This is a genomic window from Variovorax sp. YR266 (assembly GCF_900107295.1).
In the GTDB taxonomy this organism is placed as follows: domain Bacteria; phylum Pseudomonadota; class Gammaproteobacteria; order Burkholderiales; family Burkholderiaceae_C; genus Variovorax.
Genome location: NZ_FNPM01000017.1, coordinates 53,543 through 107,782, shown reverse-complemented (window position 1 = coordinate 107,782; position 54,240 = coordinate 53,543). Strand labels below are relative to the sequence as shown.

Sequence of the window (54,240 nt, the reverse complement as noted above, 5' to 3'; positions counted from 1 at the left end):
TGCGCGCGAGAGTTTTCGCGCATCTCCCATTCCGGGTACTCTCGCTTTTGTCGAGCCCGCGCCCAATATCGCACTGCGAGCCCTAAAGAACCGGCTGCAGGCGCGCTTCCCCAATGTACGTTCCGCGCACCTGAGCGAAGCCATCGCGACTTCGCTTGGCTTTAAAACGCATGCGGCACTTCAGGCCGACCCGCCGGCATTGATGCGGGCACTCGAATTCGACATGTTCGAGCCGCTTGAGCTCAATCGCCGCTTGGTTGAGCTCGGTTATCCGGTTCAGCACGACTTCACGTTGGGCCCCGTCCTGAACTCCCCGACTCCTTCTCCACGCTATCTCGAAGCGATTGCCGAGCTGCGTCAACTTGAGAAGGCTCCTGACCGGGTGTGGGGCCGCATCCATGCATTGCGCGCCTGGTGCGCAGCCGAATTCTCTTCGGCCTTCGACCTCGGCCACGGCGAAACAGAGGACAAGCACATGGTGAAGCGCTGGAGCATCGGCGTTGACCATGGCGCATGCCTACCGGGGTGGGGCCGTAGTCTCAAGAACCAGCGAGGCGGCCATGTGGATTTCCCTGGCTCGGACCATCGCAGAAAGTTCTACGAGTCGCTTCCGCTCACCAGGAGGGTCAAGCCTGAATGGGCGGAATATTGCAGCGCGACGGTGTCAATGCCCTACGTCGGAAATGACGGCCTTCCGCCGAAATTCGCCGAAGCGGCGCACATGGCCGGCTGCATCGGCTGGACGTGCAGCGTGCATAGTGAATGGTCGTGGTACCAAAGCGGCAGGACTGCTCTCGTTCTGTTCAAACGCACCACCACGGCGGACAGCATCCGCCAACAATGGGCTGGCTCGTTCAAGCGCTGGCTGCTCGAAAACCAGTCCCGGTTGAAGCGGGGCGCATCGATGCGCAAAAATGTCGTCGAAGACATCATTGACTGCAACCACCTGCCGTTCTATCTGAAGGACTTCCCAGACTGTCGCGAGCGCTACCTCAAAGAGTTCGTGCCGAAGCTCTACGCTGGCCTCGACCCGGAGATGGCGAGAGTGTTCGAGCGCTTGATGACCAAGTGGGCCGAGGAGTGGCCTCGCCAAGAAGGCCTACGACCATGAGCACTGTCCAGCCACGCCTCTGCCCTCAAGCACGCCGGTCAACGGACGCGGACATGCGCTTCATCAAGGCCTGGCTTGAAGCGCAAGAAAACGACGAAGTGCACGGCACCTTCTTGTGCAATTGGAATCTGACCGTTGAAGCGCACGAGGCCGGCAAGCTTCTTGTCTACGTTGACGAACAGTCACAGGAGGTCGTCGCATACCAGTGGGGAGCCTTGGTACATCCCGGCATCCTTGAGGTCCGCAACGACATGCGCGGTCAAGGTATTGGCAAGGCTTTGGTTGCGCATCGGCTGGCGGAGGCCGCCGAAGCGGGGCATGACATCCTTCGCATCCAATGCACGCCACGCTCTTCCATTCCCTTCTGGGAAAGCATGGGCTTTGAATTACAGAAAAACGGCGATGTCGGCATGCAGAACGTCTACGCCTTCAGACTGATGCCCAGGACGCTTGTGGTGCCTGACGAAGGCGAACGAGTACAGGTGATCGTGGAGTGGTATCCGGAAATGCGGGACCGGAAGCCTGAGACGCCTGCCGAGCGTACTCAGGTCATAGCCGGGGTGCGTGAAGGAGGAATGATCTACTTGTCCGAGCGCGCACTCTGTCCCAACAAAGTAGTTGGTCAGGATACGGTGCTGCGGGTGACTGTTGACGGCGAAGAGTGGCTCTGCGGAAAGGCAAAGCACGAACGGGCCGCGGATCTCGGCGTGGAACACTGCCCCAACGGATTCTTCCTAGACTTTCTCTGGCCCGAAGGCCTCCTGGCGAGCTAGCGAAGATCGAACAACCGGTCCATCAGCGATGAAGGAGTTTCGCCACGCGGCCTACTGCACCGAAGAAATCCAGATCATGTGCGGATGCCCCAGTTCCAATCCGAGGACTGGGTCAGGAAGGCCGACATGCCGGTCGAACTTCCCGAGCACATGGACTTGTACCGGTCTCGTCCAGACCGGCGTGTTGGCATAGTCAAGCAACTGCTTTTGCAGCGCGGCTCCCGCTGCACCCTGTGCCAGGCACGGGGTCGTCGGAATCCACACGCAAAGTTCAGGGCCGCCCATTTGCCTTTCGTGGAGCATGACGTCAAATCCATCCGGGTATGCCACAACCTCGCGAGCGGTGCCGACGAATATCTTCATGTGGCCGCGCGGGACGTTGGGGTCGTAGTCCAAGGGATGAAATGCGCTGAAGAATGTGCCACCTGAATTCCACGACGCCGCCAATGACTGAGTCTTGCGGCTCGCAAGGTTCATGCTGTGCCAGCCTCGTGCGAATTTTTCGACCGTCTGCGATTGAGACTCGGATGTTCCGGAGCCACTTCCATTGCGGTTCCTCGATCCAGTACCGGATTGCCCATTGACTTGAGGATTGGGCCCCGCCCCACCCGGCACAGATGGCGCGGCGGTCACGCGCGGATCGACCCATCGTGTCGGCCACATGTCCCGATTCGGGTTTGCGGGAATCTTGCCTTCGCCAGCACTTACTCTGGTCGAGTCATCGGGTGCAGGCTCTCGGTTGCAGGTGTGAGGGTGATTTGGATCGCGCCTCCGGAAACTAGACGAGGGGGTGATCTTTCGGCCGACCTTGAAAGGTTCGATGATCACCGCGCTGACCGGCACGCCGCAATCCGCACAGACAAACGTGAGCGCGTTGTTGGCATCATGGGATGTCTTGAAATGCTTCTCGACCAGGCTGATCGAGATCAGATCGTCGACAAATCTGGCTGCAGCAGGAAATGGGGACTTCAGGCGTGCTTCTTCGTGCATGAATCGGGTAAGCGGGATGTTGATGCCATCATGCTAAGCAGCATTTCGATTTCGTCTCCATTTTTTTGCGCTCGACAACTGCCACGCAGCAGTCGCAGGCCCAACGCCATTCCGCCGAGATGAATCACTTGCTGCCAAACGCGGCCAATCGTTCATTGTTTGATTAACACGCCGTTATCGACACATTGCCGCCGCCGCAGCGTCGCGCTACACCATCCGTCGTCGAGGTCACCTACCTCGACCGAGCATCACCGGAATGGCCGCTTCCGAGCCTGCCCGATGTCGCATTTGGTTTAGGGTTGTCCGGCACCTGTCCGTGCATGACGACGGTGCCGAGCACGACACGGCCTGAGGACAGGTGTTGGACAAGCCTCCATGGAGGAAACCGCGGAATGCACCTGTTGAGCCTGAGAAGACTACGAAGCTATGGGGATTCGAGATGCGTGAATCGAGGTGATGCAGTCGATGGGCCCAAGCATTCGTTCGACGACGTCGATGTGGCGCCGCAGATCGAACCAGCACGTTGGGTCGCTCGGTCCCATGGCCTGCGGCAAGTCCCTCGCGGGGCGTGTAGGCAAGACATCCTCTCATCGCCCTGGGACGAGATGACGACCGACGCTGCTGATGATCAGTGCTCATAGTGTCTGGGGCTGCTGAGGTGGTGCGCGGATTGGTTGTCCGCGAGCGAAGGTCTGCACGATGATCATCGGACCACCGCAGTGCGGGCAAAAGAAACTTGGTCGCGCAGATTCAGGCTCGGCATCAACGTCCGAACTCTCCGTCGCCTTATCGGTTGGCTGCAGTAGCAGTGCGCGAACGCATGTTAGGCCCTCCTGGCGATTGCCGTTGGCCAGGAGCCCGTAGTGGCGAATGCGATGGAAGCCGCCCGGCAGTACGTGCAGCAGGAAGCGGCACATGAACTCATCGGCATCGAGCGTCATCGTCTTGTGGCGCGTTCGGCCCTTGGCTCGGTAGTCCTTCCAACGGAAGGTGACGCCACGTTCATCCATGGCCACGAGCCGGCTGTTGGAGATCGCCACGCGGTGGGTGTAGCGCGACAGATAGGCCAGCACCGCTTCGGGGCCGGCAAACGGACGCTTGGCATAGACGCCCCATTCACACTTGCGCAGCGGGGCGAGCCAGTCGGCGAAGGCGTGCTCATCAGGCCAGCGCCGCAGGCCTTGCAAGATAGCGCTCGCGGATCGCCTTGGCCGACCAGTAGGTCAGCGCCGCCACCAGGCCGGTCGGGTTGTAGCCCAGCCCCTGCGGGAAGGCCGACGCGCCGGGCACGAAGACGTTGTGCACGTCCCAGCTCTGCAAGTAGCGGTTGATCGCGCTGGTGCCCGGGTCGGTGCCCATGATCGCGCCGCCGTTGAGGTGGGTGGTCTGGTAGCTCGTCGTGTCGAAGTGCTCGCCGAAGTTCTTGACGAACACGCGCACGGCCTTCGGGCCCATCGCCTCGGCGATGCCGCGCATCTTCTCGGCCATGAAGCGGGTCATGCGGATGTCGTTGTCTTTCCAGTCGAAGGTCATGCGCAGCAGCGGCAGGCCCCAGGCGTCCTTGTAGGTCGGGTCCAGGCTCAGGTAGTTGTCGTGGTAGCTCATGTGCGCGCCGTGCGCATCCATCGACATCGTGTGCGTGTAGTTGTCGGCAACGGCCTGCTTCCACGCACTGCCCCAGCCGGGCGCGCCCTCGGGCAGCGAGATGCCGCTGATCGGCTTCACGCCAGCCTGGTTGACCCACATCGGCGAGCCGCCGACGAAGCCGAACGGGCCGTGGTCGAAGTTGTCGGCATTGAAGTCGTCGATCGCCACGCCGTTGCCGCCCGCGCCGATGAAGGGGTTGGCGTACACGTCCTTGTCGAAGAAGGCCTTGATCGTCGCCATGTTCTGGTAGGCGAAGTTGCGCCCGACGGTGCCCTTGCCGGTCGCCGGGTCGTAGGGCGTGCCGATGCCCGACAGCAGCATCAGCCGCACGTTGTGGAACTGGAACGCGCAGATGACGACGATGTCCGCCGGCTGCTCCACCTCGCGTCCTTGCGCATCGACATAGGTAACGCCGGTGGCGGTGCGGCGATCGGCCGCGAGGTTCACGCGCAGCACGTGCGCATGCGTGCGCAGCTCGAAGTTCGGCACCTGGCGCAGCGCCGGCAGCACATTGACGTTGGGCGAGGCCTTCGAATAGTTGTAGCAGACGTAACCGCTGCAGTAGCCGCAGAAATTGCACGGCCCCATCTGGCAGCCGTACGGATTGGTGTACGGCCCGGAGGCGTTGGCCGACGGCAGGTCGTAGGGGTGATAGCCCAGCTTGCCCGCGGCATCGCCGAAGCGTTGTGCCGACACCGTGCGCTTTTGCGCGGGCAGCGGAAAGGCGTGCGAGCGGTCGGCCGCGAACGGGTTGCCGCCCTTGCCTTCGCCCACTTTCTGGCCGGCCACGGTCCATGCGGTGCCCGAGGTGCCGAATACTTTCTCGGCGAAGTCGAAATGCGGCTCCAGCTCTTCGTAGCTGACGCCGAAGTCCTGGATCGTCATGCCCTCGGGAATGAACTTCTTGCCGTAGCGCTCTTCGTAGTGGCTGCGCAGGCGCAGCTCCGCAGGGTCGACGCGAAAGTGCACGCCCGACCAGTGCAGCCCCGCGCCACCAACGCCGGTACCGGGCAGGAAGGCACCCAGCTGCCGATAGGGCAGCGCCGTGTCGCTCACGCCGTGGCGGATCGTCACAGTCTCGCGCGAGATGTCCTGGAACAGCTTGCGGCGGATGTTGTAGGTGAGCTCGTCCAGCACCTTGGGGTAGATGCCGTCGGTGGCCGTGTCCTGCATCGGGCCGCGCTCGAGGGCGACCACGTTCAGGCCGGCCTCGGTCAGCTCCTTGGCCATGATCGCGCCGGTCCAGCCGAAGCCGACGATCACCACGTCGGCTTTCTTCATCGTGTTGCCGGCCATGCTCAGCCTCTCTGCCCACTCAAGGCCACGGGTGGCAGCGGGTATTTCACGTCGCGCTCGACCCAGTCCATGAAGTCGGCGCGCGCACCGGGAAACCCGATCAGCTTCCAGCCCACGAGACCGCGATTGCCGCCATGCACCGGATCAGCGAAGAAGCCTTCGCGCACGTTCTGCAGCAGCATCGAGAAGAACAGCTGGGCTGGCACGGCTTCGAACACGGCCTTGCCCGATTCGATTTCATGCAGCGCCGCATCTTGCGCGTCCACCGCAAGTTGCACGAAGGATTTGCCTTGCGCCTTCTGCACGAAGCCGTTGGCGGCATCGATTCCCAGCCGATAGATCTGCTGCGGCGTGAGCTGCGATTGATAACCCATCGTGGCCGGCGCGTCGGCGTTGAACGGCCCTTGCATGTACCAGAGCTTGCCGGTGGCCCAGGGCGTGTCCATCTGCCGGTCGATGTACTCGGGCACGCCGGCTTCCACCGCTCCCGGGCCCGATGCATCGTTCGGAATCAATCGCGCGCTGGCGGCGTTGACGAAGGCCCATTCGCCTGCGCTGAAGAAGCGCGGCGAATAGGTGCTAGGTGCCGGGTTGCTCGCGGCCGCTTCGCCTTGCGCGGCCGTCGCCTGCCGGGTGTCGCATCCGGGAAGCACCGCGACGGCGAGGGTGGCGGCGCCCAAGCCCTTGAACAACTGGCGCCTCGATGACGGTGGTTGCGATGAGTCCGGTGCGGTCACGGGCGTGCTCCTGTCTGGGTTCATGAGGCGATCGATCAACGCGCGGGAGCGGCCTGCGCGGACCGCTCCTTCTCGATGGCGCTGCGGATCGCGCCGACTTGCGCGGCCTGCACGGCCGAAGCCTTGTTGCCCCAGCTCTGGCGCGTGAAGCTCGCGAGCTGTGCCACTTCGTCGTCCGACAGGCGCCAGCCGAAGCCGGGCATGCCGAGCTCCGATGGCGCGACGCGCGTGGCGGGCAATTTGCTGCCCTCGAGGATCAGGCGAATCACCGAGCTCGGGTCGCCTGCCAGCACGGTGGAATTGCCGGCGATGCGCGGAAACACCTGCGCGTAGCCCAGACCGTCGCTGCGATGGCAGGCCGCGCAGTTGTCGACGTACAGCTCGGCGCCGCGCGTCGAGTTGACGCCCTGCCACAGTGCCTTGGCGGTCGCAGGGTCGGCATTGAACGACGATGGAGAGTGCGCCGAGGGTGGCAGCGCTTTGAGGAATGCGGCAATCGCCTTCAGGTCGTCGTCACTCAGGTGCTGCGTGCTGTGCACGATGGCATCGTTCATCGCACCGCCGACCACTGCATGCGATGCATTGCGCGCGCTGCGCAAGGTCGAGACGATGTCGGCGGCCGACCAGGCGCCCAGTCCGTCCGCCGGATTGCCGCGCAGGTTCACCGCCACCCATCCGTCGATGAGCGGGCCGCCGGCCAGGTACTCGGGGCTGGACTCGTCCAGCGCCTTCTCCTGCATCGTTGGCGCGCGCGGCGTATGGCAACTGCCGCAATGCCCCAGGCCCTGTACCAGATATGCACCGCGCGCCACCGACATGTCGGCATAGCGGGCGGGGTCGAAGGCCACTGCATCCGGCTGCGGCGCGAATGCCTTGCGCCACAGCGCCATCGGCCAGCGCATCGACAGCGGCCAGGGAATGCCGCGTGGATGCGCCTGGGATTGGGCCGGCGCCACGCCGTGCATGAAAAAGGCATACAGCGCGCGAACGTCGTCGTCGCTCATGCGCGCATACGACGGATAAGGCATCGCGGGGTACAGCGAATCGCCGTCGATCCGGATGCCGTGGCGCACCGCGCGATCGAAGTCGGCGAGCGTGTAGTTGCCAATGCCGCTGCCGCGATCCGGCGTGATGTTGGTGCTGTACATCGCACCGATGGGCGAAGCCAGCGGCAGCCCGCCGGCGAATGGCGTTCCGCCCGGCGACGTGTGGCAGGCCACGCAATCGCCGGCCTGGGCCAGGTAGCGACCCTTGTCGACCAAGGCTTTCGAATTGCTGTCGGACGCGGCGGCGATGTCCCGCGTGGTCGTGGGCCACAGCGCAAGAATCAGCGCCGCGCCGATGACGAGGACGGTGATGCCGGCGAAGGCCCACAGAAACTTCTTCACCATCGTTGCATTCTCCTTGCAATGCCAACCGTCGTTGAGCAGGTGCCGCGTCAGACGATACGCGTCTCGAGCTCGCCCAGGCCGTCGATCCATACCTTCGTCACATCGCCGCGCTTCAGGAAGACGCCGCTTTCCATGCCGACACCCGCAGGGGTTCCGGTCAGGATCACGTCGCCGGGATACAGGTCGGTGCGCTCGCTCAGGTGGGCGATTTGCTCCGCGACGTTGTACAGGTGGTTGCTCGTGTTCGAATCCTGACGGATTTCGCCGTTGACCCACAGCTTGATGTGGAGATTCTCCGGCGAACCGACGAACTCGGCCGGCGTGAACACCGGCCCGAGCGGGCACGAGCCGTTGAAGGACTTGTGGCCGATCCAGTCGTATCGGAACGGGGAGCTGGGGTCGGCCTTGTCGCGCACGAAATGATCGCGCGCCGACAAGTCGTTGGCGCACATGTAGCCGGCCACGTGGTCGAGCGCCGACCCGACCGTCACGCCCGACGCGTGGCGGCCGATCACGACGGCCAGCTCCGCCTCCCAGTCCAGACGCTGCGTGCGGGCAGGGAACGCCACCTCGCCACGATGGCCCGACAGATTGGCGGCGCCTCCCTTGAGGAAGTGCCAGGGCGCGATCCCCACGCCCTTGGGGTCCAGCACCAACTTCATGTTGAAGGCACTGCTCATGGCCGCCACGTGGTCGCGGTAGTTCGCCCCCGCCGCGTAGATGACGCCGGGACGTGTCAGCGGCGCGAGCAACGTGAGCTGTGCCGCGTCGAGGGCCGCATCGCTGAAGACCGCGGCATCTTCGGCCACCGCGTTCGCCAGTCTTCGCAACGCCGACTGCGACGTCTCCCAGCGCTGCAGCAAGTCATCGACCGATGACCGGGCCAGTGTCGCTTGGCCTGTACGGTCCGCCACACCAGCAAGAGACAGCCAGGCATTGCCGACCACGATCCCGGCTTGCGGCGCCCTGCCCGATCCATAGGTGAACAACTGGTACTTCAAGCGCCTACTCCTCGATGACGAAACCGGAGGCCTTCACAACGCCCGCCCAGCGTTGCAGGTCCTCCCGGATGAGGGCGGACACGCGCTGCCGCGCCATGGACTTCACGGCAATGCCGAACTTCGCGAAGCCTTCGGCGATCGCGTCGGTCTTCAACGCCTCGCCAATCGATTTCTCCATCCCGGCAAGAACGGGCTCCGCGGTGCCCGCGGGCGCGAAGACGCCGATCCAGCTCTGCACCACGACATCGTGGTAGCCCGCTTCGCGCAGCGTCGGCGCGTCGGGCAGGAATCGCGAGCGTTCGGGACCGGTCGTCGCCAGCACGCGCAGCTTGCCGCTCCCCAGCTGCGGCAACACTTCGGCCACCGGGTTGATGCTTGCAGGGACCTGGCCTCCCAGGAGATCCTGCACCGCTTGCGTTCCTCCCTTGTAGCCCACATGCGTGAGTTCGACCTTCGCCGCCGCGGCCAGCATGACGCCGGTGAAGTGCGGCGTCGATCCGGGGGCGGGCGAGGCGTACAGCGCCTGCTTCGGGTTCTGCCGGCACCATTGCAGGAACGCCCCGACGCTCGTCACCTCCCTGGGCGCGGCCGGGCCCACGCACAACGCGAACTCGGACACGCCACACATCGCCACGGGCACGAAGTCCTTCAGCGGCTCGTACGTCAGCTTGCGGTACAGGTAGGGATAGACCGTGAGCGGAAAGTCGGGCGTGACGACAATCGTGCCGCCGTCGTTCCTCGCGCGCGCCACCGCATCGAGCGCCAACCGGCCGCCCGCGCCGGCCCGGTTCTCCACGATCGGATCGAAGCCGCTCATCTGGCGTGCCACCAGGCGCGCGATCACATCGGTAGCCCCGCCTGGGGAATAACCGACATACACGTGCAAGGGGTTGGCCGCGAAGGTCGGCAGCACGCTGCCTGCCGCGACGGCACCTGCGCATTGCAGGATCGCCCGGCGTTGAAGTTGAAAGGTCATGGGTGTGTGAAAGGCGGGGTCTGGTGCAATCGCCTCGTCTCCTTGTAGTCGCGTGATTCTGAAACGCACCTTTTCATTAATCCATATCGAATGAATGATTCGAAGGTATAGATGAAATTTATACTTTTGCAATGAAGGACCTGAACCTGCTCTATGTGTTCGAGGCCATGTGGCGCGACCGCTCCGTGACGGTGTCGGCGGAGCGGCTCGGATTGACGCAGGCCGCCGTCAGCGCCTCGCTGAAGCGGATTCGCGAAGCGTATGGCGACAAGATGTTCACGCTCGCGGGCCGGCGCATGGAGCCCACGCCGCTGGCCGAGGAACTGGCGCCGCAACTGCTCGATGCGCTGGCCATGGTGCGCAAGACGCGCGCCGAGCGCGGACGCTTCGACCCCTCGACCGCGCACCGCATGTTCACGGTCAGGACCCGCGACATCGGCGAGGTGGTGTGCTTTCCCCGCATCCTTGCCGCGCTCGGGCAATCGGCACCGGGACTTCGCCTGCGCACGCTGTTTCGCTCGATTCCGGAAACCATGAGCGCCATGGCCGCGGGGCAGATCGACTTCGCGCTCGGCTTCCTGCCCTCGCTCGAGGCAGGCATTCACAGTCGAATGCTGTTCAGGCAGAACTACGTGTGCGTCATGCGGGAAGACCATCCGCTGGCCGGCGTCAGGCTCACGGCCAGGCGATTCGCCGAAAGCGAACACCTGCTGGTCGAGTACTCAGGCAGCGGGCACGCGGTTCTCGAGCGCGCGCTCATCGAAGCCGGTGCGCGCAACCGCATCAAGGTGCGGCTGCCGCAATACCTGGCCGCGCCCCACTTCGTGATCGGCTCCGACCTGCTCTGGTCCGTGCCCGCGATGCTTGCCGAGACGCTCAGCGCGCACTTCCGGTTCGCGATCAAGCCGCACCCGCTGCCGCTGCCTCATTTCGAGGTCGCCCTGTACTGGCACGACCGCTACCACCGCGACCCCGCGAACAAATGGCTGCGCGATTTCATCGTGCAGCAGTTCGCGGCGGACGGCGGCGCGGTCACTTGGCCAGATGCTCCTGCAGGAACTCGATGAAGCGCTGCGTCTTCGCCGGCAGCAAGCGGGTTTCGGTCAGGGCATAGACCGGTATCGGCTTGCCCTCCCAGTCGGGCAGTATCCGGCGCAGCCGGCCGGCCGCCAGGTCTTCGGCGGCGATCTCCACGGGCAGCAGGATCACGCCCAGGTCCAGCGTGGACAGGCGCCGGAACATGCCGACGCTGTTGACATGGAAGCGCCCCCCGACTTCGACCTCGACGGTCTCGGCACCTCGGTGCAGTGCCCATTTGCCGGCCTTGGGAAAACCCAGGCACTCGTGCTGCGCCAGGTCGGTGGGGTGCGTGGGCTCGCTCGATAGCTCGAGGTAGCGGGGCGACGCATAGGCCTGCACCGAAAGGCGAGCCAGCAGCCGGGCGATCAGGTTCGAATCCGCTGACTCGCCCATGCGGATGGCCACGTCGAACGGCTCGGTGACCAGGTCCACCCGCCGCGGCGTGAGGTCGAGATCGAAGGTGATGCCCGGGTAGCGGCGGGCAAATTCCACGATCAGCGGCGCCATGTAGATCATGGCGAAGTCCACCGGCAGCGACGCGCGCAGCACGCCGCTGGGCTGCGCCAGCATCTCCCCCAACTGCTCGTGGGCGATGCGGGCTTCGTCGACGATGCGCCTGCAGCGCTCGTAGTAGAGCTGCCCGGCTTCGGTCAGCTCGACCTTGCGCGTCGTGCGATGCAGGAGCCGCAGGCCGATGGCCTTCTCCAAGGCACTGATTCGCCTGGACAGGGTCGAGTTCGGCACGCCCGTGGCATCGGCCGCACGGCGAAAGCTCAGCGTGCTGGCGACCTCGACAAACAAAGCCATGTCATTCAGCAGCTCCATTTTATTGCGCCATTTTTGGATCAATGATTGCCATTTTACCGTATTTATCTCTCCCTTAGATTAATCAAAGATACGTCCATCGCAAGCACACGCCCCAAGGAATTTCCCATGAGCCAACTGTTCACCCCCGTTCGCATCGGCCGCTACATCGCGCCGAACCGTCTCGTCATGGCCCCGATGACCCGCTCCCGCGCCGACGGCGACGGCGTTCCCAGCGACCTGACGGTCGCCTACTACGCCCAGCGCGCCAGCGCCGGCCTGATCATTTCCGAGGGCGTGTTTCCGTCCGCCATGGGCAAGGGCTACGTGCACACGCCCGGCATCGAAACCGAGGCCCAGGTGGCGGCCTGGAAGAAGGTGACCGAGGCCGTGCATGCGCGCGGCGGGCGCATCTTCATGCAGCTGATGCATTGCGGCCGGGTGTCGCACCCTTCGCTGCTCGACGGCGCCACGCCCGTCGCTCCCTCGGCCATCAAGCCTGAAGGCCAGGCATGGACGCCGGCCGGCCAGGTCGACTTCGTCACGCCCCGGGAGTTGAGCCTGGCCGAGATCGCCGACGTCATCGAAGACTATCGCCAGGCCACGCGCCGTGCCATCGACGCGGGCTTCGACGGCGTGGAGTTGCACGCGGCCTCCGGCTACCTGCCCGAACAGTTCCTCTCGTCGGGCAGCAACCAGCGGCAAGACCTGTACGGCGGCTCTGTCGAAGGCCGCGCCCGCTTCGTGCTCGACGTGCTGGATGCGATGGCCGCTGAGGCCGGTGCCGACCGCGTCGGCATCAAGATTTCGCCGGAGATGAACTACAACAGCATCACCGATGCTGCGCCTCAGGAGACTTATGCCTACCTGATCGACCGGCTGCGCGGCTGGGGACTGGCCTATCTGCATGTCGCGCTGTTCGGTGCGAAGTTCGACTACCACGCGCTGTTGCGTCCGCGCTTCGAAGGTGCGTACCTGATCGGCGGTGGCCTCACGCAAGACAGCGCCGAGGGTGCACTGTACGAAGGCAAGGCCGACGCGACTGTGTTCGGCAGCGCCTTCCTCGCGAACCCCGACCTGCCCGAGCGCTTCCGCGTGGGCGCTGCGCTCAACGCAGTCGACCGCACCACCTTCTTCGCGCCGCCTACCGCCAAGGGATACATCGACTATCCGGCGCTGGCCGTGGCCGAAGCCGCCTGAGGCAAAGCGTCATGACGATCACTGCCCGCATGCAACGCGCCAACCGGGGAAGCCACTTCAGGGCCTACAGCCTGCATGGCGCCGAACCGGCGCTGATGGACCCCTTCCTGGGCATCGACCACGCCTGGATGAGCGCACCCACGTTTCCGCCGCATCCACACGCCGGCTTCTCCGCGGTGACTTACCTGTTCCTCGATTCGGAGACCGGCATTGCCAACCGCGATTCGCAAGGCAACAGCACGCTGATCCAGCCGGGCGGCCTGCATTGGACCGCCGCCGGGCATGGCGTGATCCACGAAGAGAACCCGGCCGTGCCCGGAAGCACCGTGCACTTGCTGCAGATCTTCGTCAACCTCCCCGTTGAGCGGCAAGGCGCCGCGCCCTTCGCGCTCAGCCTCGCCCCGCAGGACGTGCCGGTGGTCCAGCGCCCCGGTGCACGCGTGCGCATTCCCTTCGGCAGCTTTGGCGGCGTGCACTCCCCGCTGACGCCGCCCACCGATGTCACCCTGCTCGACATCTCGCTGGAAGCAGGCGCCGAGCTGGTGCTGCCGTTGGCCGTGGGACAGCGAGCTTTCGTCATGCCGATCTTCGGCAGCGCGGAAATCGATGGCGAGAGCTTCAGCCTCGACAACCTCGGCGTCCCGATTCTTCCTGCCGCGAACGAAGCGACGACGCACACGCTCGTCGCCAAGTCGGATGGAGCCAAGGTCGCCGTGTTCATCGGCGAACCGTTGCACCAACCCGTGTTTTCGAACGGCCCCATGGCTTTTGCGAGCCCGAAGAGCCTGACCGCGGCAGCCGCCGCCTATCACCGTGGCGACCTGGGAACGCTTTAGCAGGCCGCCACACCCTCGGGGCATGTGCCCCATTTACTTCCCAGGAGATCCACCATGAAGATTGAACGATTCACCGCCGACAACACCGCCTTGCTGCTGATCGACCATCAGGTCGGCACGATGCAACTGATCAAGAACATCGACAGCGAGCTTGCAGCCAAGCAATCGATCGCGCTGGCCAAGATGGCGAAGATCCTCAACATCCCGACCGTGATCACGTCCAGCCAGGAAGATCACGCCCAGGGCCCGATCCTTCCGAAGATCGCAGAGATCCTGCCCGAAGCGCACGCGGCACGCATCAAGCGCCCCGGCGTGGTCAACGCCTGGGCCTACCCCGACTTCCGCAACGCCGTGCTCGCCACCGGGCGCAAGAACCTGATCATGGCGGGCGTCACCACCGACGTGTGCCTGATCTTCCCGTCCATCGACGCTGCGCAAGAAGGCTTTGCCGTTCAGGCCGTGATGGATGCTTCGGGTTCGCCCAGCGATCTCTCCGAAGAGTTCTCCCGCCAGCGCATGCACGATGCAGGCGTGGTGCTCACCGCCACCAACACGCTCATGGCGGAAATCGCGCAAGACTGGTCCACGCCCGCCGGGCAGCAGCTGATCGGCTTGTTGTTCAGCGACGTGTTCCCGGCCCTGGGCGCCGGCATCGTCTGAACCACGCCTGAAGACCGCGACATGCACCGCCCATCGCATGGACCGCATCCGGTAGTGCTTGTCCTGGTCAGCGCCTTGATGCTGGCCGGATGCTCGTTCGGGAATCTCAAGCCGTCGTCCACCCTTGGCGACCCCGCAAGTCTGTCGGCGAAAGACGCGCTGGGCGGCATCTCGGTTTCCGACGCCCGCTGGCCACAGGAAAAGTGGTGGAAGGCATTCGGCGACGATCAGTTGAATCTGCTGGTCGAAGAAGCCCTGGCCGATGGTCCAGGTTTGCGCGGTGCTGCTGCGCGTGTTCGCCAGGCTGAAGCGCTGCAAGGCCTGGCCCAGGCCCAACGAATGCCCCATGTCGACGCCAATCTGGTCAGTACGCGCGAGAGGTTCAGTGAACACGGCATCACGCCCTCCCCGGCCGCCGGCACCTGGCAGACGGTCAACCAGGGCACGCTCAATGTCGGCTACGAGCTGGATTTCTGGGGCAAGAACCGAGCTGCCGTCGAAGCGGCATTGGGCCGTCTGAAGGCGGTGGAAGTCGATCGCTACGCAACCGAGCTCATGCTGTCCTCGGCCATCGTCCAGGCCTACATCGAGCTGCAGCAGGGCTGCGAACAGCTTGCGATCGAACAGAAGATGCTCAGGCAGCAGGAGCAGATTCTTTCGCTCACGCGTCGGCGCTTCGAGGCTGAGCTCGACTCCCAGATCGACATCAAGCAGGCACAGGCATCCATTCCCGCCACGCGCGCCAGGATCGCAGCATTGGGCGAATCCATGGAGCTGAGCCGCAACAAGCTTGCAGCCTTGCTCGGCAAAGGGCCGGACCGGGGACGCGCGATCGCCACGCCCCGGCTCCAGCGCCCCGACACGGTGACCATTCCCAGTGTCTTGCCGGCAGAGCTTCTCGGCCACCGCCCCGATGTCGTTGCCCAGCGCTGGCGCGTGGAGGCTGCGAGCCACGAGATCGAAGGTGCCAAGGCGCGCTTCTATCCGAACGTCAACCTGTCTGCCTTCGTGGGCCTCCAGAGCCTGGGCTTCACCGCATTCACGGACAGCGGCAACCGCATCCTGGGCGTGGGGCCCGCCATCAGCCTGCCCATCTTCGAAGGCGGGCGGCTGCGCGCCAACCTGGCTTCGCAGAACGCCGCCTACGACCTCGCGGTGGAAGACTACAACCAGACATTGGTCAATGCGCTGCACGACATCTCCGACCAGTTGTCCTCGATTCGCTGGTTGCGCGAACGAATCGATCAGCAGCAAGACGCCGTGAAGACTTCGAACGAAGCCGCGGAGCTGGTCAACAAGCGCTACGCCGCGGGGCTGGCCACCTACATCCAGGTGCTCTCCACGCTGACGGATGCACTCGCCCAGCAGCGCCAGCTCGTCCAGCTTCAATCCCGCGGCCTTGCGCTGGAGGCCAATCTCAGCCGCGCCCTGGGCGGTGGCTATGTCCCGGCTTCGTCCGGCCATGGCACCGACAGATAAGGAGTCCACATCCGTGAATCAAAGTGTCCATCCCGATCCCGCACCGCCCCCACCCAACGCGGCGGGTGATACCGGCGATAAGAAGGTGCCCTTGCGACTTCAGACGCGCGGCAAGGTGGCGCTCGCCGTCGCCCTGGTCCTCCTGGTCGCAGGAATCGCGTGGTACGGCCTGCAACGCAACACCGAGCGCACCGAAGATGCCTACGTGGACGGCAATGTCGTGCAAGTGACCTCCCAGATCGGCGGCACCGTGACGGCCTTTGCGGCGGACAACACCGACCATGTGAAGGCGGGCACGTTGCTCGTCACGCTGAACCCCGTCGACCAGGAAGTCCGCCTCGAGCGCGCCAAGACAGAGCTGGCCAAGGCCGCGCGGGTGGCCAGGACGCAGTATTCGCAAGTCCAGCAGTTGCGCGCCGAAGTGGCGCAGCGGCAGAACGACGTGCTCAAGACCAGGGCCGACCTTGCACGCCGTTCCAAGCTCGCCCCCAGCGGCGCGGTCTCTCGCGAAGAGATCAGTCACGCGGAAGACGTGCTGAAAAATGCCGAGGCCGCATTGACCGCCGTGAACCAGTCGCTGGCACAACGGCGTGCCATGGTCGATGGCACCAGCCTCAGAACGCACCCCGATGTGCTGACCGCCGCCACGAACTTGCGCGATGCATACATTGCACGCGTGCGCACGTCCATTCTTTCTCCCGTGGACGGCACCGTCGCCAAGCGCAGCGTGCAACTGGGCCAGCGCATCAATCCAGGTGTGGCACTGATGTCCGTCGTCCCGCTGGACGAACTGTGGGTCAATGCCAATTTCAAGGAATCGCAGCTCGAGCATCTGCGCATCGGACAGCCCGCCGAGCTGACGGCCGACGTCTATGGCCGCAACGTGGTCTACCACGGGAAGATCCTCGGCCTGGATGCCGGAACCGGCAGCGCCTTTGCACTCCTGCCTGCCCAGAACGCGACGGGGAACTGGATCAAGGTCACGCAGCGCGTTCCGATCAGGATCGCCCTGGACCCCAAGGAGATTGCACGACAACCGCTGCGCATCGGACTGTCGATGCGCGTTTCGGTGAACACGAGCGACCACGGTGGAGAAATGATCCGCAAGGACGTTGCGCCGAATTTCGTCTACAAGACCCAGGTCTACGACCATGAATTGAGAGACGCCGACGCCATCGTGGAGGCGGTCATCCGGGCCAACGAAGGGCAAGTGCTGGCAGCGGAAAAATAATGGACCTGCTCGTGTACAGAAAACATGCCGCGCTGCTGATCACGGTCTGCCTGCTCTGCGCTCTCGAATTCCTGCAGACCGGCATGCTCGCATTTGCCTCGGTCCCGATCCGCGGCGAGATCGATGCCAGCCCCGAGGAGTACAGCCTCGTCGCCGCGCTCTACGCCTGCGTTGCGGTGGTCGTGATCTCCAAGCAGCGGTGGCTGACCGAACGGCTGGGATGGCGCAGCTACATGATCGGCTCGATCGGCGTCTATATTGCGGGCGCCCTGGTGTGCGGCATGAGCCACGACCTCGGCACATTCGCCACGGGGCGGGTCGTCATGGCATTGGGCGGTGCATCGTTCATGACCACGTCGCGGATCATGGTCAACCTCATTCCACCGGGTCCGGGCCGATTCGTCGGGATCAAGGTCTTTGCCGTGGGCCTGGCCAGCGGCACGGCTGCGGCACCGCTGATTTCATCCATGGCAGTCACGCACGACACCTGGCAGGCGATCTTCTGGGTTCTCATTGCCGGCTCGGTAGTTGCCGCCGCACTCTCCCTCCAGTTTCTTCCCAAGGATCCGTCGCCCGAGCACGAGCGCACGAGAACCAGCCCTGCGCGCCTGCTTCTGCTGACGTTCGCATCGTTCTTCGTTCTCTTCGTCCTGCAACGCTCCTACTACGACTTCTACAGCGACACCGGCATCATGCTGGTGTTCGCAGCGCTGGCCGCGTTTTCGCTCTACACCTACTTCCATGTCGAACACAGCCATGAGCGGCCCCTGCTGAAGATCCGGCAGCTCATGACCTCCCGCTACGTGGCGGGCGTGGCCCTGTTCTCTTTCAGCTATGTGATCCTGGGGGCCAACAGCTACATCGTGCCGTTGTTCCTCCAGGCGGGCCTGGGCTATTCCTGGGAGACCATCGGCCAGTTCCAGTCCATGGGGCTCGTCGCTTCATTGCTGACATGGCTGGTGATGCTCCGGTTGCTGCCCAGGCATCCGGCACCGAAGAAGTTCTTCATCGCAGGATTCTTGTCGCTCGCAGCCTTCGGCTGGCTGCTGTCGTCGCTCGCGCCGGTTGCAGACATGTGGCGGCACATCCTTCCTGCGCTGGCCTTGAACGGGTGCTTCGTGATGCTGGTGCTGGCGACGACCGCCATGCAGACCTTCCGCGACGTTGCCGGCGAAGACACGCTCTTTGCCAATGCCCAGCAGGTCAAGAACATGCTGGGCCAGATCGCCATGGCGATGGGCACCAGTGTTGCGACCGTTTTCATGCAGTGGAGAAGCACCGTGCAGTACGGCTCGCTGAACATTCGGCTGACCGATCACGACCCGATCTTTTCGCACCAGCTGCAACAGCTGAGCCAGTTCTTCTCGCTGTCGCACGAGTCCGGCCAGGCCGCTCAAATGGCACTGGCCGTGCAGGCGCAGCAGATCGGCCAGCAGGCTTCGCTGATGGCGGGCATCGAGTACTTCTGGATCGTGATCTGGGTCGCGGCGCTCGCGCTGGTGGTCTCCATGTTGCAGCGGGTCTTCCGATGAGCAGGGATTCCTTTCCTTCCGGCGTCTCGCTCTCGCAGGAGCGCGTGCCGCAGATCGTCGTTGTCGGCGCATCCCTCGCAGGCCTCACGCTGGCGCTCGCCTGTGCGACGAGGGGCGTGCCTGTTCATGTGGTCGAGCGTTCTGCCCGGCGCGTGCACGGTGGCGACAGCCTGAGCATCGATCTTGCTGCGCTCGCAGCGACCGTGGGCCACGACCCGCGTGCGCACCCGGTCCTGCCCGTCGTGCCCGCCTATCGCGATCTGACGACCTGGCCGGCGCTGTACGCGTGGTTGCGTGACCGGGCTGCCGAGACGCCTGGCATCACCCTCGAAGAAAACAAGACCGTCGTATCGGTCACAGACCTTGGCGACAGGGCCCAACTCTCCTTTTCGGATGGAACGCAGAAGGTTGCCGATGCTGTGATCGGCGCGGACGGGTATCACAGCATCGTTCGCCGCACGATTGCGCCGGACACTCCGTTTGCCCGCTATGCCGGCTATGTCGTGTGGCGGGGGCTAATCGAAGAACAGGCGCTGGTGCGTCCTGTCCCCTGGCCATCGAACGGCGGACTGTGGATCGAGTTTGTCGACGGATACCGTCTGGTCGCCGCGGTGCTTCCCGGCCGTGACGGCTCGACGGACATCGGGCGGCGCCAGGTCACGTTCGCATGGTTCGATGTGCACCGCGAGGAGTTGCTCCGCCGCACCCATCGCCTGACGGCGGACGGCCACATCGTGGGAACGCTCGGACGCGGAACGATCGACGAAGATGTCCGCGCGGAATTGCTGGCGCTCATCCCACAGGTCTGGCCGCAGACATGGGCGGAGGCGGTGGCTGTCGGCGTGCGTTCGACAGACGTGCTGAGCGGCGCCCCCATTGCCGAATACGAACCGCAGCGGTTGGCACGCGGCGCGCTGGCGATCGTTGGCGACGCCGCCCACGTCGTTTCACCCATGACCGGACGCGGCTTCGCGACCGGGGTGGAAGATGCGGCGGTGCTGGCCCGAATGCTGGCGCAGCGGCGTGCGAACGAACCCGCTTCCGCTGCCCTGGCCCGCTACGAGGCCGCGCGATTGCTCTTTGTTCGCGCGCTGGTCACCCATTCGAGGCGGATCAGCGCCGAGTATCTTCGCTATGCCGCAGCGGCTTGAGCCCGACCGCCCAACGGCCGGCTTACCGCGCGAACACGATGTCCTTCACCATCGGCTCGAACGGCACCGAAAGACTGACGATGCACCCTTCGCGATCAGTCAAGAAAGTGACGGCAAGCCAGTCGGGCAGCAGCAGTTGCAACCCCTGCGGCAACTCGAAAGTCTCATGGTGCCGGTGGACCATGGCGACGCGCAGGCCGCGCCACGACCAGCGCAATGCGCCACCCTGCTCCTTGATCGACATCAGGCCGTAGGCCGGGTGCTCGTAGCTGCCAGCGTAGGCCGCAAGGTCGTGTGCCGGTTGCGTCTTCGTGCGATGGAGCTCCTCCTGCGCGGCCTTGCCGGCCTGCACCTGGGCCAGGGCTTGTTCCCGCTGCTTGCGGCCGCGGCCGCGCCAGTCGATCGGCTCGCGGCCACGCAGCCGGTCGATGACCTGCCAGGTCAGCTTTCTGGCCACCCCTTCGTTAGGACTGCGGTTGGTTAAGACCGCGACCCCGATGCCGAAGTCCGGCACGAGGGTCGATGTCCCTTCTGGATATCGGTCTGTCGAAAGCTGCGGAATAGCGGATTGATCGCGCGCAGAGGGTTGTGCGATGCGGGCGAGGGAGCACCCTATACGTCGCCCTGCGCCTGGGGCGCATGCCCGACCGGGGCGGCGAAATTCTAGCTATGCGCTGCCGCTGCGGTAAGTCCAATGAACTTGGCTTCCGATCCGGCAACTCACAGCAAGCTTGGAATTTTGCGCTTGCTCACTGGCCGGATGTACTTCGCCAAGGTCACGTCCGATTTGTGCCCCGTCTGCTCGCGTATCTGCCATGGCGCCATGCCGACGAGCGCCGCTTCCGTGCAGTAGCCCGCGCGCAGACTATGACCGGAGACCGCCTTGGTGGCGGCGGCACCATGCACGCGCTTTACGGAACGCTTGACGACCAGTGCGACGGACTGCGACGTGAGTCCCTTGGTGCCGACGAGATTGTCGTGCCGGCTGACCCACCGGAACACCGAGCCGCGGTCGATGCCCGAAAGGGTCAGCCATTGTTCGAGCGCCGCGACCGGACACCGCTCACTGTCCTTCGCGTGCGGAATCCACACGGTGCGCCCGACGCCCTCTTGGTCCGTCTTAGATCGCGGAAGGTTAATCTCCACGCCCTGCTCGAAGCGCGTGATGTCGGCGCACTGGATTGCTACCAGCTCGGAACGCCGCAGTGCCCCGGCAAAGCCGACCAACAGCAACGCCCGGTCGCGTGTCGCCTTCAAGGGCTTCTGCCGGTTGACCATGACCAGCATCTCCAGCAGGTCGGTCTTCACTAGCGCCTTCACGCGCCGTTGCGCCACGCCGAAGGTGCGCCGAATACCCTGCATGGTGCGCTTGACTAGGCGGTCCATGACTGGCGACTTCAGCCCCTGCTCGGTGTGCGCCTGGTGGAGTGCGATCAATCTTCGCTGGATGGTTGCGACTGCTTGTGTCCCCGCGAACGCGGCGGCGTAGTTGGCCACCATCTGCGGCGTGGCCGGTATCTTGCCGCCGTGCAGGCGGAAGTGCTTCAGATCGCCCGCATAGGCTCGGCGTGTCGCCGCCGACTGGGCCGCGGCAGTGAAACCATCGACCGCCGCAGAAGTCGGCTCGAACGGCGTTTGCGGTGCTGGCCTAGGCTCGCTGCGCGTCGTCGGTGCCACTGGCGCGCGTGTCGGCGGTGCTTTGCCGGCCATCAGTACTCCTCGGGGAACAGCAAGCAGGTGCTGGCGCGTTGGCCGCCCTCGCCAACCGCTTCCGTCACGATCCAGATCACCGCATAGGCCACGGTGTAGGAACTGATCACGCGTGCTCCCAACAAGAGAGCCTGATCGTTGGACTTTGCGTCTTCGCTGTCGACGTTGCCCCAGTCGCCATGCTGATGGCGCGACAGCAGTGCGGCGGGGAAGACGGCGTGCTTTTCGAGATGGGCAAGCACGGCCGGTGTTGCGACTACAACGCGGCCGAGATCAAGTACGGGCTTGTAGTTCTTGATGACTTGCAGGTCTTGCGCGGGCACGGGTACTTTGTCGTTCGGCATGGGAACTCCTTGGGTTGAGGTCGATTTGCGGTAACTCAGAAACGACAAAGCACGCCGACCGCACCTGATGGCGCGAGTGGCGTGCTCTGTGGGGAATGCCGTAGATGGCTACGGCAGTAGTGGGACTGGTGTTGCTACATCAGTCGTTCATCAAGTACTTCTGAAAGTGCGCGAGCCAGAGGTCGTAGCCGACGCGCTCCTTGTCGCGATGGCCGCTCATGTGGCCGCGGAATTTGCAGGAGTCACGCATCGCGGTGTAGCCGTCCGGCGTCCCCGGAAACTCCTGCCCGGTGGCGTCCAGCACGAACTTATCTCCATTGCGGGTGTTCGCGCACTTGCTGGTGTTTTCGGCTCCAGCCCTTCTCAGGCGCCACGGCCCGTCGAAGTCGTGGTACTCGTCTGGGATGATCGTGATCTCCGCGCTGCCGCCACGCGCGTTCATCCACGTGACCTGCCGCTGACATTCCGACGCCAAGGCGATGTCGTCCTTCTCTCCGTGGATGATCAGGAAGGGAGTCTTCTTGAACCTCTCTATCGTGTTCTTTTCGATGCAGGCCGGATAGATGGAAACGACGGCGTCGAAGTCGCGCAGCTTGCCCGCTTGCTGTTTGACGATCTGCCCGATGTAGGGACGCAAAACGTTGATCGCCGATACCCCCGACATGCTCTCGCCCATGTAGCCGATCTTGGCGTTAGCCCATTCAGGCATCGCGCCGAGTGTTGCAACAGCGACCATCGCGTCAATGGACATGTTGAAGCCGTCCAGCCCCTTGGTACGGCCCGTGGAAAGATCGGCTGGCGTGCCGCTGGACTGGCCGCGAGCAGCAAAGCTGTCGAGGACCACGGCGTTGATGTTGTGCTCCATCAGGAAGCGCGCGTAGTCGCCGTGTCGTTTGTCCAGCCCGCCAGCGTTGCCGCTCAAGATCACCAACGCCTTGCGGCTGCCGTCCTGGGCGCGCCCCATGTAGGTCGGAATCTGGATCGAAGCGCACTTGAAGCTGGGCGTGGCCCAGAACCCCGAGCAGTTGTAGCCGGGGATGTAGGACTGCTCGAGGCCCGTAGGCCTGAAGGCAATATCCTGCTGTGGGGCCTGCGCGCGCGAGGCACCAGACACCGCGATCAGCAGAAACACAAGAAGCGGGATGGCGATCTTCTTCATGGAGTCCTCTTTCGATGGGAGGGAGACATGGGGCGCGACCGCGACGCAAGGGACACGGTCGACGAGATGCGGTGTTGGATTGCCCGCTACTGACTCTTGAGTGCGAGGCGGATCTGCTGTGCCAGTACCTGGATGTTCTGTCGCGTGACCGCAAAGGTCTTACCCTGGACCGTGCCTTCCTGCGGCACCAGCAGCGTGATGCCTTCGGCCGTGTCCTGCCGACCGAGGACGACCTTGACGCTGGGCGTGCCCCTGACCTCGAAGCTGTCCTTGGACAGCAAGCTTGTCGCGCTGAACCGAAACGGCACGCCGTTGCGTGCGGCAACGCAGGCCATCCCGACAAGCGGTGCCGGCGTAGCCCACTCGATGAGGTATTGGGCCTTCAGCAGGTCTTCGGGAATGCCGGCTTGCTTGCCGTGCGCCGCGCACTCCCGCGCATCGACGTGCTGTCGAAGCGTGGCGAGTTGCTTCGCTGCAGCGTTCACTGCAGGCTCGCTGCTCGACTGGAAGCGATTGGCCTTCTCCAACGCCGACACGCTCTGGTGGGTCTGCTGTTGCGGTGGTCCAGCCACCAATGTGCGCAAGCTGGCTAGGAACCCAGCCTGCGCCTGACGCTCACGGGCAAGTTCTTCGACGCTCTCTTTGAACAGGGTCGCACTCGGGCCTCCTACAAGTTGTTGGGCCTGAACACAGGCCGCGTAGAACTTCGGCAACTCCAATTGACTTTGCGGTGACAGCGTCAGAAGGTCGCGGGGCAGTTGGTTCGGCTCGGCGCACGTGATGGTGAACGGCGGCTCATCTGACGCGTTGCCGGCGCGCCGCTGCACATAGGCCCATGTCAGCACACCATCTCGCTGGCCAACCTGCGCCGCGCCGCTCTGAGCCACTGCGGTCTGGGCACTGGCCTGCCGGACTTCCTGAGCCAACAGGCGGTCGCGCTGCTGCAGCGAGCCCTTGAGCAACTGGAACTGTCGCAGCGCATCAGCCCGCTCAGCATCCTTGAGGGATTGCGGGCCGGGAGCGGCGGCTTGGCATGTTTCGTAGCGGCGCAGGGCCTGTTCAAGGAACTCGGGCTTCCAGTCGCGCGCACGCACGCCGTAGATGATTCTGTCCAGCCCGCCCACACCCGCACCGTCTATCTCGGTCAGAAGCTCCAGGCGGATGGGGCAGTTGAACTGAGGTGTCTGCGCGAACACAGATGGCGCCAACGCTGCAAGACTCGCGACCAAAGTAGCTCGAATCAACATAGCGGGCCTCACGCGAACACCAGCAGGATGTCGAGGGCGAGGAGCACGCACCAGGTAATACCGTACAACTTGCTATGCCCGAAGACCTTTGCCCGGCTGAAGAGGTAGTACGGCAGCGTGATGGGGTCAGCCAGGCCTAGCTGCTTGACCGCATAGCCTTGCTTCTGCAGTGACAAGTAGTCGATGCACAGGAACAGCCACATGAGCGCCACACGCAGCAGGAAGATCTGAATCAGCGTGAGCCAGCCCCAGTTGTCAGGGTTGCCCCAGAACAGCACGGCTAGGACCGCCACGATGATTGCAGTGAAGAGCGGGCCGAGTGCGGCCACCCATGCGGTGCCGTTCTTGACCTGCGACAGCTCTGGCACTGCGGGCATCGAGCCACTCTCCTCTCGGCCAGCCAGGATGAATGCCGCCGCCTTGAAACCATGGGCGTTTGCGGCCATCAGGGTGACCATGGCACCGGTGCGTAGCGTGAACACGATCTTGGGTGCAAAACCGTGCTTGCCTTCGGTCACGGATGCGATATCGGTCTTCTCGATGGTCTGCCCGCTCGCGGCAATCATTAGGCGCTCGTTTGTGACGACGAGCTCTGTCTCCTTCACGTTGAGCTTACTCTTGAGCAGGGTGCCGTCACCCTCGAACAGGACGGCTTCCTGAGGGCGTGGTTGGAACTTCATTGATGCCTTCTCCAGTTGTAGATTTATGAATCTATGTTGGACGCGCAGTTTGCCAGATATAGATTCATCGTCTATGGATTTATCGTCTATGGCTGAACAGACTTCCATCCATGCGGAAGTCGTTAGCCAAACTGCCAACCAAGGAAGAGGTCCAAGTTGGCTTTGGTGATGCCGTGCGCGCTCTTCGGGATGAGCAAAAGTTGACGCAAGAGCAGCTTGCCGAATCAAGCGAGATGCATGTCACTTACATCAGCCAGATCGAACGTGGACTTAAAAACGTCTCGCTGTTCAACATCTACCGCATTGCTCAAGCACTGAGCGTGCCGCCGGGAGAACTACTGAACGCGCCCGGCAAGCATCCGTCACGGCGCTAGCCGCCTCTACTACGCCTTCCCTTTCGCCGTCGCCTTGGAAATTTCTAGGTAGTAGATCGGCGACTTCGGCGTGATTAGCCTCTGAATCTCAGTCGTCACAAAAAACTTGGGCTCGACAAAGTACGCCGGATCGATGACGTAGTGGAAGGACTTGACCTTCTCTGTGGCCCTAACGTGGTGCCACAGGACCCAACGGCCAAACTGTTTCGCTGGGTTGTACAGCGCCGTGATGAGCGCCACGTCCGGCAGCGCATCGATGGTTGCGCATTCCTTCTCTTCTGCCTTGAAGCCGTACTGCCGCAGGATGGCGGCCAGGGTCGGCGCGTACGGCCAGTCCGGTCCATGCGGCGCCAGGCCGTGCTTGACGGCATCGTTCATGATCGTGTCCAACGGCTGGTTAGTGATCATCGCGAGGCAACTCAAGCCGTCATCGATGCGGATGTTCGGCTGCATCTCGACCCGGGTGAATGGCGAGACGAACCCCTCAGGCAAGCCCCCCTCCGTGGTAGCGCTCTTGGGGGAGGCTGCGGACTTCACAGCTTTCGTTGCGACTGAATTCTTGGTCTTGGTTGCCATGGGAAAGAAGCTCCTTGTTGATTGAAGAAGCGAGCGCCCATGCAGCGGCCCGACCTGCCAGCCGATGGCCGCGGAAGGGAATGCAAAGAGGAAGGGCGAAGGTCTGCGAGATTGAAGCTCAGGGCCTCAGTTCGCATCTTGCTGCACTGCTGTGCGCTCGGTCAAAACCTGGCTTCGGCGAACGAAAACAGCACTTTGACAACCAAATCATAGCCGCCTGCGGCCAGTGGGGGGCGCCTAAATAACTTTGCCAGGCAGCGACTTTTTCCTGGGTCAGGCCCAGCCTGTCGCTCTTCTCCGAAGCAACCCGTGAGCAACCCAGACACCCAACGGGTCGCGCCAATTGATACTCACATAGCAGAGTTGATTTGTCCCCGCCAAGACCGGCAGGGCGTTGAAGGTGAAGCGGCTTGGAACCTGCTCGTTAGGGTGGTTCGAGTATCTAAGAATCGATTCCGCGCAAACGTAACTACCGTATTCTTCGACATATGGTGCGTCACCAGACGCGTAGAACTTTCCACGCCTTGGCTCGTCAAGGCCGCTGAGCTGAAATTCAAGCACCTCGTGGCGAAAGATCAGCTTGTCGACCTGGGCATCAAAGGACGCGACGCCTGGGCTTACGCAGCCCACAGTCAACTCACCAAAATAGCTGCTGCTCCAGTCTGCTGGAATCACGCAAAAGCTCAGGCCTGTGGCGTCCTGCTGTGAAATGGAATCACTCAATTGATGCCCCCAATAACGCACCTTCGGTGGATGGATCTGCGGTGGGGCATTCTAGGGTGTTGGAGACAGTCGTATCGACGGCCAACAGCCTTTGATAGTAGCTTTGCCAGCTGAAGCGTGATAAGCTAAAAAGCTTTTATTTATCAATCACTTGCAAGCATTTTTGGCGGAGAGTGTGTCCCCGGAGTTTTCAACATCCATGCGGCTTACGGCCTAGACGCGCTCTTCTATAGGCCATCCAATAGGCCAACGGCAGCTCATCTTGAAGCCGTGGCGGTTATTCGCCTCGACCATCGGACGGGACAGGATCAAGCCAATGCGCAGCCGCCGCCTGGGGAGATAGATGCCGAAGATGAGGCTCACGGGCAAGGTCTTCGGCGAGTTCGTCGAGCTGAGCTGGATCGACGGAGCGCCAATGCATCTTGAGGCTCTTGGCACAGTAGTAGATCCAGATATCGGTCGGGATCTCGTGTTGACCCAAAGATCAATCCTCAGAACGGCAGATCTTCGGTATCGGCGCTCGACACGGCCGCGGCAGTCTCCTCTTTTGGCTCCTGGGCGGCAGCAGGCCCTGCGTCGATCAGGTCGACGGGGATCAGCTGCACCATCTCCTGCGCCTCCTCCGGCGTGCACGTCAGCCACCGGTCGAAGTCGTGTTCCTCGATCGCGACCACGGAGCGCTTGTCCTGCACCTCGAGCGGCTTCTTCGTCGTGCGGTCAATCTCGGGCTTGTGCATGCGAGACATGATCGGGTGCAGGTTCGCATTGATCGTGAGCATGGTGTAGCTCTCCCACACCTTCTCCGTCTTCAGATCCTTCCAGGTGCTCCACAGGCCGGCCAGGCCCCAGGGGCGACCGTCCGCGCGCCGGAAGCGCCACCACTGGTTCTTCCCTGACTCCCAGTTCGGCTCGTCGAAGCTCCAGGCCGGGATAATGCAGCGCCTGCTCAGCTTCCATGCATCCTTGAAGGCCGGCTTCTTCTCGATGCCGGCGAAGCGGGCGTTGTGCGTCGCCAGCTCCTTGCCCTTCGATTCGCCCTTGCGCGGGGGCGCCGTTGGGACATGGCTGCTCGACCAGGACGGGATCAGCGACCACTGCCCCACCACGATCTCGCGCTCGTACTCTGTCATATCGACGGCGCGGCGCATGAAGGGCCCCGTGTACATCGGCCGCATGCTGCGCAGCCAACGCTCCGCGGTGCGGGCGCCGATGTACCAGGCCGCCTCGATCTCACGGTCTTCGGGAGAGATGTAACGGGTGCACATGGTGTCCAGATTCTGCGCTCGGGAACCTGTTGACGACCGAATACCTGAGGCGGATACTGTATTTTCATACAGTCTTTTCAGGAGTCCATCATGGAATCTGCAATTGCGTCTGGCTCCCTTCCCGTCACCAGCGTCACCCCCGAGATCTCCCTCGTCCCCCCCGCCCCCAAGCGATCAGGGAGACAAGAGTGGATCTCCCGCTACATCGAGGAATCGCATGCCATCTCGAACGGCGAGATAGACATAGAAATCACGTCCATAGAGGGCGACGCACTTCAGCGCGTGGTCGGCCATCGGCTGCCCGAAGAAGTGGCCCGCCAGCACTTCAACTCCTATACCGGTGCCGACTCTGGCTTCATTCGCGTGGAGGAGAAGTTCCAGGCGCTTGCCGTCAGGGTGGGGATCACAAAAGACGGGCAACCGCTCTCGAAAGAGATGCTGGACTTTGCCTACGGCGTGGCCACGCTCTGCGCCTGCGCTGCGGATCGCTTCCGTGATGCCCGCGAAGGCAGTGCCGGCGATCACATCCGGGGGCTGTACGGCCCGGTGCCATTCTGAGGGAGCGGCCTTGTATCGTGCTCACCGTTGTTCTTTTGCGCCAGCGCGGCGCCTGGCGCTCGCGCAGTGCAGTTCTCGGCCCACCTCATTTCACGGGCGAGTTAATTTTCAAGTGGGCAGATCCGCAGCTCTGGGGGCGCACCAAACAGGCACGGCTGGTCCCGCCTGGCCGTCCGGCCACGGACCTCGTGCCCCCACTGCATTACGCGAGAATTTTTGAAGCCCGCGAGGGCGGCCAGTTCATCGCAGGCAAAGAGATCTTTCATCGCGGAGCCAAGAGCAAGCCCGTCCCGTTCCCGCAGCTGTGGTGGTGCATGTTCGATCTCGAGCAGGCGAAAACTGCCTTGGCACGCATGGATGCTCCGACGAAGACAGGCTTCCATGTCAACGACGACGACTGGCCTTATTGAACAAGAACCATATGAGCGAAACCGCCAACGCTCTCCCCGAGGTTCTCCCGCCCTGAATTGAAGGTGATCGCGCTTTCGAGCAACCGAGCCAACTAGACTCGTGAGATGCCAAAAAACGAGGAGAGAGCATGGACAGCAGAGAGGCGCGCAGCCTACCGATCCTGATCGGCGACAAGACCTTCACCGTCACATCCGACGATGAGTACCTGGCAAATATGCGCGGCACCTTCGAACCCGAAACGGTTGCTCTCCTGCGGACCTTGGTAAAGCCGGGCGGTGTCGCGCTTGATGTCGGCGCCAATGTCGGATGCACCGCGCTGCTGCTGTCCGGCCTGGCCAGCACCACGCTCGCGTTTGAGCCTTCGCGGACGACCTTCAATTTCCTCAGGATGAACCTTGAGGCAGCGGGGGTCAAAAACGTCACGGCCGTGAATGCCGGGCTAGGCGCTGAGCCCGCCATCCTGGCCCTGGCGATTCCCCCGGTGTGCCGTGGCTCGGGCGTTGTGACCGACACACCGCTGGCCGATCACATCATGGAATCGATCGAGATCGTCCGCGGCGACGAGGCCGTGCGGCGTGCGCTGCCCAATGTCGGCGTCGACTTCATCAAGATCGACGTGGAAGGCTACGAGCTGGGCGTTCTTCAAGGCCTCGCGGAAACGCTAGCGCGCGACAGGCCTGTGGTCACCTTCGAGCTGAATCACTGGGCCCTCAATGTATTCCGCCGGATGACGGTGCCGGACTTCCTTGAGGCCGTCTGCGACATCTTCCCCGTGCTCTATGCAGTCGGGAGAGGCCCCGCCGTCGACCTCCACGACGCCGATGCTCGATATCTGATGATGCACGAGCACATCGTTCACTTCGACTACATGGCGCTCGTCGGAGCATTCGACGAATCGAAGATCGGTGCATTCCTCGATCGATATGTGGTCAACCCCGCACCGCGGCCGCCGGCGGTCGACCTGCACGCCCGTGTCGCAACCTTGGAAGCGGAGCGGCTTGCCCTGGAACAAGCTTTGAACGCCGAGCGCGAAGCAAAGCGGTCAGTGCAGGACGATCTGTCGGCCTCGTTGGCCGCGGCCAACGCGCGCGCGAACCAGGTGCAGGCCGAGCTCGAGGCCGTCAGAAACACGGTCAGCTGGCGCGTCACGAAGCCGCTGCGGGCCGTCAAGATCCTGATGCAGTGAGCAGCCCAAGTTGAGCCAGCCCCCGCGATGCCGGGGTCTTCTTCGATCCGTTGTCTAATTTCGAGCCCGACTGAAAGGATCCTCATGGCCTACACCGTGACCGTCATCGCTGATGGCGCTTCGATCGACCAAGTCAACGCCGCGCAGCTCAGTTATCTTGAAGCCCTCGAGGCCGAGATCGGCGGGCCAGCACAAGTGCTCCCCTGCTTCCGTGCCTGGGCGAAGGGTGTGGAGCACGGGATCAAGGCATTGAGCCCGGAGGAAGACCAGCTGTCTGCGGCGTGGCTGCTGGCCACCAATGCTGCCAAGCGCCGGGCAAGCCCTCTTCTCGGCAACGCGAAAGGCATCGACTTCCTGTTCTCCATCAAGCACCCCTGACCCTGCGCCGCTCCCCCTGGTCGCAACAGCCCGCTTCGGCGGGCTTTTTTTCGCCTGTGACTTTGCGCGCCAGATCCCAGCGCCACGCCGTATACAGTTTCCGGCCTTCCAAAATTCCCGGGAGGGGTCGGGAAAAGCCTGATATTCCTAACAGACCTTCCCAAAAAGACCGAAAAGCTAGCATCCATGCGGGTTCCCGGCCTGTCCTACAAACCTGATATTTGTCTAATATGAACCTAACAATATTAGGGTTCTGGACCCTGATTCTTTTTGTAAGTTGGCCCTATATAAATCAACAACTTAGCGAAATATCAGGGTACTTGTTAGGTCGTATCAGGGTTGCACCCTGATATGGCAGCGCTAGGCGCCATGCGGGTTTGCGGGCGGTTTTGGGGGGCGATTAGGGATATCAGGCTTTTCCCGAACCCCTCCCGGATTTCTGGGCGGCCCCCACCGGGCCGACCCCGAGGCCGACAACCCTGTTTTCGGTGCCAAAGGCCGTCATTTCGCGTCGCGAAAAGCCCCCGGTCGGGGCGCGCGCGGCCCGGGCCGCTGCTGGCGCCAGCCCGGTTCGACGGGCTCGACGAAAGGGACCCATTTAGCGGGCAGGCGTGGCGGGGTCAAGACCGCGCGCCGGGGGGCAGAGTCGCCTGCGGCCCTGCCGGCCCGCCCCCTTGGGCGCAAATGGGCCATGCCGCGCCACGACAGGGCCGTGGGCAGCACGAAAGGCGAAGGGGAAGGGGCGGAAGTACCCCGGGCGGCGAACGCGCCTACGGGGCTTTGGCGTAGCGGGCCGCGCGGGCCCGCGCGCCGTTCAGAAGTTGGTGATCAGCAGCTCGCACGAGGGCGAGCGGTTCTCGGCCGAGCCGACCGAGTAGGTGATGGACAGCGGGCGCAGCTTCAGCCCGGCAAAGGCCCGACGCATCTCGGGGATGTCGTTCACGCTGACCACCGCCTTCCCCTTCATCGACTTCAGCAGCTCGGCCATGCGGGCGTACTGGTCGAGGCCGAACGGCACGTCATAGCCCTCGGTGCCCCAATAGGGAGGGTCGAGGTAGAACAGGGTGTGGGTGCGGTCATAGCGCTGGACGCACGCGGCCCAGTCGAGCCGCTCGATGGTGACTTGGTGAAGCCGCAGGTGCACGGCGCTCAGATCCTCCTCCATGCGCAGCAGGTTCATGCGGCCTGGCGACGAGGTCGCCGTGCCGAACGTCCGGCCCTCGATCTTCCCGCCGAACGAGTGCTTCTGCAGGTAGAAGAACCGCGCCGCGCGCTGAATGTCTGTCAGCGTGGCCGGCGGTGTCTCGTTGAGCCAGCCGAAGATCTCGCGGCTCGTGAGCGCCCACCTGAACTGCCGCACGAACTCGTCGAGGTGGTGTTGCACCACCCGGTACAGGTTCACGAGGTCGCTGTTGACATCGTTCAACACCTCGACCTTCGCCGGTTCCTTCAGGAAGAAGAGCGCCGCCGCGCCCGCGAAGGGCTCGACGTAGCAGGTGTGCTCCGGGAACAGGGGAAGGATGTGCTTCGCGAGTCGGCGCTTGCCGCCGATCCACGGCACCAGAGGTTTCGCTGAAATTTCCATTGTGCAAGCCTTTATTCCACATTTTTTGATAGGCTTGGCCCACTCTGTACAGGGTGGCGGGCCTCGCCGGCTTGCAGGCTCGTTCTGCATTTCGGGGCTTGAACAGGTGCTCCAACACCTGAACAGGTCGCCCGTCTTTTTTGTGATTCAGGGCGCGGCCGTCGCCGCCCCCGTGGGCACCTCGTAGACGTTGAACCGCACGACCTCGTCGCCGATCCACGCGTTGATCTCCTTGAACCGGTCCTGCAGCGGCTTGATCTCGTTGATCGCGAAGACCTGGGCGGCTGGCACCACGGCGCCGAAGCCGCCGGTGTTGCTGGGCACGATGCCCAGCAACTGCGGCGGGATGCGATGCGCGGCCAGCACGTCATCGCGACTCACGTTCTTGATGTTGAAGAAGTCGTCTTTCGCGGCCACCTCGCTGACCGGGATCAGCTGCACGCCGTCTTTCTTGCCGCCTGGCGAGTAAAGAAACAGGTTGCGGAAATTGCCCGGGCCCTTGCTTTCCTTCAGCGCCGTGCGCATCGCGTCGATGTCCCCCTGCTGCTGCGCCGGGTCGCTGACATACAGGATGAAGCCCGCGTGGCTGCCGTTGTTGTAGTAGCGGCGGCGGAACAGCGTGGCCGACTCGTTGAGCCAGGCCGACTGCAGCGCGCTCAGATACTCGGGCAGTCCGTACACCTCCTGATTGATGTCGGCCTCGCGCAGGTGGAAGACGCTGCCGGCCTTGAACTCGTGCTCATCCTTCCAGCCGCGCACGAAGAAGTAGCTTTCAAGGTCTGCACCGCGCCGCACGTACTTCGCGAGCGCGTGCTTCAGTTCCACAGGTCGCCGCGTGAGCGAGTCCCGTCGCTCGACGTACGCGTTGCCGAAAGTCAGGAAGTCCAATGCAAAGGCGCTGAAGGTCGTGCGGTCCATCAGCCTGTGCGGAATGAAGGTACTCAGCAGGATGTTGCGCTTGAAGTAGATCGAGCTGCTGTGGTGCGTGCTGGCGCGGAACGATTTCGCCAGGCCGTCCCAGCTGACCGGCGGCTCGTACCAGCGGCCGTTCATCCAGCACTCGATGTAGTCGAGGATCTCGCGCCGGTCCATCACCGGCACCGGGTCACCGAAGGTGAACGCTTCCATGCCCGCCGGCTTTGCGGCAGTCGTTTGTGTATCCATCAGGAAATCTCCATGAAGCCGCTGTTCGCGGCAGTGGTGCCTTCGAGCGGCTCGTTGTCGAGGGCGTGCATGCAGGCCCACGCGAGGTCGGCATGGCCGGTGTCTTCGGTGCGCCCCGCTTCGAACGTGACATTCCGGCCGCTGGCCGTGAGCGTCTTGCGGATGGCGAGGAACGCGTGCGCGAGATCGACCCACCCGGCATCGAACTCGAGTCTTCCCTTGCTGATCACGCTCTTGGCCTTCAGCACGAGGCGCGTCTTCACCTCGAGCGAGTAGTTGATCGCCTTGGCGGCGGGGAAGAACTTGCTCACCAGCTGGTAGACGCCCTGGCCGAGGCCGGTGGTGTCGATCCCGATGAACGCCACGTTGTAGCGCTCGGTGATCTTGCGGATGGCCTCGGCCTGCGCCTCGAAGTCGAGGCCCCGGAACTGGTGCTTCTCCAGCACGCGGAACTTTCCGCCGGGGCGATCGGGCGGCGCGAGCACCACGCAGCCGGCGGTATCACCGGTGTGCGAGGGGTCGTAGCCCACCCAAACCGGTCGGTAGCCGTAGGGACGGGGCGCCAGCGGCTTGTACACGTCGGCCCAGTCCACCCACGAGTCGACCATGCACGCCTGCAGCTCCGACATCGGGAACACCGACTGCGTGTCGTCGATGAACTCGCACATCAGCAGGTTGGCGAACTCCTGCGGGTTGTACTCGAGCCGCAGTTCGTCGATGTCGAAGAGATCGCAGCCTGCGGCCTCGGCGTCGATGATGTTGACGATGTTGCGCCACACCTTGTCTTCGCCCGTGAAGCCACCGGCCAGGCGGTCGTGCGAGAGGTCGATGGCGACGCGTTGATCCTTCGGCCGGTTCTTGTTGAAGTGGGCGCCGCTCCAGCGTGCGTAGGCCTCATGCTGGATCGAGCTGGGCGAGCTGAAGTAGGTCTTGCGCCAGCGCTTGTGCATCGCCATGGCGCTCGCGACCTTGTTGAGCTCTTCGAAGCGGTGCGTCCAGAAGAACTCGTCGAAATAGAAGTTGCCGTGGTAGCCCTGGGCGGTGCGCGCGTTGGTGCCGAGGAAGTAGATGTGCGCGCCGTTCGGCAGGATCATCGGATCGCCGGTCAGCGTCACGCCGCAGGCTTCCTGCGCGAACTGCACGATGTACTGGCGGAAGATGTACGCCTGCGCCTTGCTGGCCGACAGGAAGATCTGATTGCGCCCGGTCTTCAGCGCGTCGACGAGGGCTTCGCGCGCGAAGTACCAGGTCGCGCCGATCTGCCGGCTCTTGAGCACCATGCGCGTGCGCTCGTGCCCGTTGCGGAACCATACCTTCTGATGGCCGAAGAGCGAGTCCTGAAACGCCTCGTACAGCTCGTCGGCCTGCTCATCGGTGAAGTGGTTGCGCTGCGGCTTCTTCTTCGGTCCGGCATTGCGCTTCTCGATCTCGGGATTGAGGTCCGCTTCCTTTCCGGTCTTCTCGTAGCGCGTGATGCGCGCGGTGCGCTCCAGCTGCCGGCCCAGCAGGTCGATCTCTTTGAAGTCGCCGCCGGTCTTCGATTCCTTGCCGATCAACTGCACGAGCCGGGCTTCGAGCGCGCCCTCCACGCGTTGGATCGGTTGCGCCTTGTCCCACTCCTCGGCATCCTTCCATCCGTGCACCGTCGTGCGCGGAATTCCAAGATGTTCCGCAATCGAGGAAATGCGCCAGCCTTGCCAGTAGAGATGACGCGCCGCGCGGCGCTGATCCACCACCGGCGCACCAAGGGCCTCGAGCGCTTCGACGACATCGCTGCATGAATCCATGCGGGTGAGGCTATGGGCGCTCGCGTCTCTTCGCGACGCCTCTCAGACCTGTTTCGGTTGTAGATCGCGCATTCACAACCGAATTGCATTGAGCCTCGCGCGTGCTCGGCCGACCATCAGCGCCATCACTCGTCAACCTACCCGCACACCACCATGGCCCAGAAGTCCAAGTTCTTTCGTGTCGCCGTCGAAGGCGCTACCACCGACGGTCGCACCATCGAGCGCTCCTGGCTGCAACAGATGGCCGCCAACTTCGACCCCGCGAAGTACGGCGCGCGCATCTGGCTCGAACACATTCGCGGCACGCTGCCCGACAGCCCGTTCAAGGCCTACGGCGACGTGACCGCGCTGAAGTCCGAGGAGATCACTCTCGACGGGCAGAAGAAGCTCGCACTTTTCGCCCAGCTGGACCCCACCCCCGATCTGGTCAAGCTGGCGAAGGAGCGCCAAAAGATCTACACCAGCATGGAGGTGAACCCCAAATTCGGCGACACCGGCCAGGCCTATCTGGTCGGCCTGGGCATCACCGACAGCCCCGCGAGCCTGGGCACCGAGATCCTTAGCTTCGCGGCCAAGCACCCCGACAGCAACCCCTTCGCCGGGAAGAAGCAGGCGCCCGAGAACCTCTTCTCCGAGGCCGTCGAGGTCACCCTCGAATTCGAGGACGACGACGAAGAAGACAAGGGCGTGCTCGCCAAGGTGAAGAGCTGGCGCGATTCGTTCTCGAAGAAATTCGCATCGCAGTCGAAGCGCAACGACGCCACGGCCACCGAGCTGATGGGCGCCCTCGATGACCTCGGCGAGACGCTGCAGGCGTCGGTCGAGCAAGGCAGCACGACCTCCAAGGATCTCGCCGCCCTGCAGAAGAAGTTCAACACGCTCGAAACCGAGCACAAGGGCCTGAAGGCGAAGTTCGAAACCATCGACACCACCGATGCGAACAAGCACTCGCGGCGCCCGCCGGCCACCGGCACCGATCCGAAGATGCAGACCACCGACTGCTGATCGCCCGCCCTCGCCACAACCGCCACCAGCCACAGCCACTTACCCGCATCACCGGAGCCACCATGCAAAACGCAACCCGTCTTCTCTTCAACAAGCTCATGGATCGCCTGGGCGAGCTCAACGGCGTGCCTTCGGCGCGCGAGCAGTTCGCCGTCGAGCCGACCGTGCAGCAGACGCTGGAAACGAAGATCCAGGAGTCGAGCGAGTTCCTCGGCAAGATCAACATCATCGGCGTCGACGAGATGAAGGGCGAGAAGCTGGGCCTCGGCGTCAGCGGTCCGATCGCGAGCCGCACCAACACCGACAACGCCGACCGCGTGCCGCGTTCGGTCGAGACGCTCGATCAGCACACCTACGAGTGCAAGAAGACCAACTACGACACCGCGATCAAATACGCCACCTTGGACGCATGGGCCAAGTTCCCGGACTTCCAGACCCGGGTGCGTGATGTGATCGTCAAGCGCCAGGCGCTGGACCGGATCATGATCGGCTTCAACGGCATCACCGCTGCGGCCAACACCGACCTCGTCGCGAACCCGCTGCTGCAAGACGTGAACATCGGCTGGCTGCAGCACATCCGCACCGACGCACCGGCGCACGTGCTGGACGATGGCGCGGCCCCGGGCGTGATCACCGTGGGCCCGACCGGCGACTACAAGAACCTCGACGCGCTGGTGTACGACGCGTACCAGACGCTGCTGGACCCGTGGTATCGCGAAGACGGTGGCCTCGTGGCGATCGTCGGGCGTCCCCTGATGCACGACAAGCTCTTCCCGCTGGTGAGCGACCCCGAGGCCCCCACCGAGATCCTCGCGGCCGACATCGTGCGCAGCCAGCGCCGCCTGGGGAGCCTGCCCGGTCTGTCTCTGCCCTACTTCCCGACCAACAAGGTGCTGATCACGCGCCTGGACAACCTGTCGATCTACTTCCAGAACTCGGCACGTCGACGCAAGGTCGAGGACAACGCCAAGCGCGACCGCATCGAGAACTACGAGTCGAGCAACGACGCGTTCGTGGTCGAGGACTACGGCCTGTGCGCGCTGGTCGAGAACATCACGATCCAGCCCTGATCGCCATGCGCCAGACCCCCGCTCAGCGCCACCTGCAGGCCAAGCTCGCCAAGATCGCATCCGCCGCGGCGGGCGTGGGCGGCGAGCTGCAGGGCAGCGCTTACCAGCTCATGCTGGCCCAGTTGGCCGAGCACCGCCGTGCGCTCAAGGACATCCAGTCCGTCGAGCGCAAGATCGAAGCGAAGCGCGCCTTCCTGCCTGTCTACGACGCATGGATCGATGGCGTCCTGGCCAGCAACGGCGGCGCGCAGGATCAGGTGGTGACCACCGTGCTCGTGTGGCACATCGACGCGGGCAACTACCACCGCGCGATCGAGATCGCTCAGTACGCCGTAGCGCACGACCTCGCGCCGCCGGACCAGTACGACCGCAACCTGGCCACGATCCTGATCGACGAGTTCGCCACCGCCGCCCTGACCGGGAAGATGAGCCGGGAAGACGCGCGGCAGCTGCTGCCGCTGATCATCTTCGGCACCAAGGATCTCGACGCGCCCGACCAGGCCCGCGCCAAGCTGCACAAGGCCTTCGGCTATGCCGTCATCGGCCGGGCAGGCTCGGGCGAGGTGGACTACGACAAGGTGTCCATCGACGAGGCCCGTCTCGCCCTGGAGCACCTGCAGCGCGCCCTCGCCCTGTTCGAACAGGTGGGCGTGAAGAAAGACATCGAGCGCCTGGAGCGCCGGCTCAACAAGCCGGAGACGCCCCCTGCGCCGTAACCGAGTCCGACCCCGGACCCCGGCGGCTCGGGCTGACTCCTGAAGCACCTTGACAGGCCTGCCCACGGAAGACGCCCGACCACCGCCGACCTTTTCCCCTTCGCCATGAACTTCCTCGGAAACCCGCCCACCCCGACCGCCGCCGAAGAGACACCGCTGGCGAACGACGGATGGTTTCCCGATATCGATCTGGCGAAGCTGCGCGCCACCGCGCGCCTCGACGGCACCGTGACGCCCGAGCGGCTGCGCCACAGCGCCATACAGGCCGTGCTCAGCGTCAACACCGAGCTGTCGCTGTACAAGGCCGCGCAGCTCGTGCTCGGCCACGCGAAGCTCGAAGACGTGCCGGCGCCCGAGGTCGACGGCAAGAGCGTGCAGGTCGCTCGCTACCTGCGCGCGGTCTACAGCTACACGCAGGCCGACCTGGTCGAGCGCTACCGCGACTTCGACACCACGGGCGCCGGCGACAAGAAGGCTGAGAAGCTCGAAATGCGCGACTGCGAGCTGCGTCGTGACGTGCGCTGGGCGATCTCCGACTTCCTGGGCATCCGCCGCACCACCGTCGAGTTGATCTGATGCAGGTGCGCGCCCAACAAAACGACACCGTCGACCTGCTGTGCTGGCGCTACCTGCAGCGCACGCAGGGCACGGTCGAGGCGACCTACCTGCTCAACCCCGGGCTCGCAGACCACGGCCCGATCCTCCCGGCCGGCCTCGTGGTCACGCTGCCCGAACCCACGACAACCAGCACGAGGCGCACCGTCGCCCTGTGGGACTGAACCCATGAACGAATTCCTCCAGCTGTTCACGGAACTGAAGGGCGTCTTCGGCGGTGCTGCCGCCATCGGCATCGCGGCCGCGTACTACTTCTTCAGCCAGAAAAACAGCCGCGACATGGCCGGCGCCGACAGCGCGGGGCAGATCAAGGCCCTTGCCGTCTACGAGGAAATGCTCAAGTCGGAGCGCGAGGCCCGGGCGCTGGCCGAGCAGCGCGCCGACAAGTTCGCCGAGGAGCGCAACGAGGCCTACAGGGAGCTCTACAAGCTGCAGGGCCAGATGTCCGAGCTGACCAAGCAGATCGAGCGCCAGAACGCCGAACTCGAGCGGCTGCGCGCGCAGATCTCCAACTTGGAGGAACAGATCCATGCAAACCCCAGACTCTGACCTGACGCCGCTCACTCCGACGCGGCACCTGCCGCGCGCGATCCGGCGCGTCGTGGAATCGCTGCTCGTGATCGGCGGGCTGATCGGCGGCGGCCTGGCGATCGGCTACTACGCAGGCATCCAGCAAGAGCGCGAGGCCCGGCTCGAAGAGATCGCGCGCCTGCAGGAAAACTTCCAGACCGCGCTCGGCGCCGTGGCGGGCAAGACCGAGCGTTCTGCCGCCAAGGTGGCCGACGCTGCCGCGTCTGTCTCTTCGGCGGCGGAAGCGGTGGCCGAGGTGGCCGGCAAGGCCGACAGCGCGGCGGCCACCGCGAAGACTGCCGCACGCACCGCCGCCAGCGCTGCCGTCACGGCCCAGTCCGTCAGCGCCGCGCAGGAACAGGAGCGCCGTGCCGTCAACAACGCCGTCAACCGAGCGAACGCCCGGATACAGGAGCGCGGCCGATGAAGCCGCTGCTGTGCCTGCTGGTGGCCCTCGCTGCGACGGCCTGCGCCAGTCCACCCCCGCCCGCGCCTCCGTGCGCCGCCCTGCCCACGCTGCCGGCGGGCGCCACGCCCGCGCAGCGCCACCGCCACCACGAGGCCGTCATCACCCTCTACGCCGAATGCGCCAGGACTCGCCCATGAACGACTACCGCATGAGCCCGGACGGCCACGAGGTCGCCCACTACTTCGAGCAGTGCAGGCTCCTGGCCTACCCCGACCCGGGTTCGCCCCTGTTCAAGGCGCTGAGCGCGGCCGGCATCGACCCCTATCGCATCACCTCGGTGCCTGCGGCGTTCGCCCGGCTCAGCGGAAAGCCCTGGACGATCGGATGGGGCGACACCGGGCCCGACGTGGTGCCCGGCCTCACCATCACCCAGGCCGAAGCGGATCAACGCTACGCGCGCCGCATGTCCGGCGAATTTGAGCCTGCGGTGCGTCGGGCTGTCATCGTGCAGCTCTCGCAGCGCCAGTTCGATGCCCTCGTCTCGATCTTCTACAACTGCGGGGTCGACGCACTTTCGAAGTCCACGCTCGTGCGCCTGCTCAACGCCGGGGACACGGCCGGCGCCGCCGCGCAGTTCCCGCGCTGGAACATGTCCGGCGGCAAGGTGCTCAAGGGCCTCGATCGCCGACGCGAGGCCGAGCGGCTGCTGTTCCTGGGCACAGATCCGAAGCCGGCCATCGCCGCCGCCCTGACGAAGTTCCCATGAGCTGGCTGCTCAAGGCCCTGCCCTATGTCATCGCGGTGGCGCTCTTCGGCGCTTGGACAGGGCTGGTCTGGCACCTGGGCGGCCGGTCAACTGGCGATGCCGTGCGCCTGGAGTGGCAGACCGATCGCGTCAACAACGCCCGTGCGGCCGTCGACGCCTTTACTCGCACGCTCGATGCGCAATGGCAGATGACCGACAGCCTCGCCAAGCGCGACGCTGCACATGCAAAGGAGATCGAACGTGTTCAAGGCGAAAAAGCTCTTCTGGAGCGCCAGCTGTCTACTGGCGCTGTCCGGGTGTCAGTCCCCGCCCGTGTCCCCGCCTGTCCTGCAGCCGGGCCTTCAGGTGCCGCCGCTGCCGGCCAGCCTGCAGAAGCGCGAGCCGAACTTGACCCAGCGTTTGCGGCAGCTCTGGCAGGAATCACCGGCGAGGGAGACATCGCCATCCACGACCTCAACGCCTGCATCGACCGGTACAACGAAGTCCGCGACAGGATCAATGCCCTGAACGGGGCGGGAGGCACGCATGCTCAAACCCCATAGCCTGCGCGCGCACCTGACCGACGCGACGCCCGAGCTGAAGCGCGACCCGGACAAGCTCACCATCTTCGTCACCAACGGGCGGATCGTCGCCGCCGCGGCGGCGTCGTTGTCGTTCGTCTACCGCTACACCCTGAAGCTCGTGGTGCTGGACTACAGCAGCCACGCGGACGCGATCTTCGTGCCGATGCTGGCCTGGCTGCGCACCAATCAGGTCGAGATCTTCGAGAACCCCGACCTCCGGGAGAAGAGCATCCGCTTCGAGGCGGAATACCTCAACAAGGAAACGATGGATCTCTCGATCGAGCTGGACCTGACCGAGCGCGTGATCGTCAAGCCGGGCCCGGACCCGACCTCGAAGGAAACCGCCAAGCGCTACGACGTGACGCACGCGGTCGAACCGCCGCACGTCGGCATCGTGCAGGAGGCCCAGCACGTCGAGGTCTACTTCGAAGGCGAGCAGCTGGCCTCCTGGGATTTCCCGGCCACCGAGTTCTGACGTGGCCGACGATCTGCGCGCACTCGAGGACTGGGCTACGCCGCTGCTGTCGCAGCTCACAGCACCGAAGCGCCGCGCGCTGGCCCGTCAGATCGGCCAGGCTCTGCGGCGCAAGCAGGCAGAGCGCATCGCGTCGCAGCGCAACCCGGACGGCACCGCCTACGAGCCGCGAAAGACCACGAACGCCCGCTTGCAGAAAGGCCGCATCCGACGCACCATGTTCGAGAAGCTGCGCGCCGCGCGCCACCTGCGCGTCGAGGCCGAGGATGACGGCGTCGCGGTGGGCTTCTTCGGCCGCACCGCTCGCATTGCCAGCGTGCACCACGAAGGCCTGCGCGATCTGGTGCAGCCCGGCGGGCCCAGCTACAAGTATCCGGCGCGTGGCCTTCTCGCGATGAACGACGAAGAGCGCGAGCTGGTGAAAGACATGCTCCTGCAGCACCTCGCCCCCTGATCTTTCGGTTGTAGATCGCGCTCGCACAACCGATAAGAAGTGCGTCGCGCGCGCACGGTCGGCACCATCGACGGCATGTCTGGAAAGGCCCCGTCCCCGTTCGAACTGCAGCGCCTGATCGAGAACCTCGTGCGGGCCGGCACCATCATGGCGGTGGACCCCGCAGGCTACAGATGCCGCGTGAAGTCCGGCAAGCTTGAGACCAACTGGCTGCCATGGTTCGCCCGCCGCGCCGGCGATGTGCGGCACTGGTCTCCCCCTTTCGTGGGTGAGCAATGCATGGTGCTCTCGCCGGGCGGCGACATGGCCTCCGGCTTCGTGCTCGTGGGCCTCTTCAGCGACAGCGTGCCCCCGAACGGTGACAGCGGCGACGTGGAGCGCACCACCTATCCCGATGGGGCGGTCTTCGAATACGACCATAGCGCGAGCGCGCTGAAGGTCACGTTACCCGGCGGAGGCACCGCCGACATCACCGTGCCGGACTCGATCACCGTGCAGTGCAAGACCGCCGACCTGACGGCCAGCGAGAGCGCGAAGGTGCACTCGCAGGAGATCACCCTCGATGCGCCGATGAACATCGTGACCGGCCAGCTGGTCGTGCAGGGTCTGCTCACCTACACCGCCGGCATGGCTGGCTCGGGCACCGGGCCCGGCGGCAAGACGGCCCAGATCGACGGCGACATGGAGTTCATCAACGGCCACGGCATCACCACCGATGGCGGCGACATCGTCGCGGGCGACATCAGCGTGCAGGGCCACGGTCACATCGAGGAAGACGATGGCGGCCGGACCGCAGGCGGGGCGGTGCCATGACCGGCGGCATGAACCGCCTCACCGGCAAAGCGCTCGATGGCATCGACCACCTGCGCCAGAGCATCGCCGACATCCTCGCGACCGCGTTGGGTAGTCGCGTTATGCGCCGCCCCTACGGCAGTCTCTGGCCCGAGCTGATCGACCACCCGGACAACAGCGCTACCCGCGTGCGCCTGTACGCTGCCACGGCGGGCGCGCTGATGAAGTGGGAGCCGCGTCTGCGCCTGTCGCGCGTGCAGATCTTCAGCACCGACACGCCCGGCCAGGTCCTGCTGGATCTGCAGGGCATCTACAGCCCGCTGGGCCAGCGCCGCAGCGTGCTGTCGATGCGCGTGCCCGTGCAGGTCGGAGCGGCAGCATGAGCATGGACATGTCGCTGCTGCCGGCTCCGGCCGTGATCGAGGTGCTCGATTTCGAGACGATCTTCGCGCGGCGCGTGGCGCAGTTTCAGGAGCTGTGCACGGCGGTGGGCTTCGACTACACGCTGCTGCTCGAATCCGATCCGGCGATGAAGCTGCTGGAGGTGCAGGCTTACCAAGAGCTTGAAATGCGACAGCGCATCAACGACGCTGCCAAGGCCTGCATGCTCGCCTATGCCACGAAGTCTGACCTCGACAACCTCGGCGCGAACTACAGGGTGTTCCGGCTGGTCGTCACGCCGGCCAATCCGGACGCCGTGCCGCCCGTGGAGGCCGTCTACGAAGACGACGAACGCTTCCGCGAGCGCATCCAGCTCGCGCCCGAGGGCATCACCACCGCCGGTCCGCGCGACAGCTATCGTTTCCACGCGCTCAGCGCCAGTGCGCAAGTCGCAGACGTGGGCATCGACAGCCCGATCCCTGGCACGGTGCGCGTCACGGTGCTGTCCACCGATCCGAGCGGCGTGCCCACCGAGGCGCTGCTCGGCACCGTGAGCGGCGCACTCAACGACGAGAAGATCCGCCCGCTGTGCGACAGCGTGCCGGTGCAGGGGCCGGAGATCTTCGAAACCACGATCGAGGCGACGGTTTACCGCAAGGAAGGCCCTGCCGGCGAGGTCGCGCTGGCGAACGGCAAGGCAGCGCTCGACGCCTGGCTGATCAAGATCCGCAGGCTCGGGGAAGGCCTTGCACGCTCTGGTATCGATGGCGCTCTCCACCAGCCAGGCGTGAGCCGGGTGAGCATCACCTCGCCGCCGGTGGACATGCTCTGCACGGAAACCCAATGGGTGCGCGTCACGGCGATCACCGTCCTCGAGGAGGTGGTCAGTGGCTAACCTCACCCCCGCCCAGCGGCTGCTGCCGCCCAACCGCACCCCGCTCGAGCTTGCGCTGGCCGGCACCTCGCCGCTGGAGCTGGACACCAACGGCCTGCGGCACCTGTGGACGGCCATGCTCTGCCTCGCGCCTCTGTTGCCGTGGCTGTCATGGACGCTGTCGGTCGAGGCCTGGCAGGACGCCAAGTCCGACGACGCCAAGCGCGCGCTGATCCTCAACAGCATCGAGATCCACCGCCACAAGGGCACGCCCTGGGCGATCCGTCTTTTGATCCGCTCGCTGGGCTTCGGCGAGGTGGACATCATCGAGCGCGTGGGCGGGAGAACCCACAACGGGACGATCCGCCGCAACGGCATCTTCCCGCACGCTCCGCTGATCTCCACCTGGGCGACCTACATGGTCGCCTTGCAGCGCCCGATCACCAACGCACAGGCCGAGCGCCTGCGCAAGCTACTGCCGTCCGTGGCCCCCGCTCGCTGCCACTTGGTCGCGCTGCGCTACGCCACTGTCGCGAACAGCCACAACGGTGCCACGCGACGCGATGGCGCCTACAACCACGGAAGCGCCTGACATGGCAAACCTCAACGAGTCCGATCTCTACGAAGCCGGGATCTACCAGCTAGAGGAAGACGATCCAGTCCTCGGCGGTCCCACTGGCATCGATAACCTCGCCCCGCGACAGTTGGCCAACCGCACGCGCTACCAGCGCCTGCGGAACGTCACGCCCTGGGATGCATCGCTGCCCTACCCGGCGAACGTCGCCTACGTCAGCTACGGCGGCAGCACGTGGAAGAGCGTCGGTGAGAGCACCAACGTCGCGCCCGGCTCTGACGCTGCCAAGTGGGTGCGGTGGGGCTACACCGCAGCCGAGCTGGCCAGCGCGCTCGGCGACGCTGTAACCGTGCACGAGGGGAAATCCGATCCACACCCGCAGTACGCGATGGATAGCGACCTCACCGCTCACACGGGCGCTGCCAATCCCCACGGACAATACGTGCGGCACGACGCCGCTCAGGGCCTGACCACCCCGCAGGCCACACAGGCCCGCGCGAACATCAACGCCGAAACGGCCGGCACTGCCGTCTCCGAAATCCAAAAGAATGCTGCGCGGTACGCCGCCGACACAGGTGCGGCGAACGCAGCAGCTGCCGCGTTCGCGCCGGCAATCACCGCCCTGACGGACGGCATGGAGCTTTGGGTTCAGGCGGCTGCTACGAACACCGGCGCGCTGACAATGGCAGTCAATGCCCTGGCGGCAAAGCCGGTGGTCGGCGAAGCAAATATCGCGCTCCAAGGCGGTGAGTACCTGGCCGGTGGCCTGTGCCATCTCAGCTGGAGCGCCGCGCTCGACAAGTTCATCCTGCACGGGTGCAACGGTGCGCCGCTGCAGGTTGCGAATGGCACGAAGAGTCAGCACACCGCAGCGATGGGACAGCTTTCCGGTGTCGTCGGAACCGTGCGCAACGGCCGCATGTACCTGGGGGCTGCCAATGCCTCGGGTACGTTCACCGCCGACGAACTCATCCTCGCCTCGGCGCTGGGTGGGTTGCAATACCGGCTTCCGGGCTTCAACAAGACCGTCAACCTCGGAACCGTCGGGGCAGGCGGCATGGATGTCGGCGCCCCACCGGCCACAGGCTTCGTCGCCCTCTATGCGATCTACAACCCGACCAGCGGCGCATCTGCGCTGCTCGCAACGAATGCAACGGCCGCAGTAGCTCCAGAGGTCTATGGCGGCGCCAACATGCCAGCGGGCTACACCGCATCGGCATTGGTGTCCGTGTGGCCCGTTTCGTCGAGCCAGTTCACGATGGGATTGCAGCGCGATCGAGCACTCAACATCACTGCAACCGTTGTCCTGAACACCTCGGCCGCCAACCAAGCAACAACAGCCCTGTCCATCGCCTCAGTGGTGCCCATGAACGCCAAGTCGGTAAGCGGATGGTCCACACGGCAGTCGAGCACCGCCACCAGCGGCCTGTTTCTGATGGGAGACGCGAACGGGATGGGTTCTCAGCAGATTGCCACAGGGTCGACCTCTGGCACTGGATATGTCGGCGGCTGCTTCAACTTCCTGCTTTCGACTGCACAGACGATTTACTGGCAAGTCGCCAACTCGCTGAGCTCGCAGGCCTATATCAGCGGCTACACGTTCTAGGAGTCCTCATGCCCACCGTATTTGTGCAGTTCGCCGACGCATCGATGCAATCGATCCTGTCCGTCTTCGCATGTGCGCAAGATCCTGCCCACTACCCCTACTTCGCGGAGATCGACGAGGTCGATTCGCGCTACCAGGCCTACCTTGGACAAGGCGCATCGCCTTCGGTCCCCTTCTCGGTCACTCGGCGTCAGGGCCGTCTCGCGCTGCTGGCGGCCGGCAAGCTCTCTCTTGTCGCAGATGCGATCGCAGCTCTGCCGAGCCCCGAGCGCGAAGCCGCGGAGATCGAGTGGGACGCCTCGACCTACGAGCGCGCCTCCCCCTTCCTGGCGCAGTTGGGCACAGCCATCGGCCTTGACGACGCTGCGCTTGACGCGCTGTTCATTCAAGCCGCCGCCCTCTGACCAGCGCAGCGCCCCCAGCCCCCGTCCGTCCTCTTAAATTTTCTCGGAGCACTCCACCATGGCCCTCACCGATTACCACCACGGCGTACGCGTCCTCGAAGTCACCGAGGGCACCCGCCCGATCCGCGTGATCAATACGTCCATCATCGGCCTGGTCGCCACCGCGCCCGACGCCGACGTGGCCACCTTCCCTCTTAACCAGCCGGTCCTCGTGACCAACGTCTACAACGCCATGGGCAAGGCGGGCACGACCGGTACGCTGAAGAAGGCGCTCGAAGCCATCGCCGCGCAGGCGCGCCCCATCACCGTCGTGGTTCGTGTCGAGCAGGGCGCCGACGAAGCCGCAACCACCACCAACGTGATCGGCACGGTGCTCGCAGACGGCCAGCGCACAGGCATGAAGGCGCTGCTTTCGGCACAGGCAAGGCTCGGCATCAAGCCGCGCATTCTGGGCGCTCCTGGCCTCGATACGAAGCCCGTGGCAACCGCTTTCGCGACCATCGCGCAAAGCCTGCGGGCGATGGCCTACGTGAGCGCCTGGGACTGCGAGACGGTCGAAGAAGCCACGGCCTACCGGCAGCAGTTCGGCGCACGCGAGCTGATGGTGATCCACCCCGACTTTCTGGCCTGGGATCTGGTCGCCAACGCCGACACCCGTTCACCTGCCGTTGCTACCGCGCTGGGCCTGCGCGCGAAGATCGACAACGAGATCGGCTGGCATAAGACCATCTCGAACGTCGCCGTCAACGGCGTCACGGGCATCAGCAAGGACATCTACTGGGACCTGCAGGACCCGAACACCGACGCCGGCCTGCTCAACGCCGGCGACGTCACGACGCTGATCAACCGCGACGGGTATCGCTTCTGGGGGTCGCGCACCTGCAGCGACGAGCCGTCGTTCGCCTTCGAATCGGCAACCCGTACCGCGCAGGTGCTCGCCGACACCATCGCCGAGGCCCACATGTGGGCCAACGACAAGCCGCTGCTGCCGAGCCTCGCCAAGGACATCCTCGAAGGTGTGAACAGCAAGTTCCGTTACCTGACACGCGCGGGCTACCTCGTAGGCGGCAGCGTCTGGGCGGTCGACGGCGAGATCAACACCGCCGACGAACTCAAAGACGGCAATCTGGTGCTCGACTACGACTTCACGCCTTGCGCCCCGCTGGAGAACCTGACGTTCCGCCAACGCATCACCGGCCGCTACTACGAATCTTTCGCCGACATGGTCGCCAAGGCCTGACCGCGCCCCGCCCGCTGATCCACAGAGGAAAACATCATGTCCCTTCCCCGCGTTCTCAAGAACTTCATCCTGTTCAACGACGGCACCGGCTACCTCGGCGAGGTGCCCGCCTTCACCCCTCCCAAGCTCAGCCGCAAGATGGAGGACTACCGTGCCGGCGGCATGAACGGGCCCATCGGCATCGACCTCGGCATGGAAGCCCTGGAGTCCGACTGGACCGCCGCCGGGTACATGCGCAGCCTGTTCGCCCAGTGGGGCACGCCCACGCACGACGGCGTGCTGCTGCGCCTCGCCGGCGCGGTCCAGACCGACGACACCGGCGAGGTGCAGGCGGTCGAGATCGTCATGCGCGGCCGCCACAAGGAAATCGACTTCGGCGAGGCCAAGGCCGGCGAGAAGACCGAGATCAAGGTGAAGTCCTCGCTGAGCTACTACAAGCTCACGATCGACGGCGTCGTGATCATCGAGATCGACTTCGTGAACTTCATCGAAGTCGTCGACGGCGTCGATCGCATGGCGCAGATCCGCCAGGCACTCGGCCTGTTCTGAGCTGACTACAACCCGGCCGCGCCGGCAGCTGCCGGCGCATCCCCTCATCCCTCACCTTCTTTCACAGCACCATGAACCTCAACGACCACAGCGTTACCGACGTCACGCCGAAGCCCACCAGCACCACGGAAGCTGCCGCCGGCGAAGTCATCCTCGACACGCCCGTGCAGCGTGGCGGACAGTCGATCACCAAGGTGCTCATCCGCAAGCCGCGCTCCGGCGAGCTGCGCGGCACCTCGCTGGCCGCCCTGATGCAGATGGACGTGGTTGCACTGACCACCGTGCTGCCCCGCCTCACGGTCCCCACCCTCACGAAGCCCGAGGTCGAAGCACTGGAGCCGTCCGACCTGCTGCAGTGCGGCACCGAGGTGGTGAATTTTTTGCTGCCGAAGGCGGATCGGATTCCCGCATCCCAGAGCACGTAGAAGACGCCATGGCGGACCTCGCCTTCGTCTTCCACTGGCGCCCCGCCGAGATGGATGACATGGCGGTGTCCGACCTGATGCAGTGGCGCGAGCGCGCCCGTGAACGCCACGAACCGCCCAAGTAGACCCATGCGCCACCTTCCCCCCTTCCAGCTCCATTCGCGCCTCGTGGCGGCCTCGCAAGGGGGTGCACATGTCCGGTAGCGGCGATCTGCGCCTGATGGTGATCCTGCAGGCGCTGGACAAGGCCTCCGCGCCCTTCAAGAAGGTCTCCGAGAGCAGCAGCAAGGCCGCGAGGGCCCTGCGCGAAGCCCGCGACCGCCTCAAGGAACTCAACACCCAGCAGAAGAGCGTCGGCGAGTTCCGCGAGATCCGCGCCGGCCTGCAGGACACCACCACCAAGCTCACGGCCGCGCAGGCGCGCGTCAAGCAGCTGGCGCAGGGGCTGGGCGCCCTGGGCCCGCCGTCCAAGGCCATGATCCGCGACTTCGCCGCGGCGAAGCGAGAGGCAGCAGCTCTCAGCGAACAGCACCAGCGGCAGGCCACCCGCGTGCAGGCCCTGCGCGACAAGCTCACGGCCGCAGGCATCAGCGCGAGCGCCATGGGCACGCACGAGCGCCGGCTGCGCACCGAGATCTCGGCGGCTAACCGCGCCATCGACGAGCAGACCGCCAAGCTCAAGCAGTTGGGCGATCGGCAGCGCGCGATGCATGCCGCCAAGGCCGATTACCAGAAGGGCAAGCACCTCGGCCACAACACCGCCGTCGCCGGCGCCATCGCGGCCGGCTCGGGCTTCGCGGTGCTGCACGCCATGCGCGCACCGATCGAGGAAAGCTCCAAATTCGCGACCGAGCAGCAGCGCATCGCGGCGCTCGGCCTGGGCGACAAGATCACGGGCGACGCCATCAAGTATGCGAAGGCCATGGAGACCTACGGCACCAGCACCCGGGACAACCTGATGCTCGTGCGCGACGGCCTGACAGTGTTTGCCGACCTCCACCACGCCGAGATGGTGGCGCCCACGCTGGCAAAGATGAAATTCGCCAACGAGGCGATCTACGGCGAAGAGCAGGGCCACGAGAACGAGAAGAAGTTCATGGACATGCTCAAGGTCATCGAGCTGCGCGGCGGCCTGGCCAACGAGAAGGTGTTCAAGGACCAGGCCGACAAGATCCAGCGCGTGATCGCTGCCACCGGCGGGCGCGTGCAGGGCGAGGAATGGCTCAACGTCATCAAGACCGGCGGCGTCGCGGCCAAGGGCCTCACGGACGAGGCCCTCTACTACCAGATGGAGCCGCTGGTGCAGGAAATGGGCGGCCACCGCGTGGGCACCGCGATGATGTCTGCCTACTCCAACATCTACCAGGGCAAGACGACCAAGCGCTCGGCACAGATGCTGATGGATCTCGGTCTGATCGCCGACCCTTCGAAGGTCAAGCACGACAAGGTCGGCCAGATCTCGCAGCTCGGTGTCGGCGCGCTCAAGGGCAGCGAGGTCTTCCGGGAGAACCAGTTCGAGTGGATGGAAAAGATCCTGCTGCCTGCCCTTGCCGCCAAGGGCATCACCGAGAAGCAGCAGGTGCTCGACGCCATGGGCGGCATGTTCAGCAACCGCACTGCCTCCAACCTGTTCGCGCAGATGTACCTGCAGCGCGAGCAGATCCACAAGAACGCGAAGCTCAACGCCGGCGCCGATGGCATCGGCACGCTGTACGACCGCGCGCTGCAGACCTCCTCGGGCGCCGAGCTGGAGCTGGCCGCGCGGCGCAACGATCTCTACAAGCAGTTCGGCGACAGCATCATGCCGGCCTATGTCGCGGCGCTGAAGCTCGCCACGGCCGCTATGAAGGGTCTCACGAACTGGATGGCGGCGAACCCACGCCTTGCGCAGCTGCTGGCGACCGGCCTGGGCATCCTTGCGGTGGCGCTCGTGGCGCTCGGCGGCATCCTGCTGGTGGTGGGCCCTGCGATCCTGGGATTCGTCGCCATGCGGTTCGCTTTCGCTGCCATGGGCATTCAGGGCGGCGTGCTCGCCCGTGTGCTGGGCCTGCTCGCCACGGGCTTCCGCCTGGCCGGCACCGCGCTACTGTGGCTCGGCCGCGCGCTGCTGCTGAATCCCATCGGCCTCATCATCACCGCGATCGCGGTCGCGGCCTACCTGATCTACCGCTACTGGGGTCCGATCAGCACCTTCTTCGTCGACCTGTGGAATCGCGCGAAGGCCGCCTTCGACCAGTTCTGGCAGTACCTGGGCGGCTCGGTGCCGGCTGCACTCGCCACGGTCGGCAGCGCGATCCTGAACTGGTCGCCGGCCGGGCTCTTCTACCAGGCGTTCGCCGAGACGATGCGCTGGTTTGGCTTCGAGCTGCCGGGCAAGTTCACCGAGTTCGGCAGCCAGATGATGCAGGGCCTGGCCAACGGCATCACGGGCGCGCTCGGGCAGGTTCAGGGCGCAATATCAGGCGCGGCAGATTCGGCCCTGGCGTGGTTCAAGGAAAAGCTCGGCATCCGCAGCCCGAGCCGGGTCTTCATGCTGGCCGGCAACGAGATCAGCAACGGGGCGGCGCTGGGCATCGCCGGCCGCGCGGGCTACGTGCGCCAGGCTGCGCTCGGCATGGCAACGGCTGCCGCCTCAGTGCTGCCCATGGGGACGGCCGGCGCGGAAGCGCTGCGCTTCGACACCCGCGCGCCGATCAGCGCCAGCGCCGGCCAGCTCGCCCCTGTCGCCGGCGCCAAATACGAGATCCACATTCACGCGGCGCCGGGCATGAGTGCTCAGGAGATTGCCCGCGCCGTGTCGATGGAGCTGGACCGCCGCGAGCGCGCGAAGAGCGCCGCCGGCCGGTCCTCGTTGACCGACCGCGACTGACCGGAGTACCTCATGAGCATGATGATGGCCTTGGGCCAGTTCGTTTTCAGCCTCGACACGCTGGCCTATCAAGAGCTGCAGCGGCAGATGAAGTGGCGCCACGCCAGCAACAGCCGCATCGGCGCCCGCCCTGCACGGCAGTTCCTCGGCGTGGGCGACGACACCTTCAACCTCTCAGGCGTGCTGATGCCCGAGCTGACGGGCAGCACCGCTTCCCTCGACGAACTGCGCGAGATGGGCAACCTGGGCGCCTCGTGGCCGCTGGTCGACGGCATGGGCATCGTGTACGGCCTGTACGTCATCGAGGGCCTCACCGAGACGAAGACGGTGTTTCTGCCGAACGGCGCGGCGCGGCGCATCGAGTTCCAGCTCCAGCTCGAGCGCGTTGACGACGACCAGACCGACTCCATCGGCGATGACGAACAGACCGACGGCATCGGCGGCGACGAAGAGGTTGCGGCTTGACGATGGACCCGCAAGACCAGGCCACCGCGCACCCTGCGCCCAGCTACCGCCTGAAGCTCGGCGAGCGGGACATCACCCCGGCCGTGGACGCGCGCCTGATCAGCATGACGCTGTCGGAGTGCCGCGGCAACGAGGCCGACCAGCTCGATCTGGTGCTTGACGATCACGATGGCGCGCTGGAAATTCCCCGCAAGGGCGTCGAGCTGCAGCTGGCGATCGGCTGGGCCGGCACCGACCTGGTCGACAAGGGAACGTTCATCGTCGACGAGGCCGAGCATGCCGGCGCGCCCGACCAGATCTGCATCCGCGCGCGCAGCGCGGAAATGCACCAGTCGTTGCGCACACGCGTGGAGCGTAGCTTTCACGGCGTGACGCTGGGCGAGATCGTCCGGCAGATCGCCGCCCGGCACCAGTTGGTGGCGCGCATCGATCCCACGCTCGGAGCCCGCCAGATCGAGCACATCGACCAGACCAACGAGAGCGACCTGAACTTCCTCACGCGCTTGGCGAAGCTGCACGATGCCGCCGCAACGATCAAGCGCGGGCGCCTGCTGTTCCTGCCCATCGTCGGCACAACCACGTCGAGCGGCGAAAGCCTGCCAGTGATCGAGATCACGAGAGCCGATGGCGATAGCCACCGCTATCACTCCAGCGACCGAGACGCGTACAGCGGCGTGCGGGCCTACTGGCACGATCCGAAGCGCGCGAAGAGGCGCGGGGTGCTGGTGGGGGTCAGCGGCAATGCGAAGCGGCTCAAAGACACGTTCGCGAACGAGGCCGATGCGCGCGCGGCGGCGCAGGCCGAATGGCGGCGCATTCAGCGCGGGCTCGCGACCTTCGAGCTGACGCTGGCGATGGGTCAGCCCCTGCTCACCCCTCAATCGCCGGTCAAGGTCTCAGGATGGAATAAACCAGAGATCGACGACACGGACTGGCTGTCGGTCAAGGTTCGCCACACGATGACCGGGGACGGCGGCTTCACAACGCATGCAGAGATGGAAGTGGAAGGCACCGGCGAACGCGAGCCCAGCAGCGTAGAAGAGGAATAAGAGCCGACGTGCTCTGGCACCTATCGATCGAGATCTAGCTCAAGAAACTTTTCCAGCAACGGCGTCGGATGAAAGACGCCGCCGTCATAGCCCCCGCTGGTTGCGACCAAACCCGTCGCTTGTAGAGCCAGGAGCATCATGGGATCTGACCGACCCGCCTCTATGCGAGCATCTTCGGGTGTTTCGGCATAGGCGCGCGCTCCCGTCAGCTCGTGCGGTGGGGTCCGCTCAATCGCGACCACAAGGCGCTTCAGTTCGAGATCGCTGATCCTTCCGCGAGCAAAGGCGGCGAAGGTCTTCGCCACCATCTCCGGTTGTCTGTCGATGGACAGGCCATCCAAGATCTCGAGCAGACGCTCACCCACCTGGCCCCGGAAGCCTTCGCTTTGCTCCAGCTTCTCCAGCATCTCTGCACGCTCTTTTTCGTCGATGTCACTGAGCGACTCAAGGAACCGCAGGATCTTCTTCGCCAATAGGCGATCACGAGCTGACGCTCCGACCTTTGCGAGCGCGACAACAGACCCTACAAGAGGCAGATCTTTAACGAAGCCGTCTTGGTCCAGCAATGCATCGATTCCTGCTTCCGCGACTTCCTTGGCCAGGCCGCCAAGCTCGGCTGACTTGACGGTCCGTGTGAGTTCATTCGACAGTTTTTTGAACACTGAGTTATCTCCTCTCTGAAGCGAAGCAATGAAACAACTCAGGGCACACGCTGAAGGATCAGGATAGTGCCGCCCGCCGCTGCCGGGATAACCGGTCCGAGCCACGCGCATAGGGCAAGCATCGGCCGCGAAGGCACCTTGCCGGTCTTCTTGTCAGTCAACCATTCTGGGTTGATAAATCCGACGATGCAGACCACGAAGAGGAATACAGCAAACGCGAGAAGTGCCCAGCCCAAGAAAGTCAGCATGCTCAGCTCCAAAGATCACCGGCACCTCGCCGGTCTACTCATCGAGGTCTAACGGCCCGAAAGCGACCTGATCCAACTCGTCGAAATCTAGCCAGTTTTCGGTGTCCAGCCAGCGAAGCAGAGCCCACAAGAGCTGAAGCCACCCAGGGCGCCCACTACCCCGTCTTCTGTTTCGCGAGCGAAGAAAGCACCCTCCGGGCCGCAGCGCGCCCTTCTTCATCCGAGTGCTTGTAGTTGTCCAGCAGCGCAGCCTCGTCGGGGGTTAGGCGGCTTTCTACAGGCGCAGAACGCTGGCCGATCAGCACATAGAGCACGTCTACTCCGACCTCGGCTGCGGCCGTTAGTGCATCGGCGTTGGGCGACTGTTCACCCCTCTCCCACGCGACCAAAGTCCGCCGCGACACATCGAGGGCGGCT

At 64.5% G+C, this 54,240-nt stretch carries 62 protein-coding genes and 1 pseudogene (2 of these 63 only partly in view); 40 read left to right on the top strand and 23 right to left on the bottom strand.

Annotated features, from left to right (window positions below; genetic code table 11):
* Positions 1–1,111 carry the 3' portion of a hypothetical protein gene (locus tag BLW48_RS31030; protein WP_093179429.1) on the top strand. The gene continues 20 nt to the left of window position 1, outside the view, so only the last 1,111 of its 1,131 coding nucleotides appear in the window; its start codon lies beyond the left edge, outside the window; the stop codon is at positions 1,109–1,111.
* Positions 1,112–1,164: 53 nt separating this feature from the next.
* Positions 1,165–1,884 carry a GNAT family N-acetyltransferase gene (locus BLW48_RS31025; RefSeq protein ID WP_177142474.1) on the top strand — a complete coding sequence of 240 codons (720 nt, stop codon included), beginning with the start codon at positions 1,165–1,167 and terminating at the stop codon, positions 1,882–1,884.
* Positions 1,885–1,935: 51 nt separating this feature from the next.
* On the opposite strand, the gene BLW48_RS35200 is transcribed toward BLW48_RS31025, so the two are convergent.
* The 7 genes and pseudogenes from BLW48_RS35200 to BLW48_RS30990 all read right to left on the bottom strand — a co-directional run bounded on the left by BLW48_RS35200 (position 1,936) and on the right by BLW48_RS30990 (position 9,922).
* Complete coding sequence (locus BLW48_RS35200; RefSeq protein ID WP_143047834.1) at positions 1,936–2,874, bottom strand: hypothetical protein; 939 nt, start codon at positions 2,872–2,874, stop codon at positions 1,936–1,938.
* 635 nt (positions 2,875–3,509) lie between these two features.
* A pseudogene (locus tag BLW48_RS31015) lies at positions 3,510–4,028 on the bottom strand (transposase); the annotation flags it as partial.
* A 7-nt stretch (positions 4,029–4,035) separates the two neighbouring features.
* The gene (locus BLW48_RS31010; RefSeq protein WP_218137552.1) at positions 4,036–5,817 is read right to left on the bottom strand and encodes a GMC family oxidoreductase; all 1,782 of its coding nucleotides are present in this window, start codon (positions 5,815–5,817) and stop codon (positions 4,036–4,038) included.
* A 2-nt stretch (positions 5,818–5,819) separates the two neighbouring features.
* Complete coding sequence (locus BLW48_RS31005; protein WP_093179462.1) at positions 5,820–6,578, bottom strand: gluconate 2-dehydrogenase subunit 3 family protein; 759 nt, start codon at positions 6,576–6,578, stop codon at positions 5,820–5,822.
* An 11-nt stretch (positions 6,579–6,589) separates the two neighbouring features.
* Positions 6,590–7,945 carry a cytochrome c gene (locus BLW48_RS31000; protein WP_093179424.1) on the bottom strand — a complete coding sequence of 452 codons (1,356 nt, stop codon included), beginning with the start codon at positions 7,943–7,945 and terminating at the stop codon, positions 6,590–6,592.
* A 47-nt stretch (positions 7,946–7,992) separates the two neighbouring features.
* A complete protein-coding gene (locus tag BLW48_RS30995; RefSeq protein WP_093179423.1) occupies positions 7,993–8,946 on the bottom strand; it encodes a fumarylacetoacetate hydrolase family protein in 954 nt (317 codons plus the stop codon).
* Positions 8,947–8,950: 4 nt separating this feature from the next.
* Positions 8,951–9,922 carry a Bug family tripartite tricarboxylate transporter substrate binding protein gene (locus BLW48_RS30990; protein ID WP_093179421.1) on the bottom strand — a complete coding sequence of 324 codons (972 nt, stop codon included), beginning with the start codon at positions 9,920–9,922 and terminating at the stop codon, positions 8,951–8,953.
* 131 nt (positions 9,923–10,053) lie between these two features.
* Between BLW48_RS30990 and BLW48_RS30985 the strand changes: the two genes are divergently transcribed.
* Positions 10,054–10,989, top strand: coding sequence for a LysR family transcriptional regulator (locus BLW48_RS30985; RefSeq protein ID WP_093179420.1), 936 nt, complete (start codon positions 10,054–10,056; stop codon positions 10,987–10,989).
* Here the strand turns inward: BLW48_RS30985 and BLW48_RS30980 are convergent.
* Positions 10,955–11,827, bottom strand: coding sequence for a LysR family transcriptional regulator (locus tag BLW48_RS30980; protein WP_093179418.1), 873 nt, complete (start codon positions 11,825–11,827; stop codon positions 10,955–10,957). The two genes, BLW48_RS30985 and BLW48_RS30980, sit on opposite strands and share 35 nt — an antisense overlap.
* Before the next feature lie 108 nt (positions 11,828–11,935).
* On the opposite strand from BLW48_RS30980, the gene BLW48_RS30975 reads away from it, so the two are divergent.
* The 7 genes from BLW48_RS30975 to BLW48_RS30945 are packed head-to-tail and all read left to right on the top strand — an operon-like array spanning position 11,936 to position 19,895.
* On the top strand, positions 11,936–13,006 hold the full coding sequence (locus BLW48_RS30975; RefSeq protein WP_093179417.1) for an alkene reductase: 1,071 nt from the start codon (positions 11,936–11,938) through the stop codon (positions 13,004–13,006).
* An 11-nt stretch (positions 13,007–13,017) separates the two neighbouring features.
* The gene (locus BLW48_RS30970) at positions 13,018–13,842 is read left to right on the top strand and encodes a pirin family protein (protein WP_093179415.1); all 825 of its coding nucleotides are present in this window, start codon (positions 13,018–13,020) and stop codon (positions 13,840–13,842) included.
* Between the two features lie 54 nt (positions 13,843–13,896).
* Positions 13,897–14,502 (top strand): isochorismatase family protein, encoded by a 606-nt coding sequence (locus BLW48_RS30965; RefSeq protein ID WP_093179414.1) that lies wholly within the window; start codon positions 13,897–13,899, stop codon positions 14,500–14,502.
* Between the two features lie 21 nt (positions 14,503–14,523).
* Positions 14,524–15,981 carry an efflux transporter outer membrane subunit gene (locus BLW48_RS30960; RefSeq protein ID WP_093179412.1) on the top strand — a complete coding sequence of 486 codons (1,458 nt, stop codon included), beginning with the start codon at positions 14,524–14,526 and terminating at the stop codon, positions 15,979–15,981.
* Complete coding sequence (locus BLW48_RS30955; protein ID WP_256331025.1) at positions 15,944–17,212, top strand: HlyD/EmrA/EmrK family protein; 1,269 nt, start codon at positions 15,944–15,946, stop codon at positions 17,210–17,212. The genes BLW48_RS30960 and BLW48_RS30955 overlap by 38 nt, the downstream gene beginning before the upstream one ends.
* Positions 17,213–17,223: 11 nt before the next feature.
* Positions 17,224–18,744, top strand: coding sequence for an MFS transporter (locus BLW48_RS30950; protein WP_093179461.1), 1,521 nt, complete (start codon positions 17,224–17,226; stop codon positions 18,742–18,744).
* The gene (locus tag BLW48_RS30945) at positions 18,741–19,895 is read left to right on the top strand and encodes an FAD-dependent monooxygenase (protein ID WP_093179411.1); all 1,155 of its coding nucleotides are present in this window, start codon (positions 18,741–18,743) and stop codon (positions 19,893–19,895) included. Before BLW48_RS30950 ends, BLW48_RS30945 begins: the two co-directional genes overlap by 4 nt.
* A gap of 22 nt (positions 19,896–19,917) precedes the next feature.
* Here BLW48_RS30945 and BLW48_RS30940 read toward each other — a convergent pair whose 3' ends face one another.
* From BLW48_RS30940 to BLW48_RS30915, 6 genes are all read right to left on the bottom strand, one after another.
* Complete coding sequence (locus BLW48_RS30940) at positions 19,918–20,409, bottom strand: DUF3471 domain-containing protein (RefSeq protein ID WP_177142473.1); 492 nt, start codon at positions 20,407–20,409, stop codon at positions 19,918–19,920.
* 206 nt (positions 20,410–20,615) lie between these two features.
* On the bottom strand, positions 20,616–21,605 hold the full coding sequence (locus BLW48_RS30935; protein WP_256331024.1) for a site-specific integrase: 990 nt from the start codon (positions 21,603–21,605) through the stop codon (positions 20,616–20,618).
* Positions 21,605–21,949, bottom strand: coding sequence for a hypothetical protein (locus tag BLW48_RS30930; RefSeq protein ID WP_218137550.1), 345 nt, complete (start codon positions 21,947–21,949; stop codon positions 21,605–21,607). Before BLW48_RS30930 ends, BLW48_RS30935 begins: the two co-directional genes overlap by 1 nt.
* A gap of 139 nt (positions 21,950–22,088) precedes the next feature.
* Positions 22,089–23,108 (bottom strand): dienelactone hydrolase family protein, encoded by a 1,020-nt coding sequence (locus BLW48_RS30925; RefSeq protein ID WP_093179408.1) that lies wholly within the window; start codon positions 23,106–23,108, stop codon positions 22,089–22,091.
* 86 nt (positions 23,109–23,194) lie between these two features.
* Positions 23,195–24,304 carry a hypothetical protein gene (locus BLW48_RS30920; RefSeq protein WP_143047833.1) on the bottom strand — a complete coding sequence of 370 codons (1,110 nt, stop codon included), beginning with the start codon at positions 24,302–24,304 and terminating at the stop codon, positions 23,195–23,197.
* Between the two features lie 59 nt (positions 24,305–24,363).
* Positions 24,364–25,035, bottom strand: coding sequence for a hypothetical protein (locus BLW48_RS30915; RefSeq protein ID WP_093179405.1), 672 nt, complete (start codon positions 25,033–25,035; stop codon positions 24,364–24,366).
* A gap of 110 nt (positions 25,036–25,145) precedes the next feature.
* On the opposite strand from BLW48_RS30915, the gene BLW48_RS30910 reads away from it, so the two are divergent.
* Positions 25,146–25,409 (top strand): helix-turn-helix domain-containing protein, encoded by a 264-nt coding sequence (locus tag BLW48_RS30910; protein ID WP_093179404.1) that lies wholly within the window; start codon positions 25,146–25,148, stop codon positions 25,407–25,409.
* 9 nt (positions 25,410–25,418) lie between these two features.
* Here BLW48_RS30910 and BLW48_RS30905 read toward each other — a convergent pair whose 3' ends face one another.
* From BLW48_RS30905 to BLW48_RS30900, 3 genes are all read right to left on the bottom strand, one after another.
* A complete protein-coding gene (locus tag BLW48_RS30905) occupies positions 25,419–25,985 on the bottom strand; it encodes a hypothetical protein (protein ID WP_093179402.1) in 567 nt (188 codons plus the stop codon).
* A 273-nt stretch (positions 25,986–26,258) separates the two neighbouring features.
* Positions 26,259–26,708 (bottom strand): hypothetical protein, encoded by a 450-nt coding sequence (locus BLW48_RS35195; RefSeq protein ID WP_143047832.1) that lies wholly within the window; start codon positions 26,706–26,708, stop codon positions 26,259–26,261.
* A 491-nt stretch (positions 26,709–27,199) separates the two neighbouring features.
* Positions 27,200–27,973, bottom strand: coding sequence for an SOS response-associated peptidase (locus BLW48_RS30900; protein WP_093179401.1), 774 nt, complete (start codon positions 27,971–27,973; stop codon positions 27,200–27,202).
* Between the two features lie 90 nt (positions 27,974–28,063).
* Between BLW48_RS30900 and BLW48_RS30895 the strand changes: the two genes are divergently transcribed.
* The 4 genes from BLW48_RS30895 to BLW48_RS30880 all read left to right on the top strand — a co-directional run bounded on the left by BLW48_RS30895 (position 28,064) and on the right by BLW48_RS30880 (position 30,506).
* Positions 28,064–28,531 (top strand): hypothetical protein, encoded by a 468-nt coding sequence (locus BLW48_RS30895; protein WP_093179399.1) that lies wholly within the window; start codon positions 28,064–28,066, stop codon positions 28,529–28,531.
* A 17-nt stretch (positions 28,532–28,548) separates the two neighbouring features.
* Positions 28,549–28,941 carry a hypothetical protein gene (locus BLW48_RS30890; protein WP_093179397.1) on the top strand — a complete coding sequence of 131 codons (393 nt, stop codon included), beginning with the start codon at positions 28,549–28,551 and terminating at the stop codon, positions 28,939–28,941.
* A 128-nt stretch (positions 28,942–29,069) separates the two neighbouring features.
* On the top strand, positions 29,070–30,128 hold the full coding sequence (locus BLW48_RS30885; protein ID WP_093179396.1) for an FkbM family methyltransferase: 1,059 nt from the start codon (positions 29,070–29,072) through the stop codon (positions 30,126–30,128).
* A gap of 84 nt (positions 30,129–30,212) precedes the next feature.
* Positions 30,213–30,506: a hypothetical protein gene (locus tag BLW48_RS30880; RefSeq protein ID WP_093179394.1), complete on the top strand. Its 294-nt coding sequence runs from the start codon at positions 30,213–30,215 to the stop codon at positions 30,504–30,506.
* Positions 30,507–31,320: 814 nt separating this feature from the next.
* Here the strand turns inward: BLW48_RS30880 and BLW48_RS30875 are convergent.
* The 3 genes from BLW48_RS30875 to BLW48_RS30865 all read right to left on the bottom strand — a co-directional run bounded on the left by BLW48_RS30875 (position 31,321) and on the right by BLW48_RS30865 (position 35,042).
* Positions 31,321–32,091, bottom strand: coding sequence for a DNA adenine methylase (locus tag BLW48_RS30875; RefSeq protein ID WP_093179393.1), 771 nt, complete (start codon positions 32,089–32,091; stop codon positions 31,321–31,323).
* Between the two features lie 147 nt (positions 32,092–32,238).
* Positions 32,239–33,330, bottom strand: a complete 1,092-nt coding sequence (locus BLW48_RS30870) for a phage portal protein (protein WP_371127578.1) — start codon at positions 33,328–33,330, stop codon at positions 32,239–32,241.
* On the bottom strand, positions 33,255–35,042 hold the full coding sequence (locus tag BLW48_RS30865; RefSeq protein ID WP_093179390.1) for a terminase ATPase subunit family protein: 1,788 nt from the start codon (positions 35,040–35,042) through the stop codon (positions 33,255–33,257). The genes BLW48_RS30870 and BLW48_RS30865 overlap by 76 nt, the downstream gene beginning before the upstream one ends.
* 153 nt (positions 35,043–35,195) lie before the next feature.
* Between BLW48_RS30865 and BLW48_RS30860 the strand changes: the two genes are divergently transcribed.
* The 25 genes from BLW48_RS30860 (at position 35,196) to BLW48_RS30740 (ending at position 52,913) form a co-directional block, all read left to right on the top strand.
* Positions 35,196–36,047: a GPO family capsid scaffolding protein gene (locus BLW48_RS30860; protein WP_093179388.1), complete on the top strand. Its 852-nt coding sequence runs from the start codon at positions 35,196–35,198 to the stop codon at positions 36,045–36,047.
* 62 nt (positions 36,048–36,109) lie between these two features.
* Positions 36,110–37,117 (top strand): phage major capsid protein, P2 family, encoded by a 1,008-nt coding sequence (locus BLW48_RS30855; RefSeq protein ID WP_093179387.1) that lies wholly within the window; start codon positions 36,110–36,112, stop codon positions 37,115–37,117.
* 5 nt (positions 37,118–37,122) lie between these two features.
* Positions 37,123–37,833, top strand: a complete 711-nt coding sequence (gpM, locus tag BLW48_RS30850) for a phage terminase small subunit (protein ID WP_093179385.1) — start codon at positions 37,123–37,125, stop codon at positions 37,831–37,833.
* 105 nt (positions 37,834–37,938) lie between these two features.
* Positions 37,939–38,409, top strand: coding sequence for a head completion/stabilization protein (locus BLW48_RS30845; protein ID WP_093179384.1), 471 nt, complete (start codon positions 37,939–37,941; stop codon positions 38,407–38,409).
* Positions 38,409–38,612, top strand: a complete 204-nt coding sequence (locus BLW48_RS30840; RefSeq protein ID WP_093179382.1) for a tail protein X — start codon at positions 38,409–38,411, stop codon at positions 38,610–38,612. Before BLW48_RS30845 ends, BLW48_RS30840 begins: the two co-directional genes overlap by 1 nt.
* Before the next feature lie 4 nt (positions 38,613–38,616).
* Complete coding sequence (locus tag BLW48_RS30835) at positions 38,617–38,997, top strand: hypothetical protein (RefSeq protein WP_093179380.1); 381 nt, start codon at positions 38,617–38,619, stop codon at positions 38,995–38,997.
* Positions 38,978–39,445, top strand: coding sequence for a hypothetical protein (locus tag BLW48_RS30830; RefSeq protein WP_093179379.1), 468 nt, complete (start codon positions 38,978–38,980; stop codon positions 39,443–39,445). The genes BLW48_RS30835 and BLW48_RS30830 overlap by 20 nt, the downstream gene beginning before the upstream one ends.
* Complete coding sequence (locus BLW48_RS30825; protein WP_093179377.1) at positions 39,442–39,624, top strand: hypothetical protein; 183 nt, start codon at positions 39,442–39,444, stop codon at positions 39,622–39,624. Before BLW48_RS30830 ends, BLW48_RS30825 begins: the two co-directional genes overlap by 4 nt.
* Positions 39,621–40,193 (top strand): lysozyme, encoded by a 573-nt coding sequence (locus BLW48_RS30820; protein WP_177142472.1) that lies wholly within the window; start codon positions 39,621–39,623, stop codon positions 40,191–40,193. Before BLW48_RS30825 ends, BLW48_RS30820 begins: the two co-directional genes overlap by 4 nt.
* Positions 40,190–40,735 carry a lysis system spanin subunit gene (locus tag BLW48_RS30815; protein ID WP_093179376.1) on the top strand — a complete coding sequence of 182 codons (546 nt, stop codon included), beginning with the start codon at positions 40,190–40,192 and terminating at the stop codon, positions 40,733–40,735. Before BLW48_RS30820 ends, BLW48_RS30815 begins: the two co-directional genes overlap by 4 nt.
* A complete protein-coding gene (locus BLW48_RS30810) occupies positions 40,719–41,231 on the top strand; it encodes a phage tail protein (protein ID WP_093179374.1) in 513 nt (170 codons plus the stop codon). Before BLW48_RS30815 ends, BLW48_RS30810 begins: the two co-directional genes overlap by 17 nt.
* 1 nt (position 41,232) lies before the next feature.
* Positions 41,233–41,685 (top strand): phage virion morphogenesis protein, encoded by a 453-nt coding sequence (locus BLW48_RS30805; protein ID WP_093179372.1) that lies wholly within the window; start codon positions 41,233–41,235, stop codon positions 41,683–41,685.
* Between the two features lie 75 nt (positions 41,686–41,760).
* Complete coding sequence (locus BLW48_RS30800) at positions 41,761–42,498, top strand: phage baseplate assembly protein V (RefSeq protein ID WP_143047831.1); 738 nt, start codon at positions 41,761–41,763, stop codon at positions 42,496–42,498.
* Between the two features lie 8 nt (positions 42,499–42,506).
* A complete protein-coding gene (locus tag BLW48_RS30795; RefSeq protein ID WP_093179453.1) occupies positions 42,507–42,860 on the top strand; it encodes a GPW/gp25 family protein in 354 nt (117 codons plus the stop codon).
* Positions 42,857–43,753 (top strand): baseplate assembly protein, encoded by an 897-nt coding sequence (locus BLW48_RS30790; RefSeq protein ID WP_093179369.1) that lies wholly within the window; start codon positions 42,857–42,859, stop codon positions 43,751–43,753. The genes BLW48_RS30795 and BLW48_RS30790 overlap by 4 nt, the downstream gene beginning before the upstream one ends.
* Positions 43,746–44,324, top strand: a complete 579-nt coding sequence (locus BLW48_RS30785; RefSeq protein ID WP_093179368.1) for a phage tail protein I — start codon at positions 43,746–43,748, stop codon at positions 44,322–44,324. The genes BLW48_RS30790 and BLW48_RS30785 overlap by 8 nt, the downstream gene beginning before the upstream one ends.
* A 1-nt stretch (position 44,325) precedes the next feature.
* Entirely contained in the window at positions 44,326–45,912 is a 1,587-nt protein-coding gene (locus BLW48_RS30780) for a hypothetical protein (protein WP_093179366.1), read from the top strand.
* 8 nt (positions 45,913–45,920) lie between these two features.
* Positions 45,921–46,316 (top strand): hypothetical protein, encoded by a 396-nt coding sequence (locus BLW48_RS30775; protein ID WP_093179364.1) that lies wholly within the window; start codon positions 45,921–45,923, stop codon positions 46,314–46,316.
* A 58-nt stretch (positions 46,317–46,374) separates the two neighbouring features.
* On the top strand, positions 46,375–47,556 hold the full coding sequence (locus tag BLW48_RS30770) for a phage tail sheath protein (protein ID WP_093179363.1): 1,182 nt from the start codon (positions 46,375–46,377) through the stop codon (positions 47,554–47,556).
* 36 nt (positions 47,557–47,592) lie between these two features.
* Positions 47,593–48,105: a phage major tail tube protein gene (locus tag BLW48_RS30765; protein ID WP_093179361.1), complete on the top strand. Its 513-nt coding sequence runs from the start codon at positions 47,593–47,595 to the stop codon at positions 48,103–48,105.
* A 71-nt stretch (positions 48,106–48,176) separates the two neighbouring features.
* Positions 48,177–48,530, top strand: a complete 354-nt coding sequence (locus BLW48_RS30760) for a phage tail assembly protein (RefSeq protein WP_093179360.1) — start codon at positions 48,177–48,179, stop codon at positions 48,528–48,530.
* An 8-nt stretch (positions 48,531–48,538) separates the two neighbouring features.
* A complete protein-coding gene (locus BLW48_RS30755; RefSeq protein WP_093179358.1) occupies positions 48,539–48,655 on the top strand; it encodes a GpE family phage tail protein in 117 nt (38 codons plus the stop codon).
* 68 nt (positions 48,656–48,723) lie between these two features.
* The gene (locus BLW48_RS30750; RefSeq protein WP_093179357.1) at positions 48,724–51,399 is read left to right on the top strand and encodes a phage tail tape measure protein; all 2,676 of its coding nucleotides are present in this window, start codon (positions 48,724–48,726) and stop codon (positions 51,397–51,399) included.
* A gap of 12 nt (positions 51,400–51,411) precedes the next feature.
* Positions 51,412–51,864, top strand: a complete 453-nt coding sequence (locus BLW48_RS30745) for a phage tail protein (RefSeq protein WP_371127577.1) — start codon at positions 51,412–51,414, stop codon at positions 51,862–51,864.
* A gap of 2 nt (positions 51,865–51,866) precedes the next feature.
* Positions 51,867–52,913: a phage late control D family protein gene (locus BLW48_RS30740; RefSeq protein WP_093179355.1), complete on the top strand. Its 1,047-nt coding sequence runs from the start codon at positions 51,867–51,869 to the stop codon at positions 52,911–52,913.
* Between the two features lie 20 nt (positions 52,914–52,933).
* On the opposite strand, the gene BLW48_RS30735 is transcribed toward BLW48_RS30740, so the two are convergent.
* The 3 genes from BLW48_RS30735 to BLW48_RS30725 form a co-directional block, all read right to left on the bottom strand.
* Positions 52,934–53,575 carry a hypothetical protein gene (locus BLW48_RS30735; protein ID WP_093179354.1) on the bottom strand — a complete coding sequence of 214 codons (642 nt, stop codon included), beginning with the start codon at positions 53,573–53,575 and terminating at the stop codon, positions 52,934–52,936.
* 38 nt (positions 53,576–53,613) lie between these two features.
* A complete protein-coding gene (locus tag BLW48_RS30730; protein WP_143047830.1) occupies positions 53,614–53,823 on the bottom strand; it encodes a hypothetical protein in 210 nt (69 codons plus the stop codon).
* A gap of 155 nt (positions 53,824–53,978) precedes the next feature.
* Positions 53,979–54,240, bottom strand: partial view of a helix-turn-helix domain-containing protein gene (locus tag BLW48_RS30725; protein WP_256331020.1) — the 3' portion only. Its footprint extends 215 nt past the window's final position; the window shows 262 of its 477 coding nt (coding positions 216–477); its start codon lies beyond the right edge, outside the window; its stop codon occupies positions 53,979–53,981.

What these genes read in the sequence shown, in the direction of transcription:
- BLW48_RS31025 (WP_177142474.1), top strand. Translation starts at nt 1,165, where the DNA reads ATGCGCTTCATCAAGGCCTGGCTTGAAGCGCAAGAAAACGACGAAGTG.
- BLW48_RS35200 (WP_143047834.1), bottom strand. Translation starts at nt 2,874, where the DNA reads ATGCACGAAGAAGCACGCCTGAAGTCCCCATTTCCTGCTGCAGCCAGA.
- BLW48_RS31010 (WP_218137552.1), bottom strand. Translation starts at nt 5,817, where the DNA reads ATGGCCGGCAACACGATGAAGAAAGCCGACGTGGTGATCGTCGGCTTC.
- BLW48_RS31005 (WP_093179462.1), bottom strand. Translation starts at nt 6,578, where the DNA reads ATGAACCCAGACAGGAGCACGCCCGTGACCGCACCGGACTCATCGCAA.
- BLW48_RS31000 (WP_093179424.1), bottom strand. Translation starts at nt 7,945, where the DNA reads ATGGTGAAGAAGTTTCTGTGGGCCTTCGCCGGCATCACCGTCCTCGTC.
- BLW48_RS30990 (WP_093179421.1), bottom strand. Translation starts at nt 9,922, where the DNA reads ATGACCTTTCAACTTCAACGCCGGGCGATCCTGCAATGCGCAGGTGCC.
- BLW48_RS30985 (WP_093179420.1), top strand. Translation starts at nt 10,054, where the DNA reads ATGAAGGACCTGAACCTGCTCTATGTGTTCGAGGCCATGTGGCGCGAC.
- BLW48_RS30980 (WP_093179418.1), bottom strand. Translation starts at nt 11,827, where the DNA reads ATGGAGCTGCTGAATGACATGGCTTTGTTTGTCGAGGTCGCCAGCACG.
- BLW48_RS30975 (WP_093179417.1), top strand. Translation starts at nt 11,936, where the DNA reads ATGAGCCAACTGTTCACCCCCGTTCGCATCGGCCGCTACATCGCGCCG.
- BLW48_RS30970 (WP_093179415.1), top strand. Translation starts at nt 13,018, where the DNA reads ATGACGATCACTGCCCGCATGCAACGCGCCAACCGGGGAAGCCACTTC.
- BLW48_RS30965 (WP_093179414.1), top strand. Translation starts at nt 13,897, where the DNA reads ATGAAGATTGAACGATTCACCGCCGACAACACCGCCTTGCTGCTGATC.
- BLW48_RS30960 (WP_093179412.1), top strand. Translation starts at nt 14,524, where the DNA reads ATGCACCGCCCATCGCATGGACCGCATCCGGTAGTGCTTGTCCTGGTC.
- BLW48_RS30955 (WP_256331025.1), top strand. Translation starts at nt 15,944, where the DNA reads ATGTCCCGGCTTCGTCCGGCCATGGCACCGACAGATAAGGAGTCCACA.
- BLW48_RS30945 (WP_093179411.1), top strand. Translation starts at nt 18,741, where the DNA reads ATGAGCAGGGATTCCTTTCCTTCCGGCGTCTCGCTCTCGCAGGAGCGC.
- BLW48_RS30935 (WP_256331024.1), bottom strand. Translation starts at nt 21,605, where the DNA reads ATGGCCGGCAAAGCACCGCCGACACGCGCGCCAGTGGCACCGACGACG.
- BLW48_RS30930 (WP_218137550.1), bottom strand. Translation starts at nt 21,949, where the DNA reads ATGCCGAACGACAAAGTACCCGTGCCCGCGCAAGACCTGCAAGTCATC.
- BLW48_RS30925 (WP_093179408.1), bottom strand. Translation starts at nt 23,108, where the DNA reads ATGAAGAAGATCGCCATCCCGCTTCTTGTGTTTCTGCTGATCGCGGTG.
- BLW48_RS30915 (WP_093179405.1), bottom strand. Translation starts at nt 25,035, where the DNA reads ATGAAGTTCCAACCACGCCCTCAGGAAGCCGTCCTGTTCGAGGGTGAC.
- BLW48_RS30910 (WP_093179404.1), top strand. Translation starts at nt 25,146, where the DNA reads ATGCGGAAGTCGTTAGCCAAACTGCCAACCAAGGAAGAGGTCCAAGTT.
- BLW48_RS30905 (WP_093179402.1), bottom strand. Translation starts at nt 25,985, where the DNA reads ATGGCAACCAAGACCAAGAATTCAGTCGCAACGAAAGCTGTGAAGTCC.
- BLW48_RS30900 (WP_093179401.1), bottom strand. Translation starts at nt 27,973, where the DNA reads ATGTGCACCCGTTACATCTCTCCCGAAGACCGTGAGATCGAGGCGGCC.
- BLW48_RS30895 (WP_093179399.1), top strand. Translation starts at nt 28,064, where the DNA reads ATGGAATCTGCAATTGCGTCTGGCTCCCTTCCCGTCACCAGCGTCACC.
- BLW48_RS30885 (WP_093179396.1), top strand. Translation starts at nt 29,070, where the DNA reads ATGGACAGCAGAGAGGCGCGCAGCCTACCGATCCTGATCGGCGACAAG.
- BLW48_RS30880 (WP_093179394.1), top strand. Translation starts at nt 30,213, where the DNA reads ATGGCCTACACCGTGACCGTCATCGCTGATGGCGCTTCGATCGACCAA.
- BLW48_RS30875 (WP_093179393.1), bottom strand. Translation starts at nt 32,091, where the DNA reads ATGGAAATTTCAGCGAAACCTCTGGTGCCGTGGATCGGCGGCAAGCGC.
- BLW48_RS30865 (WP_093179390.1), bottom strand. Translation starts at nt 35,042, where the DNA reads ATGGATTCATGCAGCGATGTCGTCGAAGCGCTCGAGGCCCTTGGTGCG.
- BLW48_RS30860 (WP_093179388.1), top strand. Translation starts at nt 35,196, where the DNA reads ATGGCCCAGAAGTCCAAGTTCTTTCGTGTCGCCGTCGAAGGCGCTACC.
- BLW48_RS30855 (WP_093179387.1), top strand. Translation starts at nt 36,110, where the DNA reads ATGCAAAACGCAACCCGTCTTCTCTTCAACAAGCTCATGGATCGCCTG.
- gpM (WP_093179385.1), top strand. Translation starts at nt 37,123, where the DNA reads ATGCGCCAGACCCCCGCTCAGCGCCACCTGCAGGCCAAGCTCGCCAAG.
- BLW48_RS30845 (WP_093179384.1), top strand. Translation starts at nt 37,939, where the DNA reads ATGAACTTCCTCGGAAACCCGCCCACCCCGACCGCCGCCGAAGAGACA.
- BLW48_RS30840 (WP_093179382.1), top strand. Translation starts at nt 38,409, where the DNA reads ATGCAGGTGCGCGCCCAACAAAACGACACCGTCGACCTGCTGTGCTGG.
- BLW48_RS30835 (WP_093179380.1), top strand. Translation starts at nt 38,617, where the DNA reads ATGAACGAATTCCTCCAGCTGTTCACGGAACTGAAGGGCGTCTTCGGC.
- BLW48_RS30830 (WP_093179379.1), top strand. Translation starts at nt 38,978, where the DNA reads ATGCAAACCCCAGACTCTGACCTGACGCCGCTCACTCCGACGCGGCAC.
- BLW48_RS30825 (WP_093179377.1), top strand. Translation starts at nt 39,442, where the DNA reads ATGAAGCCGCTGCTGTGCCTGCTGGTGGCCCTCGCTGCGACGGCCTGC.
- BLW48_RS30820 (WP_177142472.1), top strand. Translation starts at nt 39,621, where the DNA reads ATGAACGACTACCGCATGAGCCCGGACGGCCACGAGGTCGCCCACTAC.
- BLW48_RS30815 (WP_093179376.1), top strand. Translation starts at nt 40,190, where the DNA reads ATGAGCTGGCTGCTCAAGGCCCTGCCCTATGTCATCGCGGTGGCGCTC.
- BLW48_RS30810 (WP_093179374.1), top strand. Translation starts at nt 40,719, where the DNA reads ATGCTCAAACCCCATAGCCTGCGCGCGCACCTGACCGACGCGACGCCC.
- BLW48_RS30800 (WP_143047831.1), top strand. Translation starts at nt 41,761, where the DNA reads ATGTCTGGAAAGGCCCCGTCCCCGTTCGAACTGCAGCGCCTGATCGAG.
- BLW48_RS30795 (WP_093179453.1), top strand. Translation starts at nt 42,507, where the DNA reads ATGAACCGCCTCACCGGCAAAGCGCTCGATGGCATCGACCACCTGCGC.
- BLW48_RS30790 (WP_093179369.1), top strand. Translation starts at nt 42,857, where the DNA reads ATGAGCATGGACATGTCGCTGCTGCCGGCTCCGGCCGTGATCGAGGTG.
- BLW48_RS30780 (WP_093179366.1), top strand. Translation starts at nt 44,326, where the DNA reads ATGGCAAACCTCAACGAGTCCGATCTCTACGAAGCCGGGATCTACCAG.
- BLW48_RS30775 (WP_093179364.1), top strand. Translation starts at nt 45,921, where the DNA reads ATGCCCACCGTATTTGTGCAGTTCGCCGACGCATCGATGCAATCGATC.
- BLW48_RS30770 (WP_093179363.1), top strand. Translation starts at nt 46,375, where the DNA reads ATGGCCCTCACCGATTACCACCACGGCGTACGCGTCCTCGAAGTCACC.
- BLW48_RS30765 (WP_093179361.1), top strand. Translation starts at nt 47,593, where the DNA reads ATGTCCCTTCCCCGCGTTCTCAAGAACTTCATCCTGTTCAACGACGGC.
- BLW48_RS30760 (WP_093179360.1), top strand. Translation starts at nt 48,177, where the DNA reads ATGAACCTCAACGACCACAGCGTTACCGACGTCACGCCGAAGCCCACC.
- BLW48_RS30755 (WP_093179358.1), top strand. Translation starts at nt 48,539, where the DNA reads ATGGCGGACCTCGCCTTCGTCTTCCACTGGCGCCCCGCCGAGATGGAT.
- BLW48_RS30750 (WP_093179357.1), top strand. Translation starts at nt 48,724, where the DNA reads ATGTCCGGTAGCGGCGATCTGCGCCTGATGGTGATCCTGCAGGCGCTG.
- BLW48_RS30745 (WP_371127577.1), top strand. Translation starts at nt 51,412, where the DNA reads ATGAGCATGATGATGGCCTTGGGCCAGTTCGTTTTCAGCCTCGACACG.
- BLW48_RS30740 (WP_093179355.1), top strand. Translation starts at nt 51,867, where the DNA reads ATGGACCCGCAAGACCAGGCCACCGCGCACCCTGCGCCCAGCTACCGC.
- BLW48_RS30730 (WP_143047830.1), bottom strand. Translation starts at nt 53,823, where the DNA reads ATGCTGACTTTCTTGGGCTGGGCACTTCTCGCGTTTGCTGTATTCCTC.